The sequence below is a fragment of the Lysobacter silvisoli genome (assembly GCF_003382365.1).
GTDB classification, from domain to species: Bacteria; Pseudomonadota; Gammaproteobacteria; order Xanthomonadales; family Xanthomonadaceae; genus Lysobacter; species Lysobacter silvisoli.
Map to the genome: position 1 here is coordinate 2,322,771 of NZ_QTSU01000001.1, position 56,625 is coordinate 2,379,395.

The following is a 56,625-nucleotide window of genomic DNA, read 5'->3' on the forward strand; positions in this document are numbered from 1 at the left end:
GATGCACAGCGCAGGCCCTGGCAGCGACACCTACGTCCCCGGCGACGCCGCGGCCGCCCCCGCGCACGCCGCCGCCTCGGTACGCGAGGAAATCGCCAACGCCCTCACCCACGGCCTGGGCGCGACCGCCGCCCTGGCCGGCGGCGCGGTGCTGATCACCCTGGCCGCATTGTTCGGCGACGGCTGGCAGCTGGCCGGCGCGATCGTGTTCGGCCTGTGCCTGTTGCTGCTGTACGTGGCCTCCACCCTGTATCACGCGATCCAGCACCCCGTGGCCAAGGCGCGGCTGAAGGTGTTCGACCACTGCGCGATCTACCTGCTGATCGCCGGCACCTACACCCCGTTCACCCTGATCGGCCTACGCGGGCCCTGGGGCTGGGGTCTGTTCGCGGCGATCTGGGCGCTGGCCTTCGCCGGCATCGTGTTCAAGCTGTTCTACACCGGCCGCTTCAAGCTGCTGTCGACCGCGATCTACATCGCCATGGGCTGGCTGGTGCTGGTGGCGATCAAGCCGCTGATCGGCGCGCTCGACGCCTGGACCCTGAGCTGGCTGCTGGCCGGCGGCGCCTGCTACACCCTGGGCACGGTGTTCTACCACCGCCCCTCGCTGCCCTACTCGCACGCGATCTGGCACATGTTCGTGCTGGGCGGCAGCATCTGCCATTACATCTCGGTGATGGCGCAGGTGATCCCCTCGCAGTGGACGCTGGGCTGAACGCTACCCAACAGGTTCACCTTCGCTTTACCGCTGGCTGAGGATGGTGGGGCCACCTGCCACTCAAGCGGTACCGCCGCGCCTGCGGCACGCCGCGACGATCCGATGAATGCGATCCAGCCCGGCGCCGACTCCGGCGCGCCCCGTTCACGGCGAGCCTTCAGCGCGCTGCGCGCGCATCCCGTGCTGACCACGCTGGGCGCATTCCTGCTCGCGCTGCTGGCGCTGATCCTGCTGTGGGACTGGAACTGGCTGCGCGGACCGGTCGAGCGCCAGGTGCAGGCGCGCACCGGCCGCGAGTTCGACATCGGCGGCGACCTGGATGTGGACCTGGATTGGCGCCGCCCCACCATTCGCGCCGATGCGGTGCGCCTGGGCAATGCGAAGTGGGCGCAGCGCCCGACCATGGCCGCGGCCGATCGCCTGCAATTCGATATCGAACTGTGGCCGCTGTTGCGCGGCGATGTGCGCGTGCCCGACATCCGCCTGACTCGCCCGCGCCTGTACCTGCAGCGCGATGCGCGCCACGGCGGCAACTGGAACTTCGGCGGCGGCGGCGGCGAACTACCGGCGTTCCGCCGGGTCTGGATCGAACGCGGCGAGTTCGGTTACCAGGAAGACGCCGCGCGCACCGACATCCGCCTGCAGTTGGACAGCCTGGCGCCGAAGGCCGGCGACGCGCTGCCGGCGATCGCCGCCCACGGCGGCGGCCGCTGGAAGGGCAACCGCTTCGCCCTGCAGGGCCGCGCCGAGTCGCCGCTGGAACTCCAGAACCGCGAACGCCCGTATCGGCTGGACGTGCGCGCCAGCGCCGGCGCCACCCGCGCGCATGCGCGCGGCACCCTGCTGGACCCGCTGCGCCTGCGCGATTTCGATCTGCGCCTGGCGCTATCGGGCCAGGACATGGCCGACCTCTACCCGCTGATCGGCGTGGCCACGCCGCCCACGCCGCCGTATGCGCTGGACGGCCGCCTGACCCGCGACATCGCCGGCGCGCGCACCACCTGGCACTACGACGGCTTCACCGGCAAGGTCGGCGACAGCGACCTGGCCGGCAGCGCCAGCGTCGAGACCGGCGGCGCGCGCCCCTACCTGCGCGCCGACCTGCGTTCGCGCCTGCTGGACTTCGACGACCTGGCCGGCTTCGTCGGCGCCGCGCCCACTGCGGGCAAGGGCGAGACCACCAACCCCGAACTGGCCGCGCTGGCCGCGCGCGAAGACGCCAGCGCGCGCTTGCTGCCCGACACGCCTTACCGTCTGGACAAGCTGCGGGCGATGGATGCCGACGTGCGCTGGAAGGCGCAGCGCATCGAGGCGCCGGGCTGGCCGATCGACGACATGGACGCGCACCTGCTGCTGGAAGCCGGCCTGCTGCGCCTGCAGCCGCTGGACTTCGGCGTGGCCGACGGCCGCATCCGTTCGAACATCCGCATGGACGCGCGCAATGCGCCCATCGCCACCCGCGCCGAGATCGACGCGCGCGGACTGACCCTGGCCAAGCTGATGCCGAAGGTGGAACTGGCGCGCGACGCGATCGGCAAGGTCGGTGGCCGCATCGCCCTGAGCGGGCGCGGCAACTCGGTGGCCGACATGCTCGGCACGAGCGACGGCGACGTGGCCGTGGGCATGGGCCCGGGCCGGATCAGCAACCTGCTGATGGAGTTCACCGGCATCGACCTGGCCGAGATCCTCAAGTTCAAGCTCACCCACGACCGCCAGATTCCGATCCGCTGCGCCTTCGGCGATTTCGCAGTGCGCCAGGGCGTGATGCATACGCGCGCGCTGGCCTTCGACACCAGCGACACCCTGCTGGTCGGCAACGGCGACATCGACCTGCGCAACGAGCGCCTGGACCTGACCCTGCGCGCGCGGCCCAAGGACCGCAGCCTGCTGAGCCTGCGCTCGCCGCTGAAGGTGTCCGGCACGTTCAAGCAACCCAGCGCCAAGCCCGACTACGCGCGCCTGGGCCTGCGCGGTGCGGCTGCGCTGGCGCTGGGCACGATCGCGCCGCCGGCGGCGCTGCTGGCGACGATCGAGTTGGGGCCGGGTCGCGATGCGGATTGCGGCGGGCGTGCGCTGCAATGAACGCGCAGGGTTGAAGGGATCGCGTTAATACCCCGACCTCTCGACCCCTACCCGTCATTCCGGCGAAAGCCGGAACCCATTGTGCTTTCGCTCCGCTGCGCTTGCGGGGGAACGCCAGAGCAAGATCAAAATGGGTTCCGGCGTTCGCCGGAATGACGATGTTGGAATGACAACGCTGTCGGTAGCGCGCGCTGTTGGCAGAGCGCGCGGGATGCCGGCGAGAGCTCAGCTGGCGATATAGCGCTGCAGCTGATCCAGCTCCAGCTGCTGATCCTCGATGACCGCCTTGACCAGGTCGCCGATCGAGACCACGCCAATCACCTGCGCGCCCTGCAGCACCGGCAGGTGGCGGATGCGGCGTTCGGTGACGATCTGCATGCAGCGCTCGGCGCTGTCGTCCAGGCCCACGCTGACCACCTGCGCGGTCATGATGTCGCGCACCGGCGTGTCGGCCGAGGAGCGACCCTGCAGCACCACTTTGCGCGCATAGTCGCGCTCGGACAGGATCCCGGCCAGCTGCGATCCCTGCATCACCAGCACCGCGCCGATGCGTTTTTCGGCCATCAGCCGGATCGCGTCGATCACCGGCGCGTCCGGGCCGATGGCGAAGACTTCAGGGGTTTTCGCTTCGAGCAGTTGCCGCACGGTACGCATGGCCTTCTCCTTCCGGCGCGGACGGGGGCAGGGCCCCGAGTTCCGAGGATGGCCCCGAGGATACTCCTGCCGCCGGCAACCAGGTGTCGACGAGATACAGCGGCCGCTGCTTGGACTCCTCGTACAGCCGGCCCAGGTACTCGCCGATCAGGCCCAGCGCGATCAGCTGCACGCCGCCCAGGAACAGGATCACCGACATCATGGTCGGCCAGCCCGCGACCGGGTCGCCCCACAGCAGCGCCTTGGCCACCACCCACACGCCGAAACCGAAGGCCAGCAGGGCGGTGGCCAGGCCCAGGTAGGTGGCCAGGCGCAGCGGCGCGGTGGAGAAGCTGGTGATGCCTTCCAGGGCCAGGTTCCACAGCCGCCAGAAATTGAACTTGCTGGCCCCGGCCACGCGCGCCTCGCGGTGGTAGGGCAAAGCCACCCGGTTGTAGCCGACCCAGCCGAACAGGCCCTTCATGAAGCGGTGGCGCTCGCGCAGCTGGCGCAGGCCTTCCAGCGCGCGCTGCGACAGCAGGCGGAAGTCGCCGGTGTCGGCGGGAATCGGCGTCTTCGACAGCCGCCCGATCACCCGGTAGAACGCGTGCGCGGTGCTGCGCTTGAGCCAGCCCTCGCCCTCACGCTCCAGGCGGGTGCCGTAGACGTCGTCGTAACCCTCGCGCCACTTGGCCACGAACTGCCCGATCAGTTCCGGCGGATCCTGGCCGTCGGCGTCCAGGATCAACGCGCCGCCGCGCTCGACCCGGTCCAGGCCCGCGGTCAGCGCCAGCTCCTTGCCGAAGTTGCGCGACAGCCGCAGCAAGCCGATACGCGCATCGGCGGCGGCCAGGTCCTGCAGCACCGCCCAGGTCCGGTCGCGGCTGCCGTCGTCGACGTAGAGCACGCGCCCGTCCACGCCCTCGCCGGCCAGCGCGTCCAGCGCCGCGGCGATGCGCGGCTGCAACAGCGGCAGGCTCTCGGCCTCGTTGTAGGCGGCGACGACGACCGTGAGCAGTTCGCGATTCATGCCCGGCATCATAGCGGCGCGCCCGCGCGCACGGTTCAATCGATTTGCTTGAGGTAGCCGTTGCCGCCGATGTAGCGCATCTGCCGCTGGATCGCGTTGGCGCGCCGCTGCACGTAGGGGCCGGGGCGGGCGATGCTGTAGCGCTTGGGGTTGGGCAGCACCGCGGCCATGCGCGCGGCCTCGGCCGGGCCCAGGCGCGCGGCGTCCTTGCGGTAATAGGTGCGCGCCGCGGCCTGCGCGCCGTACACGCCGTCGCCGAACTCGGCGATGTTGGCGTAGACCTCGATGATCCGGTGCTTGGGCCACATCGCCTCGATCAGCAGCGTGTACCAGGCCTCGATGCCCTTGCGCACCCAGCTGCGGCCGCTCCACAGGAACAGGTTCTTGGCGGTCTGCTGGCTGATCGTGCTGCCGCCGCGCACCTTGCGGCCGCGGGCGTTGTTCTTGCGCGCCTTCTCGATGGCCTTGAGATCGAAGCCGAAATGCTCGGCGAAGTTCTGATCCTCCGAAGCGACCAGGGCCACCGGCACGCTGGACGACATGTCCTCCAGGTCGCACCAGTCGTAGGCCACGCGGAAGCCCAGCTCGCCCTCGCCCCAGGCCTGGACCTGGCGCGCGGCCATGAAGGCGCTGAACGGCGGGTCGACGAAACGCAGCACCGCCACCTGCAGCACCGTGGCCGCCAGCCACAGGAACGGCAGGGCCATCAGCCAGCGCAACCAGCGACGGCGGCGCCTGGGCGGCGGCGCGGCGGCGCCCTCGGTCACGACTTGCACAGCGCGCACTCCATCCCCATCTTGCCGGTCTCCCCTTCACACGGTCCCGCGCATTATCCGTTATCGGATAAGCATCAAGCGCGCGCGCCGCCGCACGAGTCCCGCCGATGAACGATTCCAGCTCCCCCCGCCCCGGCCCGGTCGCCGACCACGACCGCCTGACCCGCTTCCTGATCGAGGGCGCCGGCGTGCGCGGCGTGCGCGTGCACCTGGACCGCACCTGGGCGCAGATCCGCGAGCGCGCCGACTACCCGCCGGCCGCGGCCGAACTGCTGGGCGAGGCCGCCGCCGCGGCCGCGCTGTTCACCGGCCACGCCAAGGTCGAGGGCCGGCTGTCGGTGCAGTTGCGCGGCTCCGGCGCCCTGCGCACCCTGTTCGCCGAGTGCACCGCCGCCGGCACCCTGCGCGGCATCGCCCAATTGGCCGAAGACGGCGGCCCGGTCTCGCGCGACCTGCGCGAGCTCGGCCCGGACGCGGTACTGGCGATCACCATCGAGAACCCGCCGGTCGGCGCGCGCGCCGGCGACGGCCGCGAGCCGGCCCGCTACCAGGGCCTGGTCGCCCTGCAGGCCGACTCCCTGGCCGGCGCCTTCGAGGACTACTTCCGCCAGTCCGAGCAGCTGCCGACCCGGCTGCTGCTGGTGGCCGACGAGCGGCACGCGGCCGGCCTGATGCTGCAGAAGCTGCCCGGCGACGCCGGCGACGACGACGGCTGGGCCCGGGTCGGCGCCCTGTTCGACACCCTGCAGCCGGCCGAACTGCTGACCTGGGACACCCAAACCCTGCTGACCCGGCTGTTCCACGAGGACGGGGTGCAGCTGCTGGGCGGCAAGCCGCTGAGCTTCGCCTGCTCCTGCTCGCGCGAGCGGGTGGCGGCCATGCTGGTGTCCCTGGGCCAGGACGAGGCCCAGGCCGCGGCCGAGGCCGGCGACGGCGAGGCCCGGATCCGCTGCGAATTCTGCGGCCAGAGCTATACCTTCAACGGCGAGGAGATCGGCCGCCTGTTCGCGGTGGCCGCGGCCGAACTGGAGGCCCCGGAGCGGTTGCAATAGCAACCTTCACACCGGCGTCGCGGTTTGTTAAATAAACATAAACCGTCTATGATCGCTCCAAGGTTCTAGGGGAACTTGACCGGCTCCGCCCGGTCGTATCGTCACCATGCACGCACGCTCGCTACGCCTATCGCTCGCTTTGATGCTCGCCCTCGGCGCGGCATCGGGCGCGCATGCGCAAGCGTCCAAGCGCGCGGAAGCGACGTATCTGCCGGTCTGGAACGCCAACGGCAAGGTCGAATACCTGCTCCAGCTCGAACCCACCGCCACACCGGTGGCCGGTGCGCGTTGGCGCGTGGGCAGCAATTCGCTGGATGCGGCCTTCGGCCTGGATGCAGGCGATACCCTGGGCCTGGTCTGCGACCGCAAGACCGGCTTGGCCGGCGCGATCGGCAACCTCGCCAATCACTGCATGCTCGCCGCCTTGGACGACGACGCCGACCGCAGCGCGCGCCAGCTCACCGCCGGCGCCGCGCTCACCCGCCCCGGCGGCAAGATCGGCCTGACCCTGGGCAACGCCAAGGACAGCCTGCCCGCCTGGCTCAGCCCGAACGGCCGCAACAGCAAGCTCGACCAGAACACCCTCACCGTCTACGGCCAGAAGAACATCGGCCGCGAAGCGACGGTGTCCATCGGCGGCACCTGGGCGCGCGCGCGCCTGATCCCGGCCGGCGAAATGCCGACCCTGGCCGACCGCTGGAACAGCAAGAGCCTCACCATCGGCGCCGGCTACGGCAACTTCGGCGCCAACATCGTCGGCCGCGTGGTCGACACGCCCGGCCAGCCCGGCCAGTGGGAAGGCCTGGGCGTCGGCCTGACCTGGCGCACGCCGTGGAGCGGACAGCTCACGGTCGGTGCCGAGAACGTGGTCACCCGCGGCAAGAACCCCTTCGCGCCGAACAACGGCGACAAGGACGAGGGCACCGTGCCCTACGTCCGCTACGAGCAGGACCTCTAAGCGTCCTCGCCGCTCGGCCCGCGCCTGTTCCGATCGCTGCATCCGTCCGCTGAATGCGGACCACTGAATTTCGTCCGACATCCGTGGCGACTTGGCCGACAGGCGGTCGCTTTTGCGTTTGGCGGCCTGGCGCAGATCCTGCGAGCCCACTCCTGTCGTAAGACGGGTCAACATCACTGCAGGCGTCGCAAATCATTCGCCGCGCCCTCCATCGTTGCAATTTTGCAAATAAAGCGCGCCCGGAAATAAGCATTCGCTTCAGAAAAAGTGTCCGTTAGAGCTAGCACTCGAAACGCCAGCTGAACGGCGTGAAGGTTTTGTCAAAAGACGACGTTTAACGACACTTTAATTATCGGAACCATACGGCTAGCATCCTGCGCACCTTGCAGGAATTGGCGTCTGATTTGACTCCACCAGCTTGGTCCCATGGGTACCACCATTCCGATTTTCTGGAGAGAGAGATGACCTTCAAGACCACCCAGCTCCGCGACGCGATCACTTTCGCGATCGCCGTGGGCGCCACTGCCGCTGCCGGCACGGGTGTGGCCTTCGCTCAGGAAGAGAGCAAAGACGCCACCACCCTGGACCGCATCGAAGTGACCGGCTCGCGCATCAAGCGCGCCGACATCGAAACCTCGCAGCCGATCTTCTCGCTCAGCCGCGAAGACATCACCGCCCAGGGCCTGACCTCGGTCGGCGACGTGATCCAGAACATCACCTCGAACGGCTCGACGCTCAACAGCACCTTCAACAACGGCGGCAACGGCGAAACCCGCGTCAACCTGCGCAACATGGGTTCCAACCGTACCCTGGTGCTGGTCAACGGCCGCCGCTGGGTCGGCGGTAACGGCCTGGGCGGCGCGGTCGACCTGAGCACCATCCCGACCGCCGCGGTCGAGCGCATCGAAGTCCTGAAGGACGGCGCCTCGACGATCTACGGCTCCGACGCCATCGCCGGCGTGGTCAACGTGATCCTGCGCCAGAACTTCGAAGGCGCCGAAGCCAATGCCTACATCGGCGCGTTCGACAAGGGCGACGGCGAGCGTCAGGCCTACGACTTCACCATCGGTACCGCTTCGGACCGCTGGAGCGCGATGCTGGGCATCGGCTACGTGAAGGAAGAGCCGGTCCGCGCCGGCGACCGCGCGATCTCGGCCGTGCCGAACTTCGGCGCCACCGCCGGCTTCGGCGCGTCGGGCACCACGCCGCAGGGTCAGTTCTCGCTGGCCGGCGGCCGCCGTCCGGACGGCACCACGGGCACCTTCATCCCGACCCCGACCGGCGCCAACCCGGGCGCGTTCCGTCCGTTCACCCCGACCGACGCCTACAACTTCGCGCCGGACAACTACCTGCTGACCCCGCAGGAGCGCCGCTCGCTGTTCGCGTCCGGCACCCTGGATATCACCGACAACCTGCGCTTCAAGACGTACATCACGTACAACGAGCGTCTGTCGGAGCAGCTGCTGGCCGCCAGCCCGATCACCCTGGGCACCGCGGCTCCGGGCACCAACGGCGCCAACATCTCGATCTCGGCGCAGAGCATCTACAACCCGTACGGTCAGGCCGTCACCGGCATCCAGTACCGTCCGACCGAACTGGGCGGCCGTAGCTTCAACCAGGAAGTGAACACCTTCGTGTTCAACGGCGGCCTGGAAGGCAACTTCAACGTCGGCGAGCGCACCTGGGACTGGGAAGCCGGTTACTTCTTCGGCGAGAACAAGCGCTACGACACCACCTTCGGCCTGTACAACATCAGCGCGCTGCGCAATGCGCTGGGCCCGTCGTTCCGCGACGCCCAGGGCGTGGCCCGCTGCGGTACCCCGACCGCGGTCATTGCCGGCTGCGTGCCGCTGAACCTGCTCAGCGGCGGCGGCGGCTTCACCCCGGAAATGGCGGCGTACTCGGGCTTCGTCGCGCACGACACCCGCGGCTACAAGCAGAAGACCTACTACGCCAACGTCGGTGGCGACCTGTTCGACCTGCCGGGCGGCGCGCTGGCCTACTCGTTCGGCCTGGAACACCGCACCGAGTCCGGCTTCGACCAGCCCGACGCGATCGTCAACACCGGCGACACCACCGGCAACGCCCGCAAGGCGACCTCGGGCGGCTACTCGCTGGACGAGGCTTACCTGGAACTGGCCGTGCCGGTCCTGGCCGACGTGCCGTTCGCCAAGCTGCTCGACTTCTCGATCGCCACCCGTTACTCGGACTACAGCAACTTCGGCGACACGCTGAACAGCAAGTTCGGTTTCCGCTGGAAGCCAATCGACGACCTGATGATCCGCGGCAACTGGTCGGAGGGCTTCCGCGCTCCGTCCGTGGCCGAGCTGTTCACCGGTCAGTCGGACACCTTCCAGAACATCACCGACCCCTGCAACGGCTCGCTGCAGGGCGTGCCGAACGGCAACCGTCCGGCCGCTTGCGCCGGCATCCCGGGCTACAACCAGGTCAACACCCAGATCCGCACGACCACCGGCGGCAACCCGAACCTGGGCGCGGAGAACTCCACCTCCAAGACCCTGGGCTTCGTGTACAGCCCGAGCTGGGCCGAGGGCCTGGACATCTCGCTGGACTGGTGGGAAGTCGAGATCGAAAACGCGATCTTCACCCAGACCGCGCAGGCGATCCTGGACAACTGCTACCGCAACGGCACGGCCAGCGCTTGCGCGCTGATCACCCGCGCGGCTGACGGCCAGATCTCCGGCCTGCAGGCGACCCCGTCCAACATCGGTACGATCTTCAACGAAGGCTACGACCTGACCGTGGGCTACCGCCTGCCGGAAAGCGCGTGGGGCAAGTTCCGCTTCGTGTGGGATACGACCTACCTGGTCAAGTCGACCACCGACGTCAACGGCGACGGCATCGTCTCCGAAGATCCGGTGACCGGCGAAGGCGGCAACCTGGCCGGCGAATACCAGGGCGGTTCGGCGCGTTCGAACAACTGGCGCATCCGCTCCAACCTCTCGGCGCATTGGGAGAAGGGCGACTTCGGCGCGAGCTGGTTCGTCCGTTACTACTCGGGCCAGGAAGAGTCCTGCGCCACGATCGCCGCGTCGCAGTGGGTCAACCTGTGCTCGGATCCGACCCGCTTCACCAACCTGGACGGCAACGACCCGGGTACGGCTCCGGACGGCCCGCGCGCGCGCCCGCAGAACCACATCGGCGCGACCACGTACCACGACGCCAGCGTGTTCTTCAATGCGCCGTGGAACGCCCGCATCACCGTCGGCCTGAACAACGTCTTCGACAAGGATCCGCCGCGTTCCGCGTCGACGTTCGCCAACAGCTTCGACCCGCAGTACGAACTGCCGGGCCGCTTCATCTACTTCCGCTACTCGCAGAAGTTCTGATCGGACACGGTTTTTCCAAGGCAGTAATCGCTACGGCCCCTTTTGGGGCCGTAGCTTTTTCCGGGGTGTCTCAAATTCTCGTGAGATGGCCCGCAGTCAGTTAACGACACTTTAATTAGTTGTCGGGGGGGGCTAGTATCGGCCCAGCCTTGCCGATTTCGGCCGTTCACTTTGCGCCACCCGGCAGGCTCCCATGGGATACCCAAGACTGACTTGGAGAGAGAGATGACCTTGAAGACCACCCAGCTCCGCGACGCGATCACCTTCGCGCTCGCCGTGGGCGCAACCGCCGCGGCAGGCACCGGTGTCGCCTTTGCCCAGGAAACGGAAAAGGAAGCCACCACCCTCGATCGCATCGAGGTGACGGGCTCGCGCATCAAGCGCGCCGACATCGAAACCTCGCAGCCGATCTTCTCGCTGAGCCGCGAGGACATCACCGCACAGGGCCTGACCTCGGTCGGCGACGTGATCCAGAACATCACGGCCAACGGCTCGACGCTCAACAGCAGCTTCAACAACGGCGGCAACGGCGAAACCCGCGTCAGCCTGCGTAACCTCGGTTCCAACCGTACCCTGGTGCTGGTCAACGGCCGCCGCTGGGTCGGCGGTACCGGCCTGGGCGGCGCGGTCGACCTGAACACCATCCCGACCGCCGCGGTCGAGCGCATCGAAGTCCTGAAGGACGGCGCCTCCACCATCTACGGCTCCGACGCCATCGCCGGCGTGGTCAACGTGATCCTGCGCCAGAACTTCGAAGGCGCCGAAGCCAATGCCTATGTCGGTTCGTTCGACAAGGGCGACGGCTTCCGTCAGGCCTACGACTTCACCATCGGCGCCACGTCCGACCGCTTCAGCGCCATGCTGGGCTTCGGCTACGTCAAGGAAGAGCCGGTCATGGCCGGCGACCGCAAGATCTCCAAGGAGCCGATCATCTGGACCGGCAACGCGTTCGGTTCGGGCACCAGCCCGGGCGGCCGCTTCGCCCTGTGCCCGGGTGGCTACGTCAACGGCGCCTGCACCGGCGCGCAGACCAACTTCAACGGCGGTCCCGGCACCTTCACCTACGACGCCGGCGGCAACAGCGCTCCGCGTCCGTACGTGGCTCCGGGCGACGTCTACAACTTCGCCCCCGAGAACTACCTGCTGACCCCGCAGGAACGCCGTTCGGTGTTCGCGTCCGGCACCCTGGACATCACCGACAACCTGCGCTTCAAGACCACCGTCACCTACAACCAGCGCGAGTCCGAGCAGCTGCTCGCCTCGATGCCGGTGGTGCTGGGTACCGCCCCGGGCGCCACGCCGCAGGGTCAGCAGATCTTCATCAGCCGCAACAGCATCTACAACCCGTTCGGCCAGGACATCTCGCGCATCAACCGCCGCATCACCGAGTCCGGCGGCCGTTCGTTCAACCAGGACGTGCGCACCTTCGCCCTGACCGCCGGTCTGGAAGGCACGCTGAACTGGGGCGAGAAGTACTACGACTGGGAAGCCGGCTACTTCCGCGGCGAGAACAAGGCCAATAACACCACCTTCGGCCTGTTCAACATGATCGCCCTGCAGCAGGCGCTGGGCCCGTCGTTCCGCGACGCCCAGGGCGTGGCCCGTTGCGGCACCCCGACCGCGGTCATCAACGGCTGCGTGCCGCTGAACCTGCTCGGCGGCGTCGGCAGCATCACGCCGGAGATGATGAACTTCGTCTCGTTCACCGCCCACGACGAGTACAACTACACCCAGCAGAGCTACTACGCCAACATCAGCGGCGACCTGTTCAGCCTGCCGGGCGGCCCGCTGGGCTTCTCGTTCGGCCTCGAGCACCGCACCGAATCCGGCTACGACTCGCCGGACGCGCTGATCAACTCGGGCAACACCACCGGCAACAGCCGTACCGCCACCAACGGCTCCTACTCGCTGGACGAGGCCTACCTCGAACTGGCGATCCCGGTGCTGGCCGACGTGCCGTTCGCCAAGCTGCTCGACTTCTCGGTCGCCACGCGCTACTCCGACTACAGCAACTTCGGCGACACGCTGAACAGCAAGTTCGGTTTCCGCTGGAAGCCGATCGACGACCTGATGATCCGCGGCAACTGGTCCGAGGGCTTCCGCGCTCCGTCGATCTCCGAGCTGTTCGCCGGCCAGGCCGACTCGTTCCCGACCCTGAGCGATCCCTGCAACAACGCCAACTTCGGTAACCAGAATCCGGCCGGTCAGGCCCGATGCATCGCCGAAGGCGTGCCCAACGGCGGCTACCAGCAGGACAACCAGCAGATCCGCATCACCGTCGGCGGCAACCCGAACCTGAAGCCGGAAAAGGCCGAGACCACCACCATCGGTCTGGTCTACAGCCCGAACTGGGTCGAGGGTCTGGACATCGCCCTGGACTGGTGGAACATCAAGATCGAGGACGCCATCACCACGATCGGCGGCGCCGGCATCATCCAGCAGTGCTTGGATAGCGGCGGCACGGGCCCGACCTGCGCCCTGTACACCCGTCGTGCCGACGGCAACATCCAGACCCTGCTGAACACCACCACGAACATCGGTGGTACCGAGGTCGAAGGCTACGACCTGACCGTCAACTACCGTCTGCCGGAAACCTCGTGGGGCCGCTTCAGCTTCACCTGGGATACGACTTACCTGGCCAGCCAGAAGGACGACCTGGACGGCGACGGCCGTTACGGCGAGGACGAGCTGATCGCTCCGACCATCGGCCAGCCGCTGAACTTCAACGAAGGCGGCAACCAGGTAGGCGAATACGACGGCCCGAACCAGCTGAACGCCTGGCGTGTCCGCTCCAACCTGGCCACGCGCTGGGAGAAGGGCGACATCGGCGCGACCTGGAACATCCGTTACTACTCGTCGCAGACCGAGAACTGCCAGGCCCTGGAAGACTACGGCTACGCGTTCCTGTGCACCGACGCCGACCGCATCGTCGCAGTCCCGACCGACAGCAACAACAACGGTGTGTGGGACGGCCCGGGTGGCGGCGACAGCTTCACCCAGCGCAATGCGGCCGAGCGCCACATCGGCGCGACCACGTACCACGACGCCAGCTTCTACTGGAACGCGCCGTGGAACGCCAAGATCACCATCGGCGTGAACAACATCTTCGACAAGAACCCGCCGGTGTCGGTCACCACGTTCGCCAACTCGTTCGACCCGCAGTACGAAGTTCCGGGCCGCTTCGTGTACTTCCGCTACGCGCAGAAGTTCTGATAGTTGGAAAACGGCAGCACCCGCTACGGCCCCGCGAGGGGCCGTAGTTTTTTTGCGCGCCGCGGGCGCTGGCAGGCGGCGGGCGCCGCGCTACACTCGCCACGCGGCCGCGCCCGGCCGAGGCCCGCGACGCGCAACCCGGAACCGCCCATGCCCTTCGAGCTCTACCCCGCCTTCTCGGTCCCGTTCGCCCAGGACTTCCTGCCCAATCACCAGGCCATCAACGCCCAGCTCAAGGCGCTGCTGCTGGCGCGCGAGGCCGAAGGGGCACGCTACGCCAACCCCAATCCGTCGCTGACCTTGCAGCAGGGCGTGTTCGAGAGCGAGTTCGTGCTGTTCTCCTGGCCGGAGAACTGCGTGCAGTTGCTGCGCCAGTTCTGCTGGAACACCCTGGGCCGCACCATCCAGGAGCTCAACGGCTACAGCGCGGCGGACATGGCGCGGCTGCAGATCTTCTCCCACACCTGGTACCACATCACCCGCCAGGGCGGCTTCACCATCACCCACACCCACCCCATGGCCTCATGGTCGGGCGTGTACTGCGTGGACCCGGGCGAAACGCCGGAAGACCGGCCCGAATCGGGCGTGCTGCGGTTCCACAACCCGCATTACTACAGCAACCAGTTCGTCGACGCAGGCAACCAGCGCATGCAGTCGCCGTTCCACCACGGCACCTGGAACATCCGCTTCTCGCCGGGGCAGCTGATCCTGTTCCCGTCCTGGCTGCCGCACGAAGTGCTGCCGTTCTACGGCCGCGACGAGCGCATCACCATCGCCTTCAATTGCTGGTTCTCGATGAAAGACGCCGCCTGAGCGGCGGCGCCCGACCCGCCCGATCCGGCTCCGATCGTCATTCCCGCGACAGCGGAAGGCGGAGATTTCAGGACCCTACCTGGATGAAGCCCTGGGTTCCCGCGTTCGCGGGAACGACGGCAAGGACGCCGACTCGGCTCTTGCTCGTCATCCCCGCGAAGGCGGGGATCCCGTGACTTCAGAACCATGTCCCGGTGCAGGCCCGGGTTCCCGCTTCCGCGGGAACGACGGTCGGGTGCTCGCGCCTCCCCGCAACCACCCTCAATCCAACTGCAGCGTCGCATCGCCGGAGAAGGTCTCCAGGCGGATGCGGCCGTTGCCGCTGCCGTAGCGGTGCTCGAAGCTGGAGCCCGGGCCGTGCTTGGGCCGGTCGATCTGCGCGCCCGGCGCAGCCAGGTCGCCGCTGAAGCTCTGCCCGTGCACTTCGGCCGACAGGTTGCGCGGCAGGTGCAGGCGCACGTCGCCGCTGACGGTTTCCAGGTCGACCTCGGCGCCGCTGGCCAGGGCGGTGGCCAGGCGCAGGTCGCCGGACACCGAGGTGCCGTTGAAGCGGCGCAGCGCCGATTCGCGCACCTGCACATCGACCTGGCCGGACACCGTCTCCACGTCGATCTCGCCGTCCAGGCGGCCGCGCAGCAGCAGGTCGCCGCTGACGGTCTCGGCGCTGACCTTGGCGCTGTTGAGGGTCAGGGTCAGATCGCCGCTGACGCTGTCGATGTTGGCCTCGCGCGGGGCCGCGGCCACGTTCACGTCGCCGCTGACGCTGTCGATGGACAGCTCGTTGGAGGCCACGCCGGTCACGTCCACGTCGGCCGAGACCGCGTCGATCTCCAGGTCGGCGCGCAGCGGCAGGGTCACCTTCAGGTCGGTGGGCTCGCTCTTGTCGCCGCCGACCAGGAAGCCCATGCCGCTGCTGCGGTTGGGGTACTTGACCCGGATCGTCAGGCGCTCGCGGTCGCCTTCGACCTCCAGCTTCTCGACGCCGTTGCCCAGGCTGCCCTCGATCTTGACCTCGGGGCGGTCCCAGGCGCGCACCTCGATGCGGCCTTTGACGTTTTCGATCTCGACCCGTCCGCGCGGATCCAGCGGCCGGCTCTGGTTGATCGGGGTGGCGGCGAACGCCGGGGCGGCGACCAGGCACGCCAGGGCCAGGGCGAGTCCGGACTTGCTAACGGTGTGGAATTCGCGGGTCATGGTCGTCCTCCGGGTATCAGGTGTAGGCCGCGCGCTGAGTCAGCGCCAGGCGTCGTGCGTAGGTGCGTCGCAGCTGTTGCAGCAGCAGCCGCGAATCGGGGTCGTGCGACAACGCGTCCAGGATCAGCGCGGCGTTGCGGTCCAGCTCGTCGAAGGTCGGCTGCAACGCGGCCGTGGACTGCGCCGGCGCCGCACCCTGCATCTCGCGCATGGCCGCCTGGTACTGCAGGGTCATGCCCGCGGCTTCGCGCTGGACCAGCGATTCGGCCGGCACCGGCGCGTCGTTGGCCGCCGGCCGCCACAGCCCGGTCACGCCCACGGCGATGGCCAGGGTGGCGGCGACCGCGAACGGCGCCAGCCACCGCGGCCGCGGCGCGCGCACCGGCGCGGCCGCCGGCTGCGCCAGGCGGGCGGCGATACCGGGCCACAGGTCGTTCTGCGGCGGTTCGTCGCGGCGCAGCGCGCGCAGCTGCCAACGCAGCGCGTCGGGCAGTTCGCTGCCCGGGGCGCCGTCGGGCGCGTTCGGGTCGGGGTCTCGATGTTCGGTGTTCATGCCTGTCCTCCCAGGCGTTCGCGCAGCAGGTTGCGTGCGCGGTGCAATTGGGCCTTGCTGCTGCCGACCGCCATGCCCAGCTCGACGGCGATCTCCTCGTGCTTCCAGCCTTCCACGTCGTACAGCACCAGCACCGCGCGGGCGCGCGGCGGCAGGCTGGCCACGGCGCGTTCCAGGTCCATCGACAGGGCCGTGGTGTGCCCGGCCGAATCGGCGCTGCCCACGTACTCCAGCGCGTCCTCGTCGTCGTCCAACTGCGGCTTGCCGCGGCGGCTGCGCAGTTCCATCAGCGCGGTATTCACCGCCAGACGGTGCAGCCAGGTGCCGAAGGCGGACTCGAAGCGGAACGCCGGCAGGGCCTGCCAGGCGCGCACGAAGGCCTCCTGGGTGAGGTCCTCGGCGCGGGCGCCGTGATGGCCGACCAGGCGCGCGATCACGCCGTGGACGCGGCCGGCATGGCGCCGGTACAGGGTCTCGAAGGCCGCCATCTCGCCGCGCGCCGCCGCCCCGACCAGGTCGCGGTCGTCGGCACTGGGCGCTTCGTCGGTCGGAATGTCGGTCACGGCGGTCAGCATAGTGATTCCGATGCGGCCTGGCCGGAAAGGGTTTAAGCCTCCCCTGACGCCCTGCCGTGCCGGAACCGGGCTTTGAGAGGCTTAGCGGTACTCGCCCAGGCCCTGGATCAGCGCCTGCAAGCGGTCTTCGTAGGGCGACCAGGCCGAAGCCCGGTTCTTGATGATGCCGCCGCGCATCTGCGGGCTGGAGGCGGTGGCCACCGCGCCGGCCCGGTCCAGGGTGGTCGCGCCGGCGTCCCAGGGCAGGCCCAGGAACGCCAGCACCTGCCGCATCACCCCCTCGGGATCGGCGACCAGGGCGTCGTAATGCACGTCCATGACCCGGTCGGGCATGACCTGGCGCCAGTGCGCCATCAGCCGCTGGTACTGGCCGTACCACTCCACCAGTTCGTGCTGGTCGTAGGAGAAGGTGCTGACGTCGGAGAACATGGTGCGCAGGTTGGAGAAGCAGGTATCGACCGGGTCGCGCACCATGTGCAGCACCCGCGCCTGCGGCAGCGACTTGCCGATGAAGCCGACGTTGAGGAAGTTGGTCGGCAGCTTTTCGGTCAGGTAGGGCTTGCCCTGCGCGCGCCAGGCGCTGCGCTCCAGGAAGCGCTGGCCGACCTGGGCGTAGTCCACCCCGGCCGCGCGCCGCACCAGTTCGGCGTCGAGCACGCCCTTGTTGCGGTAGTCGGCGCCGTAGCGCATCTGGGTGGTGAAGGCGTAGGTCTCGCCGCCGTCGGACACCATCGGATGGCCGCCCAGCAGCTGTTCCAGCAGGGTGCTGCCGGAGCGGTGCATGCCGACGATGAACACCGGCACGTAGGGCGCCGGCGGCTGCTCCACCGGGCGCACGAAGTCGGCGTCGCACAGCCGCATCAGGCCCTCGTACATGCGCCGCGCGTCCAGGCGGTCGTGCGGGCTCAGCTGGCGCTTGATCCAGCAGCCGCGTTCCAGCGCCTGCCAGGACTCGTCGTAGCGGCCCAGGTCGTGCAGTTCGTTGTGCAGGGCGAAAGCCAGATAGGCCTCGTTCTCGCTGCCGGGCGTGACCCGGCCGACCTGCGCGCGCATGCGCTCGACATGATTGGACTCGGCGGTCTGCTTACGCAGGCGCGACAGCACCCAATGCGCCTGCGCGATGTTGGGCTGGCGCGCGATCGCCGCTTCCAGCTCGCGCTCGGCCGCGTCCATGTCGCCGAAGAACATCTGCACCACGCCGCGGAAGTAGCGCATCGGCGCGTGCTTGGGGTCGCGGATCGCGGCCACGTCCAGGATCTGCAGCGCCAGCGCGTTGTCGCCGACGGTGCTGACCAGGGTGGCCAGTTCGGTCAGCCATTCCACCGAGCGCCGCTCGCGCCAGCGCGAATGCTCCACGCATTCCAGTAAGGCGCCGGGCTCGTTGAACATGCGCAGCGCGCGCGCCAGGGTCAGCACCGCCTCGTCCGAACTCGGACGCCGCGCCAGCGCGCGCAGGGCGTAGTCCTGGCCCACGCGGTAGCGGCCCAGCATCAGCGCCAGGCGCGAGGCGCGCAGCAGCGCCTGCACGTGGTCGGGGTCGATGGCCAGCAGGCCTTCGTAGGCGTTGAGCGCGGCGTTGGCCTGGCCCTGCCGCGCGTAGTCCTCGCCCTGTCGCCAGAGCTTCTGCACCTGGGCCTGGCTCATGCGGCGGAGGTTCCGGCCGCAGCGCCCATCGCCACGCGTTCGAACTTGATCGCGAAGGTGTAACGCGGCGCGTAGCAGATCCGGTTCGGCGGGCGTCCGGCATGCTTGATCGCGCCGTCGAACACCACCAAGCGGCCCGGACGCGGGCGCACCGCGCAGGCCACTTCGTCCTGGGCGTCGTAGAACATGGTTTCGCCGCCCCACTCCACGTCCCACTGCTCGCACAGGTACCACAGCGCGGTCAGGTCCTGCTGCTCGGGCAGGCAGTCGGTGTGGGTGAACAGCATGTCGCCGAAGCTGGCGACATTGGTGTAGGCGCGGTAGGGCCGGTAACCGTAGCCGGCACCGGTGAAGCCCAGCACCGCGCGCCGGGTCAGCTCGAAGATCGGCTGCTGCACCAGCGCCTCGAGCTTGAGTTCGGTGGCCCAATGCTTGTAGTCGTTGGTTTCCGGGCGCGCGACTTCGGTGCGGGTGAACGGTGCGCGGGCCAGCCCGCGCACGTATTCGCCCACGTTGTCCAAGTGGCCGTCGTACACCCGCAGCGGGCGGCCGTCGATAAGGAGTTCACGACTGGCCGCGAGCGCGGCGGGATGTGCGGACATGGAGGTCTCAGCGGGCCAGGGCGGCGGCGATGCGCTGCTGTTCGTCCTTCAACGCCTGCGGCATGCGCGGACCGTATTCGTCCAGGTAGCCGCCGATGCTGTCGAACTCGGCGCTCCAGCCGGCATGGTCGAAGCCGAACAGCTTGGCGCGGGCCTCGTCCGACAAAGTCACGCCGTCGAGATTGAGGTCTTCGGCCGCCGGCAGGTAGCCGATCGGCGTCTCCACCGCGCCGGCCTGGCCCTCGACCCGGCCGATCATCCACTCCAGCACACGCAGGTTGTCGCCGAAGCCCGGCCACAGGAACTTGCCGTCGTCGCCCTTGCGGAACCAGTTGACGTGGAAGATCTTGGGCAGCTTGGCGTCGGCGCCGTCGAACGACAGCCAATGGCTGAAATAGTCGGCGAAGTTGTAGCCGCAGAACGGCTTCATCGCCATCGGATCGCGGCGCATCACGCCGACCGCGCCGGTGGCGGCGGCGGTGGTTTCCGAGCCCATGGCCGCGCCGACCAGCACGCCGTGGGTCCAGTCGCGCGCCTCGAACACCAGCGGCACCAGCGAAGCGCGGCGGCCGCCGAAGACGATGGCCGAGATCGGCACGCCCTGCGCGTCCTCGGCCTTGGGCGAATAGCTCGGGCACTGCCGGGCCGACACGGTGAAGCGCGAGTTCGGGTGCGCGGCCGGGCCCTTGGCGGCGTCGTAAGCGTTGCCGCGCCAGTCGGTGACCGGGGTCTGGCCGTTGTCCAGGCCTTCCCACCACGGCTGGCCGTCGGCGGTCACGCCGACGTTGGTGAAGATGGTGTTCTTCTGGATCGTCGCCAGCGCGTTCGGGTTCGACTTGGTCGAGGTGCCCGGGGCCACACCGAAGAAACCGGCCTCGGGGTTGATCGCGTACAGGCGGCCGTCGGCGCCCGGGCGCATCCAGCAGATGTCGTCGCCGACCGTCCACACCTTCCAGCCGGCATCGCGGTAGCCCTGCGGCGGAATCAGCATGGCCAGATTGGTCTTGCCGCAGGCCGAGGGGAACGCCGCGGCGACGTAATGGGTCTCGCCCTGCGGGTTCTCGATGCCCAGGATCAGCATGTGCTCGGCCAGCCAGCCTTCGCTGCGCGCCTGGTGCGAGGCGATGCGCAGGGCGTGGCACTTCTTGCCGAGCAGGGCGTTGCCGCCGTAGCCCGAACCGAAGGACTGGATGCTGAGTTCTTCGGGGAAATGGACGATGAAACGGCGTTCCGGATCGAGCTCGCCGATCGAATGCAGGCCGCGCACAAACGTGTCGCTCCGTTCGCCGCGAGCGGCTCTCTCAGTGCCTTCGCGCTCGATCCGCGCCAGAGCCGCTGCGCCCATGCGCGTCATGATGCGCATGTTGGCGACCACGTACGGGCTGTCGGTGATCTCCACGCCGCAACGCGACAGCGGCGAATCGATCGGGCCCATGCAATAAGGGATCACGTACAAGGTGCGGCCGCGCATGCAGCCGTCGAACAGCGCGTCCATCTTGGCATGCGCCTCGTGCGGCGCCATCCAATGGTTGTTCGGGCCGGCGTCCTCGCGCTGGGTGGTGCAGACGAAAGTCAGGTGCTCCACGCGCGCCACGTCGTCCGGGTGCGAACGGTGCAGATAGCTGCCCGGGTGGGTCTGCTCGTTCAGCGCCTCCAGGGTGCCGTCGGCGAGCATCTGCTCGATCAGGGCCTGGTTCTCGGCGTCGCTGCCGTCGCACCAGTGAATGCGGTCCGGGCGGGTCAGCGCGGCGACCTGGGCGACCCAGTCGTTCAATGCGGCCAAACTGCTGCCAGCGCTCCCCGGCGCTTTGGAAGGGGGTACGTCTTTGGAAATAGCGTTCACGGCAAAGCCTCCAGCCGGGGGACAACGTTCAAGGGAATCAGGATGACGGGATGAGCGTGGCCATCATGTGCTCGACATAGGCCTCGAACTCATCGTGCTGCATGCGCGTCTGGTGCAACTGCAGATTCAGCTGCAGGAAGCCGACATAGGCGGCGTACAGCAGGCGCGCGCGGTGCTGCGCGTCGGTGCGGCTCAAGCCGGCCTGGCGGAACGACGCGGTCAGGTAGTCCAGGCGGCGCTCGGACACGCGTCCGATCACCGGCTGCACCGCCGGATGGTCCAGGGCCTTGAGCAGCTCGGAATAAATGACGTGCGACTTGACCTCGTGGGCGACGAGGTGGAACAGCGAGCGCAGGCGCTGGCGTGGATCCGGAATCGGCTCGAGCTGGCCGAACACGGTTTCCTGCTCGACTTTTTCCCAGCGCTCCAGCGCCGCCACCAGCAAGGCGTCGCGCGAAGGGAAGTGCCAGTAGAAGCTGCCTTTGGTGACGCCCAGGCGCCGCGCGAGCGGTTCGACCGCCACCGCGGCCACGCCCTGTTCGGCGATCAGGTCCAGGGCGGCCTGCGCCCAGTCGTCGGCGCTGAGGCGGCCGTTGCGTTCTTGCTTGGTCGGGGCGGGCTGGCTCATGGATGACAGTGTAACCATACGCCCCTGGCTGGAACAGTATGCAGCGCAGCATGGGCGGTTGACATCGACCCGGTAACCTTACCATACTCGGCCGTATGTTGAGCGTTTGATGCTGGCGTTTGAATGCCCCGCCCGGACGGGACCCGGCACTCCACCGGCCTCACGCGCGCCCGACTAGCCTGTCACTGCCTAGCCACAAGATGTACGCCGCTGGAGCGTCGCCATGAGCATCGTCCTTCCCTTCCTCGCTTTCCTCGTCATCGGCGCCATCGCCGCCTACCACCGGTTGCGTTTGCCGGTATGGGCCGCGCTGACCGCGACCGCCCTGGTCGCCTGCTGGCTGTTCGGCGCCAATCAGATCGCCACCCTGATCGCCGCGGGCATCGTCGCCCTGATCTCGGTGCCGCTGCTGATCCCGCAGATCCGCCTGCCGCTGATCACCAAGCCGCTGCTGGGCTTCTACACCAAGATCCTGCCGCCGCTGTCGGAAACCGAACGCACCGCGCTGGAGGCCGGCACCGTCGGCTTCGAGGGCGAACTGTTCTCCGGCAAGCCGGACTGGAATCAGTTGCTGTCGCAGCCCAAGCCCGAACTGACCGCCGAGGAGCAGGCCTACCTCGACGGCCCGGTCGAAGAGCTGTGCAAGATGACCAACGACTGGGAAATCACCCACGTCTACGCCGACCTGCAGCCGGAGCTGTGGGACTACATCAAGAAGAACAAGTTCTTCGGTCTCAACATTCCCAAGGAATACGGCGGCCTGGGCTTCAGCGCGCTGGCCAACCACAAGGTGATCCAGAAGCTGGCCTCGGTCTCCAGCGTGGTCAGCTCCACCGTCGGCGTGCCCAACTCGCTGGGCCCGGCCGAGCTGTTGATGCACTACGGCACCCAGGAGCAGAAAGACCACTACCTGCCGCGCCTGGCCGACGGCCGCGAAGTGCCCTGCTTCGGTCTGACCGGCCCCTGGGCCGGCTCCGACGCCACGTCCATTCCGGACTACGGCATCGTCACCATGGGCGAGTGGAACGGCGCGCGCGTGGTCGGCGTCAAGCTCACCTTCGACAAGCGCTACATCACCCTGGCGCCGGTGGCGACCCTGATCGGCCTGGCCTTCCGCATGTACGACCCGGACGGACTGATCGGCGACAAGCGCGACATCGGCATCACCCTGGCGCTGGTGCCGCACGACACCGCCGGCGTCGAAGTCGGCCGCCGCCACTTCCCGCTCAACTGCACCTTCCAGAACGGCCCCATCCACGGCAAGGAAGTGTTCATTCCGCTGAGCCAGCTGATCGGCGGCGAAGCCTACGCCGGCAAGGGCTGGCAGATGCTGGTGGAATGCCTGTCGATCGGCCGCTCCATCACCCTGCCCTCCTCCGGCAGCGGCGGCGCCAAGATGGGCGCCATCGTCACCGGCGCCTACGCGCGCATCCGCAAGCAGTTCGGCCTGTCGGTCGGCCGCTTCGAGGGCGTGGAGGAAGCGCTGGCGCGCATCGCCGGCCGCGCCTACGCGGTCAGCGCGCTGTCGCAGGCCACCGCCGCGGCGGTCGCGCGCGGCGAGAACCCGGCCGTGCCCTCGACCATCGCCAAGTACCACTGCACCGACATGGCCCGCGACGTGGCCAAGGACGTGATGGACATCCACGGCGGCAAGGGCATCATCCTGGGCCCGAAGAACTACGCCGGCCGCAACTGGCAGGCGGTGCCGATCATGATCACGGTGGAGGGCGCCAACATCATGACGCGCTCGCTGATGATCTTCGGCCAGGGCGCGATCCTCTGCCATCCGTGGGTGCTGAAGGAAATGAAGGCGGCGATGCTGCCCGACAAGGCGCAGGCGCTGCGCGAGTTCGACAAGAACCTGTTCGGCCATATCGGCTTCGCCATTTCCAACGCGGTGCGCAGCTGGTGGTACGGCCTGACCGGCGCGCGTCTGGGCGCCGCCCCGGGCGATACCTACACCCGCCGCTACTACCGCAAGCTCAACCGCTACTCGGCCACGCTGGCGCTGATGGCGGACACCTCGATGCTGCTGCTGGGCGGCAAGCTCAAGTTCAAGGAATCGCTGTCCGGCCGCCTGGGCGACGTGCTCAGCCAGCTGTACATCGCCAGCGCCATGCTCAAGCGCTACGAAGACCAGGGCCGTCCGGTCGGCGACCAGCCGTTGCTGGCCTGGGCCTTCCACGACGCCGTGCACAAGATCGAACTGGCGCTGTCGGGCGCGCTGCGCAACTTCCCGATCCGTCCGGTGGGCTACCTGCTGTGGGCGCTGATCTTCCCCTGGGGCCGCCGCGCGCAGGCGCCCAGCGACCGCCTGGGCCACCGCGCCGCGGCGCTGCTGATGTCGCCCAACGACGCCCGCGACCGCCTGGCCGAAGGCGTGTTCACCACGCCCTGCGCCAACAACCCGGCCGGCCGCATCAACAGCTACCTGCAGAAGGTGATCCTGGCCGAGCCGGTGGAGCGCAAGTTCCTCAAGGCGCTGAAGAACAGCGACATCGAAGCGCTGAACTTCGCCAGCCAGCTCGAAGAGGGCGTGCGCGAAGGCTGGATCACCGCCGAGGAGCGCAAGCAGCTGGAAGAACTGCGCGAGATGACCATCGACGCGATCAGCGTGGACGACTTCGACACCGAAGAGCTGCGCTCGGCCGGCTACCGCAACCTGCACGACCACCGCGACACGCGCGCGGCGGCCTGAGCTGAGGCGCCAGTCGCGAACTTCCAAACGGCGGGCCTTCGGGTCCGCCGTTTTGGTTTCGGGCTGGGGCAATGACTTCCCGCACTCCAATGCCGTCATCCCCGCGAAAGCGGGAATCCAGAGACTTCAGAGTCATGCCTCGATGGAGCCCTGGATCCCCGCCTTCACGGGGATGACGAAACGGACCCACGCCGCGAACACAACTACTACGACCTCCACCATGAGCGCCAACATCCTCTCCCTGTACGAAAAATTCGCCCGCTACCCCGCAGGCCGCTGGCTGTTCGGCCGTGCGGTGTGTTTCAAGGCGCCCTACTTCGCCACGATCTCGCCGCGATTCGAATCGCTGCAACGCGGCCGCTGCGTGGCCAGCATTCGCCACCGCCGCGGCGTCAGCAACCACCTGGGCACGGTGCACGCGATCGCGCTGTGCAACCTGGCCGAACTCAGCGCCGGGGTGATGACCGACGCCAGCCTGCCCGCTTCGATGCGCTGGATCCCCAAGGGCATGACGGTGGAATACCTGAAGAAGGCCGTGGGCACGCAGCGCGCCACCGCCACGCCGGACATCGAGATCGTCGCCGCCGACACCGGTTACGACTTGCCGGTGACCGTACAGGTGCAGGACGAGGCCGGCGACACCGTGTTCCGCGCGCGCATCGCCATGTGGGTATCGCCGCGCAAGTCCTGAGCCGCGTTCGGCGTCGCCGCGCCGGCGCCTTCGAAACGGCGATCCAGGACAAGCCCCCACCCCACGCCAGCGCTAGAGTGCCGCCATGAACGCCTCGACCTGGATCTGGCTCTGCGGCCTGCACAGCCTCGCCTTCGCCCTGTTCCACATGGCGTTCTGGAAGCTGTTCCGCTGGCGCCAGAGCCTGCGCACGGCCACCGTCGCCGACCGCGCGATCCTGCAGATCCTCAATCTGCGCCTGATCTACGTGCTGCTGGGCGTGGCCGCGCTGTGCTTCTTCTATACCGACGAGTTGCAGGGCACCGCGCTGGGCCGGGCGCTGCTGGCCGGCATGTCGTTGTTCTGGGTCGGCCGCACCGTCGAGCAGTTCGTGTTCCTGCGCATCAACCGGCCGCTGATACACGTGCTGACCGCGCTGTTCGTGCTCGGCGCGGCGCTGTTCGCGTTGCCGCTGTTGGCTTGAGCGCTGTGCGCAGCAGGCTCAGCTCAGCAGGTGCAGCGCCGCCAGCGCGGCCAGCGCCGGCACCGCCTGGACGAAGAAGATGCGGCGGTTGACCGTGGCCGCGCCGTAAGCGCCGGCCACCACCACGCAGACCAGGAAGAAGGTGGCCACGTCAACGCGCGCGCAGCACGCGCCCCAGACCAGGCCGGCGGCCAGAAAGCCGTTGTACAGGCCCTGGTTGGCGGCCAGCACCTTGGACTGCTCGGCCTTCTCGCGCGACTGGCGGAACACCTTCAGACCCGCGGGCTTGGTCCACAGGAACATTTCCAGCACCAGGAAGCCGGTGTGCAAGGCGGCGACCAGCAGGATCAGGGCGAGGGCGATCGGCGGCATGCGCAGGGCTCCGGGCGGGCGATGCGCCCTAGTCTAGTGCGTCCCCGTACCGCTGCGGCGCGGCACGCGCTCATGGCCGCAGCTGCACGCCCTGGCTCAGGCCATAGTCGGTGTCGGCGTCGTAGCGGCGGGTCAGGCCGGTGTAGCGCCGCAGCTGGGCGCGCGCGGCGTTGTCCAACTGCCGCCGCAGGGCCTTGCAGTCGGTCTGCGCCGGCGCGGCCAGCATCGCATCGCGCACCGCCGCCACCGCCTCGCGGCCGTGGCGCACGTGGCCGGCTTCGTGCGCGCGCAGGCCGGCCATGAAACGCCGCCACTCGCGCGCGAGCTTGCTGTCCACGCGTGCCCCGCTCCATTCCGGCAACGTGGTCACGATGTCCGCGCTCACGCTCACGTGCTCCAGCACGCAGCGCCCGCGCCGCTGCTCGGAGCGGTAGGTCCAGGTCACGTGCCATTGCGTGCTGCCGGCCAGGCGTCGGCTGCCGTAGCCGTGCTGCGGGCCGTACTGGCGCATCTGCTCGGCCAGCTCCGGCGCGCTGCGGCCGAACACGCGGTAGCTCACGCTGCGTTCCTCGATGTCGATCTCACTGGTGGGCGCCGCGGCCGCGACCGCAGCCGTCAGGCCCAGCAGCAGCACCGCCGTCCGTCCCGCCCGCCACGCCGATGCCATGCGCCCCTCCCGCTCAGCGGCAGGCCGCCTCCCGGCCCTGCCCGCACAGATGCAAACGCGAAATCTCCGGCGGCACGCCGAAACGGATCGGCAGGATGCTGGTGCCGATGCCCGGCGTCACGAACAGCTGCCGGCCGTCTTCGACGAAATGCCCGACCGGGTAGGCGCCGTCGGCGCCCTTCCACAGACCCGGACGGCCCAGCAGCGGGAACGCGATCTGGCCGCCGTGGGTATGCCCGGCCACCAGCAGCGACGCCCGCGCCGGCGTCTGCCGGAACACCAGCGGATTGTGGGTGATCGCCAGCGCCGGCGCTTGATCGTTTATTGCGGAAAACGCCTTGCCCACGTCGTGCGGCGCCTCCAGCAGGTCGCCGATGCCGACCATCCACAATCGGCAGCCGCCCAGTCGCACTTCGCGCGCCTCGTCTTCCAGCACCACCACGCCCGCCGACTCCAGCGCGCGGCGCACGCGCGCGCCGTCCTTCCACCAGTCGTGGTTGCCGAGCACGGCGTAGACCGGCTTGCGCGCGGTCAGCGGCTTGAGGTGCTCGGCGACGGTGTCGGCGGGAATGTAGGTGCCCAGGAACACGCTGAGGATCACGTAGTCGCCGGCCATCAGCACCGCCTGCGCGTCGCTGTCGGCCAGGCGCCGGACCAGGCGGTCGAAACGGTCCAGGCCGTTGCGCGGCGAGCCCACGTGCAGGTCCGAGACCAGGTCCACGCGCAGGCCGTCGCAGTCTCGCGGCCAGTTCGGCAGGCCGAAGGCGTAATCGCGTTCGCGCAGCGAGGCCGGCTCGATCACGCAGCCCCAGACCGCGAACGCCAGCACCAGCGCGGCCAGGATCGACGCCGCCCAGCGCCGCTTGCGGCGACGGCGCGGCGGCGACGGCTCGCTCATGCGCCGGACTTGGCCTGCGCGTGCCAGGCGGCCAGCACCTCGGCCTCGCGCGCGGCGCTCAGGCCGGCCTTGGGCTTGGCCCGGCGTTCGGCCGGCAGCGCGCGCCAGTACAGCAGGGTGTCGCGCGCGGTCTCGCGCAGCGGCCGGTAACTCAGGCCGGCGGCCTGGGCCTTGGCGCTGCTGATGCGGCCGAAACCGGCGTACTCGCCCTGCGCCGGGATCCACGCCGGCATGTCCTGCCAGGGACCGACCTTATGCGCCTCCAGGAACGCAGCCGGCACCCAGGTCAGGGTGGAGGCGGGCGCCTTGAGTTCGCCGGCGACCTGCTGGCAGGCGCTCAGCACCTCGCCCATGCTCAGCTTGCCGGCCGGCGCATCGGCGTTGTACGTGCCCAGCGTGCGCCGCTCCAGGCACAGCAGCAGGAACGCGGCCAGGTCGCGCACGTCGATGAACTGGGTCGGGTCCTGCGCGCTGCCCGGCGCGAGGATTTCGCCGCCGCGGTCGGCGCGCGCCGGCCAATAGGTAAAACGGTCGGTGGTGTCGCCGGGGCCGACGATCAGGCCCGGACGCACCACGGTCACCTTGCCCGGCATTTCCTTTTCGGCGGCGCGTTCGCACAGCGCCTTGAGGCCGCCGTAGGTCTCGCCGGTGATCTGGGTGACGTTGGGGTCGGCCAGCTGCGCCAGCGGCGCGGTTTCGTCCTGGTTCGGCGTGTCGGTCTTGGCGTAGACGGAAATCGTCGACACCAGCAGGTACTGGCCCACGCGCGCGCCCAGCAACTGGGTCGAGCGGGTCACGTCGGCGGGCAGGTAGGCCGAGGTGTCCAGCACCGCGTCCCAGCGGCGCTCGCCTTCCAGCGCCTTCATGTCGGTCTTGCGGTCGCCGTGCAGTTGCTCGACGTCGCTGTAGTCCTCGCCCGAAAAGCGATCCGGGTTGGTCTTGCCGCGGTTGAACAAGGTCAGGGTATGTCCGGCCTTGCGCGCGGCCTCGACGAAATGGGGGCCCAGGAAACCGGTGCCGCCCATGACCAGGATCTTCATCGGCTTGGGCTTGGACCGCGGCTTGGCGGTGGCGAACGCGGGCAGGGCCAGCAGGCTGGCGCCGGCAAGGCCGGCGGCGAGGAATTCGCGGCGGTCGGTCATCGGTCGGGTCCGGGCGTGACGGGGTCGGCTGGCAGCGTGCGCTGCGCCCGGACCACCCGCCATGCGCCGAAGGTCATGCCCAGCGCCACCCCGATCCCGACCACGAACACCATGCGCGTGCCCAGCAGGGTCAGCGCCTTGTGCAACCAGACGAAGGTCAGGTCGCTGCCGCGGTAGACCACGGTGTCGACCACCGCCTTGGCCTTGTAGCGCGACTCGCGGTCGACCCGCGTGTACAGGGTTTCGCGGCCGGGCTTGGCCAGCGAGAACTCGCCCGCGCGCGTGGCCACCTGCACGATCGCCACCAGCAAGGGCAGCGGCGACATCGCCAGCAGGGTGTAGCCGAACAGGATCGCCAGCGCCGGCACCAGCAACGCCGGCGCCACGCCCCAGCGGCGCAGCAGGTAGCGGGTCACGAACAGTTGGACGACGATGGTGGTCAGGTTCACCGCGCCGTCGATGGCCGAGTAGTAGCGCGTGGCGTCCTTCGCGCTGGGGTACAGCGCCTTCACGATCGCGGCCTGCTCGTTGTACAGCAGCGTGCCCACACCCACGCCGAAGAACATCACGATCGCCAGCGCGCGCAGCAGCGGCACCTGCCAGACCAGCTTGAGCCCGGCGACGATCGAACCGCCCATCGCCAGCTCGCCGTTGACGCTGCCGCTGGCGCGCTCGCGCCGCATCGCCCACACCCGCAGCTTGAGGATGCACAGCAGGCACACGCACAGGAAGCCGGCCGAGACCAGCAGCAGATTGGCCACGCCCAGCCGCCCCACCAGCGAGCCGGTGATCACCGGCCCCAGCAGCGCGCCCACCGTGCCGCCGGCGCCTATGTAGCCGTACAAGCGCTTGGCGTGTTCGTTGTCGAACACGTCGGCCATGAAGCTCCAGAACACCGTCACCGCGAACAGGTTGAACACCGCGGTCCAGACGAAGAACAGCGCGCCGCGGCCGGGCAGCTCGCGGTGGAAGGCCCAGTAGAAGCCGATCAGGCAGGCGATGAAGATCAGGTACACCGCCGGCAGGAACACCCGGCGCGGAAAGCGCGAGACCAGCGCGCCGTACACCGGCTGCAGCGCCACCATGATCACGAAGGTGCAGGTGAACAGCACCTGCAGGGTGAACTCCTTCAGCGAGAAACCGTAGCCCTGGGCCCAGGCGATCAGCCCCGGCGGGAACACGGTCTCGATGTCGCCCGAGGCGCCCATCGCGTCGCGCACCGGGCGCAGCACGTAGTAGCCGCAGAGCAGGCTGAAGAAGTACAGCAGCGACCACCACAGCGGCGGCGATTCGGCCAGGGCGGCGCGGAAACGGCCCCACTGGCCGGCGGCGGGCGCGCCCTCAGCCATGGCCGCGCGCCTGCGTGCGCACAGCGGCGATCGACGGGTGACGCGGCTGGCGGCTCATGTCGGGCTCCCGTGCGCGCTGGCCGGCACGTGCTGGCCGGCACGTTAGCCCAAGCCGCCGCGGCCCGCCACCGCGGGTTGTTGGGAGCATTTGCTCTAATCGGCAGGCTTAGGGTCGGCCCGTCATAGATAGGGCGTGGGCGTGTACGACTACATCATCATCGGTGCCGGCTCGGCCGGCTGCGTGCTCGCCAACCGCCTCAGCGAAGACCCGGACACCAAGGTGTTGCTGCTGGAAGCCGGGCCGCGCGACCGCCACCCCTTCATCCACATGCCCGCCGGACTGTCCAAGCTGGTCGGCAAGAAGGGCGTGAACTGGGACTACAACACCGCCCCCGAAGCCCAGCTCAACGGCCGCACCCTGTGGTGGCCGCGCGGCAAGGTGCTGGGCGGCTCCAGCTCGATCAACGCCATGTGCTACATCCGCGGCGTGCCCGGCGACTACGACGACTGGGCCGCCTTGGGCGCCGACGGCTGGGACTGGAAGACGGTGCTGCCCTACTTCAGGCGCTCCGAGCGCAACGGCCGCGGCGACGACGCCCTGCACGGCGCCAACGGCCCGCTGTACGTGTCGGACCTGCGCTACACCAACCCGCTGTCGCAGGTGTTCATCGACGCCGGCCGCGAAGCCGGCTACGCGGTGACCCGCGATTTCAACGGCGCCAGCCAGCAGGGTTTCGGCTACTACCAGGTCACCCAGAAGAACGGCGCGCGCTGCTCCAGCGCCGTGGCCTACCTGGACCCGGCGCGCGAACGCCACAACCTGACCATCGTCACCGGCGCCCAGGTCAACCGCATCACCCTGGAGCACGGCCGCGCGACCGGCGTGGTCTACAGCGCGCGCGGCCGCGCCTACCACCAGCAAGCCGGGCGCGAGGTGCTGCTCAGCGGCGGTGCGATCAACTCGCCGCAGCTGCTGATGCTGTCGGGCATCGGCCCGGCCGCGCAGCTGCGCCAGCACGGCATCGAGGTGCGCGTGGACCTGCCGCAGGTCGGCGAGAACCTGCAGGACCACCTGGACATCTGCACCCTGCAGCACAGCACCCAGCGCGTGACCTACGACCGGGTCAGCGACCTGCGCATCGCCTTCGACTACTACCTGCGCGGCCATAGCGGCCCGGGCAGCAGCAACATCGCCGAGGCCGGCGCCTTCGTACGATCGGCGCTAGCCCCGGACGATCGCGCCGACATCCAGCTGCACTTCGTCCCGGGCATGCTGGACGATCACGGCCGCCACCGCCTTCCCGGCGACGGCTACACCCTGCACGCCTGCTTCCTGCGCCCGCGCAGCCGCGGCCGCATCGCCCTGGCCAGCGCCAACGCCGGCGACAAGGCGCGCATCGAGGCGCGCTACCTCAGCGACCCGGAAGGCTTCGACCTGAAGATGATGCTGGAGTGCGCCAAGCTCTCGCGCGAGCTGTTCGCGCAGAAGGCCTTCGACCCCTACCGCGGCGCGCCGATCTTCCCGACGCGCAACGACTACAGCGACGCCGAACTGATCGAATTCATCCGCGAAAAGGCCGAAACCGTCTACCACCCGATCGGCACCTGCCGCATGGGCAGCGACGCGGACTCGGTGGTGGACCCGCAACTGCGCGTGCGCGGCGTCGAAGGCCTGCGCGTGGTCGACGCCTCGGTCATGCCCACCCTGATCGGCGGCAACACCAACGCCCCCACCATGATGATCGCCGAGCGCGCCGCGGACCTGATCCGCGGACGCGCCTGACCCCGTAGCGCAAGGCGAAGCGGCCGGCCGTTCGGGGCCGCCGCTTCGCGGTCGCGTCGCGGCTTACATCTCGACGATCGGCCCTTCCGGATCCGGCACCGGCGGGCAGCCCGCACCCGGCGTGCAGATGCCGACCAGACGCCAGGCGCCGCCTCGGCACTGGTAGTAGTAGCCCGGATCGACCGGATGGTCGTAAGCCACCAGGAACATATGCCCCTCGGTTTCCGCCGTGCAGGCATACGTCGGCTCGGCGGCGACCGGAGCGGTCAGCACGCCCATGGCTCCGAGCAGAACAGCGAATACAGCGCCTTTTGCAGCCCATCGCTTCATTGCGGTTTCCTCCGTTGAAAGCCGCTGATTCGTCCCTTTGGGGCAACGTAAGCGCTCGCCGTTCCATGCGATCGAAAGCGAGCGACTGCGGGAGGCAGCGGCGGCCTCCGCATGCGTGCGCGCAAGCACGCTAGCAGATGGTGCGGCGCAATAGGGACGACGCAGTGCGCAGGTTGTTGCGGTGGCGCGCGCCCTCACCCCAACCCCTCTCCCGCAAGCGGGAGAGGGCCTAAAGCAAAGCGGCGTCGGATGCATCCCCTCTCCCGCTCGCGGGAGAGGGTTAGGGTGAGGGGGTGAGCGCAGCGAATGCTCTTGACCCTCGCTCGGGCCCCAAACTCGCAGCCCCAAACGAAGACCCGAAGGGCGGCGCACAGGAGGTGCGCCGTTTTTCGCTGGCACAGGGATGTGCCATCGAAAAATCCCCGCGCCTACTCCGATCTCGCAAGGGAGCTCTGGCGAAGCGTTTTTCTTTGGTGACTTTCTTTTGACGCTTATCAAAAGAAAGTGACCCGGCCGCTTGCGGACGGAAGTTGTTGCTGTTGCTTCGACCAACACACCCAAACACCTTCGCGAGTTCGGAGCTGATCGCGGCTCACGCCGCTCCTACAGAAAGCACATCCCGCAGAGACCGCAGCGTTCGTCGTAGTTGCGGGTTCGCGGTCGCAGCTTGCGCAGCTCCTACAGAGGTAGGCACGGCGTTCGTCGCAGATGAGAGGTCGCGGTCGCGGCTTACGCCGCTCCTACCCCAAGGCGGGCGCTGTGGAGGTGGGCGTCAGGCCTTGGCCAGCATCGGCGGCAGCGGGCAATGCAGCACCGCGCAGATCGTGCGCAACAGCTCCGCTTCGGCCACCGCGATGCGGCCGTCGTGACTGACCGCCGCCGTCACCCCCTCGACCAGCGCCTGCTTGGCCAAGGGATCTAACGCGTCCAGCGCCTCCCATACCCCGTCCAGCGCCAACACCCCGTTCGCCGGCGGCGCATACGGCCGATGCTCGTTGGGCAGCACGCGCTGCAGGCCCGCCAAGTACGCGCGCTGAGCCGCCGCGGTATCGGCATGCCCGGCCTGCGCAACCACCGCCAGCAGCGTGGCCAGTTCCGCCGCCACCGCCGCCGGCTTGCGCCGGCCGAAGCGCGCGTGCCGAGACGGGTCCAACGACTCGGTGACCTGCACCGTCAGCAGGCGCGCCAGGCAGTACTCGAACAGCGACACCCGTCCGTCGGCGTTGACCGCCGCTTGCACCGCGTCGGTGAAGGACTCCAGTTGCGGGCGCGGACGCAGGCGCAGCACCGGGAACGCCAGCGCGGCCAGCGGCAGGCGCAGCATCGGGTGCAGGCCGGCCAGCGCTCCGGCGCGCAACTGCACCGCCTGCTCGGCCAGATCCTGGCCCAGGCGCGCGGCGATTTCGTAGCGCTGACGCGCGGCCACCGCGGCGTCTTCGTCCAGCAGCAGCGCCAGCAACAGCGGCAGCACCGCCTCGCGCTGCTTGGCCAGCGCGCGCAGTTCGTCGGGCAAGGTGCTCACGATGCTGTCGGCGCGGCGGTAGTCGTCGGCACCGGGCTGGGCCACCTGCGCGGCCACCATCGGCGGGGTCAGCGCGTGCACGCTGTCGGCCGGCGGCAGCGGAGGCGGCACCGCCGCCAGGCCCAGCATCCGGTCCTCCTGCAAGCCTTGCGGCGGTTCCTGCGCCCAGCGCCGCGACAGCTGCTCCAGCTGATCGGCACGGAACGAAGGCTCCAGCGCGCGGATGCGCTCGAGCAGCGGCGGGTGCGTAGCGAACCAACCGTTGACGCCCACGCCGTCGCCGAACAGCATGTGGCTGATTTCCTCGGCGTCGGCGCGGTCGTTGAGCTTGGCGCCTTCGTGCAGGCCGCCGATCTTCTTCAGCGCGCCGGCCAGGCCCGCGGTCTGGCGGGTGAACTGCACCGCCGAGGCATCGGCCAGGCGCTCGCGCGTGCGGCTCACGCTGGCCTTGATCATGCGGCCGAAGAACAGGCCCACGTAGCCCACCAGCATTGCCAGCAGCGCCGCGACCAGGATCACGCTCACGCTACGGCCCAGGCGTCCGCCGCCGCGTCCGCCCTCCAGGATCTTGCGGCCGATGATGGCCAGCATCAGGATCCCGAACAGCACGCCGATCAGGCGGATGTTCAGACGCATGTCGCCGTTGAGGATGTGGCTGAACTCGTGCGCGATCACGCCCTGCAGTTCGTCGCGGTTGAGCCGGTCCAGCGCGCCGCGGGTCACCGCCACCGCCGCGTCGGAGGTCGAATAGCCAGCGGCGAAGGCATTGATGCCGGCCTCGTGCTCGAGCACGTACAGCTTGGGCACCGGCACGCCGGAGGCGATCGCGATCTCCTCGACCACGTTGCGCAGCCGGCGCAGGCTGGGGTCGGCGGTGTCTTCGGGCACCGGCACGCCGCCCAGCGACTGGGCCACGGATTCGCCGCCGCCGCGCAAGCTGGCGATGCGGAACAGCGAGCCCAAACCGATCACCGCCAAGGTGCCCAGCGTCGCCAGCGCGAGCAGGCCCGGATGCGGACCGGCGAACACCAGCACCGCCAGGTCCACCGCCAGCACGATGGCGGCCACGGCCAGCACGAACAGCAGCACCAGCCGGGTCGAGGTGCGGCGCGCCTGGGCCTGACGTTCGAAGAAGTTCATAGAGGCTGGATTCGTGGGGAGCGGCTATGGCAGTCGGCGCTGTTTCGATCCGTCATTCCCGCGAACGCGGCAATCCTGGGCGTTATCGCGGCATGACGCTGAAGTCTCTGGATCCCCGCCTCCGCGGGGATGGCGAGCAAAAGCCAAGCAGGCATAGCTCGCTTTTCCGAGCGCCCGGGCCTGCTAGAACTGCACCTTCGGCGCCTCGCGCACCTGCGCGCGGTCGGCCGGAATATCCAGCAGCGCCGCAGCGGCGAAATCGAACATGCCCGCGACCACGCTGGAGGGGAACACTTCGCGCTTGTTGTTGTAGGCCATGACCGAGTCGTTGTAGGCCTGGCGCGCGAACGCGACCTTGTTCTCGGTGCTGGTCAGCTCCTCGGTGAGCTGCATCATGTTCTGGTTGGCCTTGAGATCGGGATAGGCCTCCGACACCGCCAGCAAGCGCCCCAGCGCCCCATTCAGCTGGCCCTGGCTCGCGGCCAGTTGTTCCATCGCCGCCGGATCGCCGGGGTTGGCCTTGGCCGCGGCCAGGCCCGATACGGCCGCGCCGCGCGCGGCGATCACCGCTTCCAGGGTCTCGCGTTCATGCGCCAGATAGCCCTTCACCGTCTCCACCAGATTGGGGATCAGGTCGAAGCGGCGCTGCAGCTGCACGTCGATCTGAGCGAAGGCGTTTTTGTAGGCGTTACGCGCGGTCACCAGGCCGTTGTAGATGCCCACCGCCCAAATTGCGACGATGACCACTAAAGCCAACAAAATCAGAATGCTGAACATGATTGCTCCCCAATCCCCTGAGATCGGCGCTATTATCGGGCGCAACCTCAGCATACGCAGGCGCTGCGACCTATGAAAGACGAGCCGAACCCGAGGTCGCGACGCGTTTACTGGCGGGCGGCGAGCCTCGCCGGCTTGTTGACGCTGACCCTGGGCTCGGCCGCGCAAACGTCGCTGCGTTGGAACGGCGCGCAGCCCTCCGCGAACGCCGCTAGTTCCGCGCAGACCTTGCCGCAACCGGTGTCCGGCTACAGCGCCGCGCGCAACGACACCCTGCCGCTGGCCGCAGGCTTCGACGTGCAGCAGTTCGAAGCGATGGCGCAGCAACTCGTCGCCAACCAGCGCGTGCCCGGCCTGGCCATGGCGATCGTGCACGACGGCCGCATCCTCAGCGCGCGCGGTTACGGCATCACCGACGTCAAGGCCGCCGAACCCGTCGACGGCCACACCGTGTTCCGACTGGCCTCGCTGTCCAAGGGCGTGGCCGCGACCATGGCCGGCGTGCTGGTCAACGACGGCACCCTGCGTTGGGACAGCAAGCTGGTCGACTACATGCCCGGCTTCCAGCTGGTCGATCCCTACGCCGCGCAGCAGATCACCGTGGCCGACCTGCTCAGCCACCGCGTCGGCCTGACCCACAACACCTACGACCGCGATCTGGAGAACTACGCCGACTACCGCGTACTCACCCAGAAGCTGGCGTACGCGCCGATGAACTGCCAGCCCGGCACCTGCTACGGCTACCAGAACATCGCCTTCAGCCTGATCGGCGACGTGGTCTTCGCCGCCACCGGCGACTTCTACAGCCAGGAAGTGCAACGCCGTCTGTTCAAGCCGCTGGGCATGAACGACGCCAGCCTGGGCCTGGAAGGCATCACCGCCAGCGCGCGCTGGGCCAAGCCGCACGTGCGCGCGCGCGGCGGCTGGGTGTCGGTGACGCCCAAGCCCACCTACTACCAGTTGCCGCCGGCCGCCGGCGTCAACGCCAGCGCCAGCGACATGGCGCAGTGGCTGCTCGCGCAGACCGGCCACCGCCCCGACGTTCTGCCCGCGCCGCTGCTGGCCACGCTGCACCAGCCGCTGGTGGACACGCCTGGCGAAACCCGCGGCTCGCCCTGGCGCCGCTCGCGCGTGAGTTCGGCCGGCTATGCCTTGGGCTGGCGCGTGTACGACTACGCCGGCCACCGCCTGGTGTTCCATGGCGGCGCCGTGCAAGGCTACCGCGGCCTGGTCGCGCTGCTGCCCGAACGCGACCTGGGCATCGCCGTGCTCTGGAACAGCGAAAGCGCCCTGCCCTCTGGCCTGCTGCCGACCATTCTCGACCGCGCCATCGGCATGCCCGCCGAGCGCTGGCTCGATGTCGACTTCGACGATCCGACCTTGTACGTGGATGCAGGGCGTCCGACGCCCGCGCCGCCCGGCAGCGAGGCGAGCACGGCGACGGCTGCGCCGCGCTGAGCTGAGGGTTCCGTTGGTTGTTTGAGCATTGCCTCGCCTTGCGGGGCGATGGGGCTGGGTAACGACCTGTGTCGTTCGAGCCTAGGGCTTCGCGAAAGACTCTCGCCGCGATTTGCGGCCCCGCGGCCCTCACCCCAACCCGCACCCCGGCCCGACCGCACAGCGGTCGGGCGTTCGGTGCAGCGCGAGCCGGTGGCTCGCAAGCGCTGCCCCTCACCCCGCAAGCCGGAGAGGGGCTCGAAAGCACGGCGGCGTCGAATGCGTTCCCTCTCTCGCTTGCGGGAGAGGGCTAGGGTGAGGGGGTGAGCGCGGAGCGCGATTGCTTTTTGATCCCTTAGCGGACCTGGTGCCGTAGCTGAGGATTCGCGGTCGCGGCTTGCGCCGCTCCTACGGAGGCTGGCGCTGCTTTCGCCGTAGATGGGATGCGCGGTCGCGGCTTGCGCCGCTCCTACAAGGGGCCTGCGTGGCTTTTGTCGGAAAGCGGCGCTCGCGATCGGCTGACGCCGCGGAGGCTAGCGCCCCGACCGGCCGCGCGGTTTTCCGGGCCCCCCAAAAAAAACTCTCCCCCCGCCTGGGCTGCGGGGAGAGAGCGGTATTACGGCGATCGGGACTTTATTAGATGAGCGGAGCCGGGGTCGCCGGCATAGCCGCAGCAGCCTTGGCCTTGCGGGCCGGCTTCTTCGAGGCCTTCTTGGCCTTCTTGGCAGGCTTCTTCGCAGCCTTCTTAGCGGCCTTCTTCGCGGCCTTCTTAGCAGGCTTCTTGGCGACCTTCTTGGCAGCCTTCTTAGCAGGCTTCTTGGCGACCTTCTTGGCAGCCTTCTTGGCGGTCTTCTTCGCAGCCTTCTTAGCGGGCTTGCGGGCGACCTTCTTGGCGGCCTTCTTCGCCGGCTTCTTGGCGACCTTCTTGGCAGCCTTCTTGGCTACCTTCTTGGTGGCCTTCTTGGCGGCCGGCTTCTTAGCGACCTTCTTCGCAGCCTTCTTGGCGGCGGGCTTCTTCTTCGCAGCTTTCTTCGTGGCCATGTGATGGCTCCTCGTCAGTGGTTTTGATCAGCGATCGATCAGGGGTGTTGCGGTTTTAAAGCCCAGTTGAACCATAGCCGCGGGAGTCGGACCCGCGAGCAGCCGCCGACGCGCCAGGCGCGCCGTAACGGATTCAGCGGCACGTTCCCCGCAATGGGGTACGTACCCGGCCGCTTGCGGCGGCCAAACAAAAACCCGACCCGCACGGAGCGGACCGGGTTGGATAGGGCGCGGCGCCTGCGGACCGAAGAGGAACGATTGCGTTTTCGCGAGGGAAGCGAATCCAGCGTCCACCGGTTTGTCGGTCCGGGCGGAGGTTCGTTTTTTGCCGCGCGTTGTCGCTGTCGTTGTACTCACTCTCTTCCGCAGGAAACGTCTGCTGGGCGAAACCTAATCACGCTTTTTCGCACTGTCAACAACTCCGGCGATTTTTTTTCGTCCCCGGCCTCCGCCACCCGAGTCCGGAGCGCGCGTCGCCGACGCTCGCCGACGACGCGCGACGCGAGCTCGAACGCGCGCGCGTTTTCGCGCGCATGAAAAAAACAACTTGTTTTAAGCGCTTTCGTTCGCACGCGATCGCGCAACGAACGAAAACGCATGTGCGCGCACGCACCGCCGCGGATGCCCGCGAAGGGCGCTAGGGAGGCGATTTCGCGTTCGTCGGAATGGGCGCGCGAAGGCGCCGCTTTTCGCGCCGCACAAGCCGATTTGCGCGAAAGTGCGCGAACTTTTTCCGCCGCCGCGACCGGTAGCCGGCGACCGTCGGCGACCGCGATCGCGCTCGACGCAGGTCTCGCGCACGCCGTCGGCGCGTCGCCGCGCGGCGCGTCGGCGAGCCGCTGCGAGCGTCGCCACCGACACCGCAGGCATGCGCGGCACCGCTGAAATCCAGCGCTTTTGCCGATGCCGCGGCGGCGCCGACGGCAACGCCGCTCGACCGCGACGTGCGCGCGCGACCGCCGTCGAAGACGGCACGGCGGCGTGAGCGACGGGTGAAGCGGCGCGCGCGGGAAGCGGACGCCGCTCGCCGACGTCGGCGCCGAACCGGCGACGCAGCGCGCCGGGCGCTCGGCCGAGGCAGAGAAGCCGAGACTGCGCGCGCATCCTTGCGGAGGCCGGCGCCGGTGCCGGCAAGCGCGACGGGATGGCGGCGCGGCGGTGGAGCGAACGGGGCCGACGCCCGACGGCTCGGCGCGGCGGCCGCGATTCGCCCGCGCGAACCGGCAGGCGCAGGCCGGACTCGCCATCGATCGCGGCAGCCGACCGTGCACGGATCGGCAGGATCGTTCGGCCTCGCTGCCGTGGCGCCGTCGGGCGTCGGAGCGGGCATGAGGGCGCTGACCGCGCCGCAAAAACGCGAACGGCCGCATCAGCGGCCGTTGCGTGCGGCCGGACCTGGGTCCGGCCTGGCATTGCGCGGACCGCAGTCCGCGAGACGCCTTAGTGGTCGTCGTCTTCCAGCAGTTCGGCGTAGTCGTCCGGCGCCAGCAGCTCGTTGAGCTGGTCGGGCTCGTCGATCTCGACGGTGAAGATCCAGCCTTCGCCGTAGGCGTCTTCGTTGATGGTCTCGGGCTTGTCGCTGAGCGCGGCGTTGACCGCGGTGACGGTGCCGCTGACCGGGGCGTACACGTCCGAGGCGGCCTTCACCGACTCGACCACCGCGCAGGCGGTGCCGGCTTCGACGCGGTCGCCGATGTTCGGCAGCTCGACGTAGACCAGGTCGCCTAGCAGGCCCTGGGCGTGGTCGGAGATGCCGACGGTGACTTTGCCGTCGCCTTCGACGCGGGCCCACTCGTGGGACTTCATGAACTTCAGATCGCCGGGAATTTCACTCATGGCTGGCCTCGAACTCTGCGGGGGCGGCTGTGGGGGAGACGGCGCCTAGTTTAACGGCGTCGCGGCAACATGCGAGAGAGTGTGGCGGTCAGTCGCGACCGCCGTCGTGAAGATAGGGCGGACGGCCGCTGAGCAGCGCCTCGCGCAACTCCTCGACGCGATCCTGACCCCAGAACGGTTCGCCGTCGAGCACGTAGCCCGGCAGCCCCGGCAGGTCGGCGGCGATGGCCGCTTCGGTATTGCGCTGGTAGGCCGCGACCGTTTCTTCCGCATCGGCCGCGGCCACGACCTGCGCCGGGTCGAAACCGTGACGCTCGAGCAAGTCCGCGACCCGCATCAGGTCGCCCAGATCGTGATCGTGTACCCATAGCGCGCGGAACGCGGCGTCCATGTAGGCCGACGGATCGCCGCCCGCGGCGGCGATCGCCAGCGCGCAGCGGTCGGCCAAGCTCGGATCGGTGGGAAAGAACCTGGGCGCCAGGTTCAAGGGCAGGCCGCGGCGCGCGCGCCAACGCTGCAGCTCGACCAGCCGGTAGCGCTGGCGCGCTGGCGCGCGCTGGCCCAGCGGCACGCCGCCGTTGGCCGCGAACAGATCGAAGATGCGCACCGGCCGGTAGACCACCTCGGCGCCGGCCTCGCGCACCGCGTCCAGGAACGTGGCGTGGCCCAGGTAGGCGTAGGGCGAGATCAGGCTGAAGTAGTAATCAACGCGCGCGGCCATGGCGGCGGCTCAGCCCAGCACGCCGTCCTGCGGCTGGCCGTCGCGCACGAACGGGAACTTGACCACGCGCACCGGCACTTCCTTGCCGCGGATGTCCACGCGCACGTCGCCCGGCTGACCGGCCGGCACGCGTGCGAACGCGATCGCCTTGCCCAGGGTCGGCGAGAACGTGCCCGACAGGATCTCGCCGTCGCCGTTGGCGGTCAGCACCTTCTGGCCGTGGCGCAGCACGCCCTTCTCGTCCATCACCAGGGCGATCATCTGGCGCGGCGCACCGGCGGCCTTCTGCTGTTCCAGCGCGGCGCGGCCGATGAAATCCCGGCCCTCGTCCAGGGCGACCGTCCAGGCCAGCGCGGCCTCATAGGGGCTGACGCCGTCGTCCATGTCCTGACCGTAGAGGTTCATGCCCGCTTCCAGGCGCAGCGTGTCGCGCGCGCCCAGACCGGCCGGCTTCACGCCCGCGTCCAGCAGCGCATTCCACAGCGCCACTGCGGCGCTCTCGGGCACCAGCACTTCGAAACCGTCTTCGCCGGTGTAGCCGGTGCGGGCCACGAACAGTTCGGTGCCGTCGGCGGCCTGGGCCTCGCCGGCGACGAACTTGCCGAGCTTGCCGATGCGGGCGCGGTCTTCCTCGCGCAGCAGGCCCAGCACCTTCTCGCGCGCGTTGGGGCCCTGCACGGCGACGATCGACAGTTCGGGGCGCTCGCTCACCTGCACGTCGAAGGCGCGCGCCTGCTCGCCGATCCAGGCCAGGTCCTTGGCGCGGGTGGCGGCGTTGACCACCAGGCGGAAGCGCTGTTCGGACAGGAAATAGACGATCAGGTCGTCGATCACGCCGCCTTGCGGATTGAGCATGCAGGTGTACAGCGCCTTGCCGGGCTTGGTCAGCTTGTCGACCGAGTTGGCGACCAGGTGGCGCAGGAACTCGCGCACGCGCGCGCCGGTGAGGTCGACCACGGTCATGTGGCTGACGTCGAACATGCCCGCGTCGCGGCGCACCTGGTGGTGCTCCTCGATCTGCGAGCCGTAGCTGATCGGCATGTCCCAGCCGCCGAAGTCGACCATCTTGGCGCCGAGCGCGCGGTGGGCGTCGTTGAGGATGGTCTTCTGGGTCATGAGCGGCAGGGCCTGATGCGGTGGGGGGTCCGCGATTATTTCACGACCGCGCGCCGCCTGGCCCGCGTACGCCTGCGCATGGGACGCGCGGGTGGCGCCCGGGGCCCTACCCGCGCCTTTATTCGGCGCCGAACCCTTCGTTGTAGCAGCGCACGCTGGCCGGCGGCACTTCGACGAACTTGCCGCTGTCGCGGTCCAGGCGCACCGCCCAGCGCGAGGCCTGGAAGGTTTCCTGGGCCGCGGCGTCGGCCACGGCGGTGTCGACGATGGCGATCAGGCCGGCGTCCTCGACGCCGTCGCGCTGGCAGGTGGCCACCGACAGGTACTCGCCGCGCTTGAGCTTGGGATAGGGCACCACGTCGGTGATCTTCCAGCGCGGCGAGTTGCCCTCGCGGCCGGCGAACTCGCCGGCGTAGAGCTTGATCGAGCGGTCCTGGGCATCGTCCAGGGTGCCGATGGAGCGCGCGCAGATCTGCTCGGGCGCGCTGCCCGAGCCCACGCAGCTGCCGGTGTTGGACTTCAAACCGTCCGGATACGGCGGCACCACGCGGCCGATCCAGACCGATGCCGGCGCCGGCATCGGCGCCGCCGCAGGCGCCGCGACCGGTGGCGTCGCAGCCGCCGGCAACGCCGTACCACCGGTCGCGAGCAGCAGGAGCAGGCAGACGCGCATGGCGCTCAGTCCGCCGCCTCGACGCGCAGGCTCATGCCGTCCACGCCGGTCACGCGCACGCTGGCGCCGGCCGGCAACTCCGGGCCCAGCACTTCCCAATAAGCGTCGGCGATCTGCACCCGGCCGCGGCCCTGTTCGATGCCGCGTTCCAGCGCGACCACGCGGCCCACCAGTTGCTGCGCTCGGCGGTTCAGCGCCGGCTGGTCGCTCTTGCGCTCGCGGCCGCGGAACCAGGTGCGGTAGACCTGGATGGAGACGAAGCTCAGCACCACGAACGCGGCCACCTGCGCCAGCACCGGCATGCCCGGCAGCACCAGCACCAGTACGAACACCGCGGCGGCGGCGAAGCCCAGCCACAGCATGAACGCGCCGGGCAGCAGCGCCTCGGCCGCGAACAGCAGCAGGGCCACCGCGGCCCAGGTCACCATCTGCCAGTCCAGGCGCATCGCTCAACCTCCTCGCGGCGCCGGCGGCGGCACCGCGCGCGGCGCCGCCTGGCGGTCCAGCGCTTCCTTGGCCAGCTCGGCGATGCCGCCCAGCGAGCCGATCACGCCGGCCGACTCCATCGGCATCATCACGAACTTCTGGTTCGGCGCCTCGGCCAGCGACTTGAACGCTTCGATGTACTTCTGCGCGACGAAGTAGTTGATCGCCTGCACGTTGCCCGAAGAGATCGCGTCGGACACCAGCTGGGTCGCCTTGGCCTCGGCCTCGGCCAGGCGCTCGCGCGCCTCGGCTTCGCGGAACGCGGCTTCGCGCTTGCCCTCGGCCTCCAGGATCGCGGCCTGCTTGTCGCCCTCGGCGCGCAGGATTTCGGACTGGCGGTGGCCCTCGGCCTCGAGGATGTTGGCGCGCTTCTCGCGCTCGGCCTTCATCTGCCGGGCCATGGAATCGACCAGGTCGCGCGGCGGCTGGATGTCCTTGAGTTCGATGCGGTTGACCTTCAGGCCCCAGGGATGGGTGGCCTGGTCCACCGCCAGCAGCACCTTGGCGTTGATCTCGTCGCGCTTGGACAGCGACTCGTCCAGGTCCATGGAACCGATCGCGGTACGGATGTTGGTCATGACCAGGTTGAGGATGGCGACTTCGAGCTGGGCCACCTCGTAGGCGGCCTTGGCCGCGTCCAGCACCTGGAAGAACACGATGCCGTCGACCTTGACCACCGCGTTGTCCTTGGTGATCACGTCCTGGCTGGGCACTTCCAGCACCTGCTCCATCATGTTGATCTTGCGGCCCACGCCCTGGTAGATCGGCACCAGGAAGTGCAGGCCCGGGGTCATGGTGTGGGTGTACTTGCCGAAGGCCTCCACCGTCCATTCGTAGCCCTGCGGCACCATGCGCACGGCCTTGAACAGCACGATGATCGCCGCGACCAGCAGTACGACGGCCAATATCTCTCCCATGGTGCCCCCTCCCTTATAGATAGGAGGAGTATAGGCCCAGCCGACCCCTGCGACGGTTTCGCCCCCGGCTGCATCCCTACCCGGACATGCCCGCCACATCCAGCTTCGCCATCGACGTCCCGGACTCCCTGCTCGCCCGCGCGCGCGCCGGGGAGCGGGCGGCGTTCGAGCAGATCTACCGCTGGTTCGAGCGCCCGGTCTACACCCTGGCGCTGCGCATCCTGGGCGGCGGCGCCGGCGACCGCGACGAGGCGTCCGAGGTGCTGCAGGACACCATGCTCAAGGTGCTGGCCCGGATCGGCGATTTCCGTGGCAATAACGGCGGCGGCAGCAACGCCGGAGATGGCGGCAGCAGCCCGTTCTGGGGCTGGCTGCGGCAGATCGCGATCAACGAAGCGCTGATGCGCCTGCGCAGCCAGCGCCGCCACGAGCACGCCCTGGTGCTGGACGACGACCGCCTGGCCGACGACCTGGCCGCGCCGCCGCCGGCCGCGGCCGACGCCTCGGCGCTGGCGCGCGCCCTGGCGCAGCTGCCCGCAGCCACCCGCAGCGTGCTGTGGCTGTACCACGCCGAGGGCTACACCCACGACGAAATCGCGGCGCTGATGCAGCGCACGCCCAGCTTCTCCAAATCGCAGCTAGCGCGCGGCAGCCGCCGCCTGCGCGAACTGCTGGAACCGACCACGGAGGCGACCCATGCCTGACGCCAACGACCGCCAGCGCCCGCCGGCGCCGCAAGACTGGTCCGCCGCGTTCGCCGCGCTGCCGGCGGAAACGCCGCCCGCCGACGGCTGGGCGCGCGTGGCCGCGGCCTTGCCGGCCACCACCGCCGCAGCCGTATCACCGCCGCACAGCGGCGCCGCCGCATTGCGCCGGCGCCGTGCGCGCTGGCCGGCCTGGGCGGCTATGGCCGCCGCACTGTCGGTGGCGGCGCTGCTGCCGCTAGCGCTGCGCAACGGCGAGCAGCCGCACGGCGCGCTGGACCCGGCGACCACGACGGCGCAAACGCCGGCCGCCGTGCCGGCCGCCGATCCGCGCGCGACCACGCCTACGTCCGACACGGCGACGCCACCCGCTGCCGTCGCCAGCATCGAACCCGGCACCCGGCCGCCGGCCACCGCCGAACGCGAGCCGGCGACGCAGGCACCACGCCACGCCCGCCCCGACCGCGGCACGCGCGCCGCCGCGCGCCGCCCGGTGCGCAGCGCCATGCCCCCGGTCGCCAGCGATACGCCGCCCGACACCGCGCTCGCGCAGGCCACGCGAGCGCCCGCGCCGACCGACCCCGATGCCGAGGCCAATGCCGCCATCGCCCGCTGGCAAGGCGAATCGGCGCAGTTGGAAGCGCTGGTCGCGCTGGCCCGCGACGACCGCGTCGGCAGTGCCGGCGCCGCCCTGCTCAGTGCCGACCTGGACGACCGGATCGGCGTGATCGACGCCACCCTGCGCCAGGACGACCTGCCGCCCGCGCAGCGCGCCGCGCTGTGGGAGCAGCGCGTGCGCAGCCTGCGCCAGCTGGCCGGGGTGGAAAGCACCCAGCGCTGGCTGGCCGCCTATGGCGAACGCCAGGACGGCGCGCTGGTGCGCGTCGATTGAGCGCCTTCGCGCATCCATAGCCACGAATACCCACCATGAGGTCCGCTCCATGAGCGTCACGAACTCCCGCCGCATCCGCATCGCCGCGCTGGCCCTGGCGGTGGCCGCCACCCTGGCGACGGTCGCAGCCGCGCAAGAAGGCGCCGACAAGACGGTGCGCACCCGCACCGTGATCGGCAGCGCCAACGACGACCCGGAACTGAAGGCGGCCATGGATCAGCTGCGCCAGGCCCAGCAACGCGTACGCGAACTGGCGCGCGGCCGCGCCGAAACGATCGAGCGCGAGGGGCTGGACGATGGCCAGCGCCGGATCGAAATCCACCGCATCGCCAACGACGCGGCGCTGGACGGGCGGGGCCGCGCCGAAGTCGCGCGCGAAGCGGCGGAACGCGCGCGGCTGTACGCGCGCGACGTGCAGATGCGAATCGGCGACGGCGACGAGCGCCGCATCGTGATCCGCGGCGAGGCGCAGCGTCCGCTGCTGGGCGTGGTGCTGGGCTCGGACGAGCAGCGCGGCGCGCGCATCGTCGCGGTCACTCCCGACAGCGCGGCCGCGCGCGCGGGCCTGCGCAGCGGCGACCGCATCGTCGCCATCGACGGCCAGGCTCCCGCTGCCGGCAGCGATGGCCGCACGCGCCTGGCCGCCACCCGCGCCGCGCTGGATTCGCTGGACGTGAAGACGCCGGTGGCCATCGACTATGAGCGCGACGGCCGCAAGCAGTCGGTCAAGGTCACTCCACGCATGGGCGACCAGGTGCTGGTGTTCAACGGCGACGAGGGCCAGGTGTTCACACCGGGCGGCGACGTGGTCATGCGCCGCTTCGAGCTGGACCGCGACGGCGTGCGCGAGTACGCCACCGAGCTGGCCGAGATCGCCACCATCAACCGCCAGGTGCGCGCGGACCTGGCCCAGTTGCGCACGCCGCTGTGCAAGGACGGCGACGACGACTGCCGGCTGCCGGCGCTGGTCGAGGCGTTCCGCTGGAACGGCCTCAACCTGGCCTCGGTCGACAACGGCCTGGGCCGCTACTTCGGCACCGAACGCGGCGTGCTGGTGCTCAGCGCCGGCAACGAACTGTCGGGCCTGCAGCCCGGCGACGTGATCCGCAGCATCGACGGCAAGACCGTCAACACTCCGCGCGAGGCCATGGACGCGCTGCGCGCGCGGCCGGAAGGCAGCGAGGTCGCGGTGAGCTACCTGCGCGACCGCAAGGACGGCAGCGTCAAGCTCAAGGCGCCCAAGGCGCTGCGGCTGATGATTCCGCCGGTGCCGCCCGCGCCGCCGATGCCGCCGATGCCCGCGCGCCCGGCGGTGCCCGCACCGCCCGCGCCGCCTCGCGCCGCGCTGCCGGTGCCGCCCTCGCCGCCCAAGGCGGCACTCCCGGCCGTGCCTGCGCCGCCCGCGCCTCCGGCGCCACCCAAGGGCGCGCCGCCGGCTCCGCCTACCCCACCGTCGCCGCCCCCCGCGCCGATCGCCCCGGTCGTGGTCTGACCGGATTGCGGCCGCGTCGCCGATGCCTGCGCTGGCATCGGCGACGCGGCGGTTTTAGCGCCGCGCTCAGCGTCGCTCGGCCGGCGCCGGCTCCACCCACTTGGCGAACACCGCATCGATGTCGGCATCGGCCACCGGCTTGCCTTCCTGCACACCGCCGGCCTGCTCGAACAGCGGAATGATCATGGCCATGCCGTCGATCTTGGTCTTCAGGCGCGCGCCCGGGGCCTTATCCAGAAAGACCGACCAACGCTGGCGCACCTTGACCCAGTAGCCTTTCGTGGCCTCCCAATAGGTGTAGGCCGGCTTGAAGTCCACGTCCCGGGTCTTCTGGTAATCGTTGAAGCCGAACTCGCGCGCCAGTTCCACCTGGCTGCCGTCGGGCTTGCGCAGCACCTTGGTGTTGAACTGCTCGTGGGTCCAGCCGCCCGGGGTCAGGGTGTGGCGGTTGATCGCGCTGACCGCGTTGTAGTCGCTGCGCTTGGTGTACTCGCGACGCGGCAGCGGGCGCCAGCTCAGGTCGCTGGTCCAGGTCGCGGTGCCGTTGCGGTATTCCCAGCGGCCGGTGCCGCAGTAGCGCGGCGCGTCGCTGACTTCGTACACGCACTGGGTCCAGGCACCGCGGGTCAGCTCGGCCGGAATGGCGCGCACCTGCCAGGTCTGGTCGGCGCTGAACTCGAAGCGCTGCTTGGCCTCAAACGTCCAATCCTGGCGCCAGTGCTTGGTCACGTGGCCGCTCTTCTCGTCCACCAGGATGTGCTGCAGCACGACCTTGGTCGGAGTGTCCTCCACCACGATCACGGTCTCGTTGCCGCCGCTGCGCATGGCCGGCGCGCGTTCGTAGCCGGGTTGCAGCAGCACGGTTTCGTCGAAGGCGAAGTCGACGATGTACTCGCCCTGCATCGCCAGGATCGAGGCGCGGTCGCGCGCGGCGTCGGTGGTCGCGGGCGCGGCGGCCCAGGCTGGCGCGGCCGTGCAGGCGAGCAGGCAGGTGGCTAGCAGTCGGTGGCTCATGGTCGTGTGTCTCGTCGGTGGTTGCGGTAAGAAAGAAGTTGGGAATCAGGAATGCGGCGCCAGCGCGGCGTCGCGTCGGGCCAGGCAACAACAGGCATGCGCGGCGATCAGGCGGGCGCCGTGCGCGGCGGCGATGCGGCGCGCGTGGCGCGCGCCCACGTCCGACAGCTGCGCCGCTTCGGCCACCAGGATGCGGCGGCCCTCGTGGTCGACGACCACACGCAGGCGCAGCACCTGCGCGCGCCAACCGCGCATGCGACGCCACCACCGCGCCGCGCTGGGCCAACGCGGCGGCGGCCGCGACGGCAGCGCCAGGCTGACCTGGTCCCAGGCCAGGAAATCGCTGTCGGGCAACAGATGCAGGCGCCAGCATGCCCGGCCGTAGCCGTCGCGGAACACCATGGCTTCGTTCGCGGCCAGGCCATCGGGCCCGGCCACGCGCACCGCCTCGGTGGCCGCGAGCCAGCCATCCAGCGCGTCGCGCTGGCGCGCCGGATGCAGGCACAACACGCTCGCCACCGCGGCCAGGCGTTCGGCCGCGGGCAAGACGCCGCTGGGCGGAGCGGGCGGCGCGCGCATGCGCTTACCAGTTCACCGCCAGGCTCAGGCCCAGGTTGCGGCCCGGCGAGGTGTAGCGGTCCAGGGTGGCGCTGCTGGCGGCCAGGGTGCTGGGCAGGTCGCCGCCGTCCCAGTACTTCTTGTCGCCCAGGTTGAACACGCCCACGTCCACGCGCGTGCCCGGGGCGAAGCTGAAGTGCGCGAGCAGGTCGAGCACGCCGTAACCGGGCGTGGCGAACAGCGTGGCTTGCGGCAGGTCGCTCTTGCGCCGGGCGAAACGGCCGGCCAGCTCCACGCCCCAGTCGTCGCGGTCGTAGGCCAGGCCCAGCGAGGCGCGCAGCGGATCGATCGAGGACAGGGCCGCGCCGGTGTCGCGGTCCTCGCCCTTGGACCAGGCCGCCGCGCCGCGCAGCGACCAGCCCTCCCAGCCCGGCGACAGCGCGCCGAAGTCGACGCCGCCGCGCACTTCCATGCCGCGGATCTCGGCCTGGCTGACGTTCTGCGACTGGAACACCATCAGCCCCTGCGTATTGGTGCCGACGAAGCGCTGCGACTCGATGAAGTCGTTGTAGCGGTTGTAGTAGACCGAGGCTTCCAGGTAAGCCGCCTCGCCCGAGTAACGCAGACCCAGCTCGACGCCGTTGCTGGTCTCGGGCTTGAGCTGCGGGTTCGGGATCGCGGTGTAGCCGAACTGCAGATTGGTGAAGCCCAGGTTGACGTCGTTGTACGGCGGCGCGCGGAAGCCGCGCTGGTAGCCGCCGAACAGCGACCAGTCCTGGCTGAAATGCCACACCGCGCCGAGCTTGGGCGAAACCGAGGTCTTGTTGAGCGAACTGACCTGCACGCCCGGGTTGTCGGCGGCGAAGATCGCATCCACGCGCGGGTCCAGCTCATAGCGGTCCACGCGCACGGCCGGCACCAGGCGGAAGGCGCCATCGGCGAAGCGCATTTCGTCCTGCACGAACAGCGCCGCGGTGGTGGTGCGGCTGACCGGGAAGTCGCGCACCGGGAACACGTCGGGCGAAATGGTCTTGGTGACCGCGCCGGTGGTCAGGTTGGTGGCCTGGCCGTCGCGCTTCTGCCGGATATCGCTGCGCGCGTACTCCAGGCCGTAGGTCAGGGTGTGCTGGACCGAGCCGGTGGCGAAGTCCTTGTGCGCGGTGCCCTCGATGCCGACGGTGCGCTGGTCGAAATTGAACTCGCGCTCGCGCCGGGTCGGATTGGTCGGGCGCCCGCCGACCACGGTCACCCGCTCCTCCACCGTGCGCTGGGTGGTCTCGCTGTCCTGGCGGTAGACCTGCCACTGCAGCGCGTCGGCGAAGCCCGCGTCCAGCGCGTCCGCTTCGTGCGCGAACGACACCCGCGCGCGGGTCTGGTGGTCGTCGCCCAGCAGCGACAGGGTGCGCGCGACCGGTGCGCCCGGCGCCGCGGCGGCGTTGCCGCGCGAGCTCAGCACGTCGGTATCGGTCTGGTCCTCATTGCCTTCCACGGTCAGCTTGAAGCGCTGGTGCTCGCTGGGCGCGAACACCAGCTTGGCCAGCAGGCTGCGGCCGTCGCTGTCCTGCGGATTGGCGGCGGTGCGGCTGGCGTCGTCGCTGCGGCGCGTGCCCCTGTTTTCGGTTTCCTGGCCCTGGCGGTGACCCACCGTCACCAAGCCCGACCAGCGCTCGCCGCCGAAGGCCGCGGTGGCGCCGCCGAACAGGCCGCGGTTCTCGCCCTGGTAGCCGAGCTTGAAGCCGAAGTAGCTGTCCTTGCCTTCGCTCAGATAGTCGGAAGGATCCTTGGTGACGAACGCGACCACGCCGCCCAGGGCGTCGGAGCCGTACAGCGCGCTGCTAGGCCCGCGCACGATCTCGACCCGCTTGAGCGTGTCCAGATCGACGAAGTTGCGGTTGGCGTTGGAGAAGCTGCCGATGGCGAAGGCGTCCGACACCGGAATGCCGTCGGTCTCCACCCGCACCCGGTTGCCGCCCAGGCCGCGGATGCGGATGTCGCCGATGCCGAAGCGGCCGACCGCATTGCCGACGCCGATGCCCGGCTCGTAACGGAACAGGTCCTTGAGGTCGCGCACCAGTTCTTCGTCCATGCGCTCACGGTCGATCGCGGTGACCACCGCCGGCACGTCCTGCAGCTCGCGCTCGGTGCGGGTGGCGGTGACCACGATGCGTTCGAGTTCGCGCGCGCCGGCGCCGGCGCCGTCCGGCGATTCGGCGGCGGCGTCGGCCGCGGCGGCGATGCCGGGCAGCGCCAGGAGCAGGGCCAGCGTCAGCGTGCTGGGAACGAGAGTTGCGGTAACGGACCGGCGGCCGCCGATATCGGAATGGGCGCGATGCATGGAGTCAGCTCGTGAGTGGAGACGAGGCTGGCTGGCATGCCGTGGCTACGGCGGCTGGCGGCCTGGAGTGAGGTTTGCGGCCGCGCCACGGAGCGCGGCGACGGCAAGGCATCGCCGCACCGCACTCCCTTCCTTGGGAACGCGGCGCGGCAATGCGGTAGGCGACGTGGGGGAGCGGCGGCCTGGGACTGCGGGGTCTTACTTGGTCAGGATCAGCTTGTCGTTGCGGGTGTGGCGCAGGCGGTAGACCTCACCGCCGTGGCGGATCAGCACTTCGCGCGCGCCGCGCAACAAGGCGACGCTTTCGATCAGCAGGGTGCTGGTCGCGGTCATCGCGGGGGCGGCGACCGCGGCGGTGGCGGCCACCACCGGGGGGAGGGAGCGGTCGGTACGAGGTTTGAGCTGCAACACCGGCTGGCGCAGGGACATGGCAGGCGACTCGATCAGGGTTCGCCATTGATGATAATGATTCTCATTTGCCAGTCAACACCCGTTTCGACCGTTTGTCGGGGTTAGTGCTGGGCCGCCGAACGGCAAAAGCAAAAGCAAATCCCCCTTCGTCCGCTGCGCGGACGCCCGCCCCCTTTGTCGAAGGGGGCTAAGGCCCGCGCGCAACGTCTTCGCCTCCGCTTGTCTTCCCCCCTTTTAAAAAGGGCGAGAGCGTGGGCTTGCGAACCGCAGGTTCGCGCACGATCGAACGCCAGCAAGCTGTGCTTGCTGGCCGGAGGAATGAGGGGGATTTGCTCTGACCCCAAAGCGCAGCGCCGCCTCAGCTGACCGCCTTCTCCACCCGATCCCAGTCGCACTCGCCGTAGCGCTCGGTCAGTTCCAGCGCCTGCAGGTTCTGCAGCAGCTGCTCGCTGCGCGTCGCGCCCAGGATCACGCTGGACACGTGCGGGTTGCGCAGGCACCAGGCGATGGCCAGCGCTGCCGGCGTCGCACCCAGTTCCTGAGCGACCGCGCTGAACGCGCGCGCGCGCTCGATCCGGCGCTGCTCGGGGCTGAGCACGCTGCGTTGCAGCCAGCGGTAATCCTCGTGGTCCAGGCGCGAACCCGCGGGCACGCCGTCGTTGTATTTGCCGGTGAGCAGGCCCGATGCCAGCGGCGACCAGATCGTGGTGCCCAGGCCGAGTTCGGCGTACAGCGGGGCGTATTCCAGCTCCACCCGTTCGCGGTGCAGCAGGTTGTACTGCGGCTGCTCCATGGTCGGCGCATGCAGATGATGCGCGCGGGCGATCTTGTGCGCCTCGCGGATCTGCGCCGCCGGCCATTCCGAGGTGCCCCAATACAGCACCTTGCCCTGGCGGATCAACGCATCCATCGCCCACACGGTTTCCTCGATCGGCGTGTCCGGATCGGGACGGTGGCAGTAGTACAGGTCCAGATGGTCCACGCGCAGGCGTTTGAGCGCGTCGTTGCAGGCCTCCGTCACGTGCTTGCGCGACAGGCCCTTCTGGGTCGGCAGCGGATCGGCGGCGGCGCCGAACATCACCTTGCTCGACACGCAGTAGCCGTCGCGCGGCAGGCGCAGGTCGGCGATCACGTCGCCCATGACCCGCTCGGCCTCGCCGTTGGCATAGCCCTCGGCGTTGTCGAAGAAATTGACCCCATGGTCCCAGGCCGCGGCGATCAGCTCGCGCGCGCCGCCGCGGCCGATCTGGGTGCCGAAGGTGACCCAGGCGCCGAACGACAGCGCCGACAATTGCAGGCCGGACGAGCCCAGGCGGCGGTATTGCATGAGGTGCTCCGATAGCGATCGAACGAACCGGCATGCTACCCGCTGCGCCGTTAGCCGGGGATCGCGGCGGCGACGGCCGCCTCCCCCCTGTGGGAGCGGCGTGAGCCGCGATCGGCCGCCGGCGTGGCTGCCGAGCTCGGCGGGCGACACCGCGACTGAGTCTCAATCGCGGCTCACGCCGCTCCCACAGGCGCGGTCGGATCGCGCCGGCGTTCAGGCAGTCCGGTGCGGCTTGCGCCGCGAGCGGCTACAATGCGCGCACTTCCTCCTCCGGGGAGTAGCCCCTTCCGGCCACGGCCGTGAAGACCTGCGTCAACACACTTGGCCGGCAGGCCATGGCGCAGGAGCGGCAGCCAGCGGACTCCGCCCAGCGGACCACGCCAGCGACCACGGGCAAGACCGAAGGCAGGCGTTGCGCGATCACACTGGCGAAAGCCGGGCCGGGCCGCGTGGCGTTTGCCTTCGCCTCCGTGCGAAGCCCGGCCCCGGAAATCCCCGCGATGCACACTTTCCCGCTGGCCACCGCTGCCCTCTCGACCGGCACCGTCGCCCTGGCCGAGATCGGCGACAAGACCCAGTTGCTGGCCCTGCTGCTGGCCGCGCGTTTCCGCCGGCCCTGGCCCATCGTCGCCGGCATCCTGGTGGCGACCCTGCTCAACCACGCCCTGGCCGCCTGGCTGGGCGCGCTGGTCGCGCAATGGCTGCAGCCGCACACCCTGCGCTGGATCGTCGCCGCCAGTTTCCTGGCGGTCGCGCTGTGGACGCTCAAGCCCGACCGGATCGACGAGGGCGAGACCCTGCCCGCGCGCGGCGCCTTCGTCGCCACCACCATCGCCTTCTTCGTCGCCGAGATCGGCGACAAGACCCAGGTGGCCACGGTGCTGCTGGCGGCCAAGTACTCGCCGCTGTGGGAAGTGGTGGCCGGGACCACGGTGGGCATGCTGCTGGCCAACGTGCCGGTGGTGCTGCTGGGCAGCCGCTTCGCCGACCGCCTGCCGCTGAAGGCCGCGCGCTACACGGCTGCGGCCGTGTTCGCGGCTCTGGCGCTGTGGGTGGGGCTGCGCGGGCTGTAAGCCGCGCTCCCGGGGCGGCGGCCCTGCCCCGTCCCGGTCGCGCGCGCTATGCTCGCCCGGTCCAACGGGAAGACCCTATGCACGCCACGGGCGGACGCTTGCGCGACATCGCGGTATCGCTGCTGTCGCGGCCCGACGAGATCATGCTCGAGGTGGGCGCCGGCGGCGAGCTGCTGGTGGCGCGGCTGCGCGCGGTGCTGGCGGCCATGCTGCTGCTGTTGCCGCTGTTCAACGCGATCGGCGGCGGCACCATCCGCGAGACCCTGATCGGCCTGGGCGGGGCGATCTTCGTCAACGTGTTCGCGCAGCTGTGGCTGGTGCTGGCGCGGCGCCCGCGGCGCTACCGCTGGCTGCCCTTCGCCACCGCCGGTTTCGACGTCACCGCCACCACCCTGGTGCTGATCGCCCTGGCATTCGAGCACCTGCCGGCCTCGCTCAACAGCCTGATCGTGTGGTGCGGCTACATCCTCTCGATCCTGCTGACCGCGCTGCGCAGCGACGGCCGGGTGACCCTGTTCGCCGGCGGCCTGGCGATCGCCCAGTACAGCCTGCTGGCGCTGGCGGTGTTCGCCCTGGCCAGTTCGCCCGAGCAGCTGATTTCCACCGATTACGGCGCCGTCACCCCCGGCGGCCAGGGCCAGCGGGTGATGCTGCTGGTGATGGTGGCGCTGATCACCGCCATGGTGGTCTACCGCATGCAACGGCTGATCGAGATGTCCGGCACCGACGGCCTGACCCGGCTGCCGAACCGGACCTGGCTGGTGCACCGCATCCAGCGCCTGTTCGACGCGGTGCGCCACGACGGCGGCAGCCTGACCCTGGCCCTGATCGATCTGGACCATTTCAAGCGCATCAACGACGAGAACGGCCACCACGCCGGCGACCGCGCGCTGCGCCATGTGGTGGCGGTGCTGCGCGAGCAGACCGGCGCGACCGAATGGCTGGTGCGGCTGGGCGGCGAGGAGTTCGTGCTGCTGCTGCGCAAGCCGCTGGGCACGGCCTGGGAACAGGTGGACGCGATCCGCCAGGTGCTGGCCGAACGCCCGTTCGAGCCCGGTCGCGGCGCCGACCCGCTGCGCCTGACCTTCAGCGCCGGCCTGGCCGGCTACCCGCAGGAAGGCGCCGACCTGTCGCGCCTGCTGCGCCGCGCCGACCACCGCCTGCAGCAGGCCAAGCAGCAGGGCCGCAACCGGGTGGTGGCGCGCGACGGCTGAGCCCGCGGCCGCCGCAGGCCCGTGCTTGCGGCCCGTTCATCCGGGCCGCTGGCGCGGCGCGGCTTGCCCGGGCGCGGACGCGTGGACTAGGCTGCGCCGCCGGCCACAGAAAAGGCCGGCGGCCCGCGCCGTGCGCGGCCTCATAACTAAGACTGGATATTCGGCCGTCCGGACCCCGGGGGGCACGGGGAGAACTGAGTGGATTCTATCGTCCGGGTGGTATTCGGCCTGTTCGGCCTGGCGGTGCTGATCGGCATCGCGTGGCTGTTCTCCAACAACAAGCGCCGCGTCGATTGGAAGCTGGTGATCACCGGCGTGTCGCTGCAGATCGCGTTCGCCGCGCTGGTGCTGCTGGTGCCCGGCGGCAAGGACGCGTTCGACGCCATCGGCAAGGGCTTCGTGCACGTGTTGGAGTTCGTCGGCGCCGGTTCGAAGTTCATCTTCGGCGACCTGATGGACATCAACAAGTTCGGCTTCATCTTCGCCTTCCAGGTGCTGCCGACCATCATCTTCTTCTCCGCGCTGATGGGCGTGCTGTACCACCTGGGCGTGATGCAGGCGATCGTGCGCGGCATGGCCTGGGCGATCACCAAGGTCATGCGCGTGTCCGGCGCGGAAACCACCAGCGTCTGCGCCAGCGTGTTCATCGGCCAGACCGAGGCGCCGCTGACCGTGCGCCCCTACATTCCGAAGATGACCGAATCGGAGCTGATCACGATGATGATCGGCGGCATGGCCCACATCGCCGGCGGCGTGCTCGCCGCCTACGTGGGCATGCTCGGCGGCGGCGATCCCGAGGCGCAGGCGTTCTACGCCAAGCACCTGCTGGCCGCCTCGATCATGGCCGCACCGGCCACCCTGGTGATCGCCAAGATCCTGGTGCCCGAGGTCGGCGAGCCGCTGACCCGCGGCACGGTCAAGATGGAAGTGGAGAAGCACACCGCCAACGTCATCGACGCGGCCGCCGCCGGCGCCGGCGACGGCCTGCGCCTGGCGCTGAACATCGGCGCGATGCTGCTGGCTTTCATCGCCCTGATCGCACTGGTCAACGCGCCGCTGACCTGGATCGGCGAGCAGACCGGCCTGGCCGCGGCCATCGGCAAGCCCACCGATCTGTCCACCCTCCTGGGCTTCGTGCTCGCGCCGATCGCCTGGGTCATCGGCACGCCCTGGGCCGACGCCAACGTGGTCGGCGGCCTGATCGGCGAGAAGGTGGTGCTCAACGAATTCGTCGCGTACACGCACCTGGCCGACATCGTCAACGGCAAGGTCGCCGGCGTGGCGCTGAGCGAACAGGGCAAGCTGATCGCGACCTATGCGCTGTGCGGCTTCGCCAACTTCAGCTCGATCGCGATCCAGATCGGCGGCATCGGCGGCCTGGCTCCGGAGCGTCGCGCCGATCTGGCCCGCTTCGGCATGCGCGCGGTGCTGGGCGGCTCGATCGCCACCTTCATGACCGCGACCATCGCCGGCGTGCTCACCCACTTCGCGCCCTGATGCCATGAGCCGGGTCGTGGTGGTGGGTTCGTTCAACGTCGACCACGTGTGGTCGGTGGCCGCGTTGCCGCGCCCGGGCGAGACCCTGGCCGGGCAGTACCACACCGGCCCCGGCGGCAAGGGCTTCAACCAGGCCACCGCCGCGGCGCGCGCGGGCGCCAGCACCGGCTTCATCTGCGCGCTGGGCGAGGACGCCGGCGGCCAGCTGGCGCGCGCGCTGGCCACGGCCGACGGCATCGAGCTGCACGAGCTGCGCAGCGACGCGCCCACCGGCACCGCCGGCATCTACGTCGACCGCGACGGCCGCAATTCCATCGTCATCGGGCCCGGCGCCAACGCCGAGCTGTCGGTCAGCTACGTGGACCTGCAGCGCGAGGCCATCGGC

Annotated in this window: 49 protein-coding genes and 1 riboswitch (1 of these 50 cut by a window edge); of the genes, 19 read left to right on the forward strand and 30 right to left on the reverse strand. The window is 69.6% G+C overall.

From position 1 onward, the window contains the following. The first annotated feature begins 1 nt into the window (after window position 1). Both trhA and DX914_RS10305 read left to right on the forward strand, forming a co-directional pair. Window positions 2-715, forward strand: a complete 714-nt coding sequence (trhA, locus tag DX914_RS10300; RefSeq protein ID WP_115858885.1) for a PAQR family membrane homeostasis protein TrhA — start codon at window positions 2-4, stop codon at window positions 713-715. A 105-nt stretch (window positions 716-820) separates the two neighbouring features. Beyond that, complete coding sequence (locus tag DX914_RS10305; protein WP_115858886.1) at window positions 821-2,800, forward strand: AsmA family protein; 1,980 nt, start codon at window positions 821-823, stop codon at window positions 2,798-2,800. Window positions 2,801-3,025: 225 nt separating this feature from the next. On the opposite strand, the gene DX914_RS10310 is transcribed toward DX914_RS10305, so the two are convergent. From DX914_RS10310 to mtgA, 3 genes are read right to left on the reverse strand one after another with little or no spacing between them, the layout of a single operon-like run. Further along, a complete protein-coding gene (locus DX914_RS10310) occupies window positions 3,026-3,454 on the reverse strand; it encodes a CBS domain-containing protein (protein WP_115858887.1) in 429 nt (142 codons plus the stop codon). Beyond that, window positions 3,414-4,463, reverse strand: coding sequence for a glycosyltransferase family 2 protein (locus DX914_RS10315; RefSeq protein ID WP_115859218.1), 1,050 nt, complete (start codon window positions 4,461-4,463; stop codon window positions 3,414-3,416). Before DX914_RS10315 ends, DX914_RS10310 begins: the two co-directional genes overlap by 41 nt. A 35-nt stretch (window positions 4,464-4,498) precedes the next feature. Beyond that, window positions 4,499-5,239: a monofunctional biosynthetic peptidoglycan transglycosylase gene (gene mtgA, locus DX914_RS10320; protein ID WP_269204244.1), complete on the reverse strand. Its 741-nt coding sequence runs from the start codon at window positions 5,237-5,239 to the stop codon at window positions 4,499-4,501. Window positions 5,240-5,346: 107 nt separating this feature from the next. On the opposite strand from mtgA, the gene hslO reads away from it, so the two are divergent. From hslO to DX914_RS10345, 5 genes are all read left to right on the forward strand, one after another. Next, complete coding sequence (gene hslO, locus DX914_RS10325) at window positions 5,347-6,291, forward strand: Hsp33 family molecular chaperone HslO (RefSeq protein ID WP_115858888.1); 945 nt, start codon at window positions 5,347-5,349, stop codon at window positions 6,289-6,291. 142 nt (window positions 6,292-6,433) lie between these two features. Then, on the forward strand, window positions 6,434-7,249 hold the full coding sequence (locus tag DX914_RS10330) for an XOO1806 family protein (RefSeq protein ID WP_196778860.1): 816 nt from the start codon (window positions 6,434-6,436) through the stop codon (window positions 7,247-7,249). Between the two features lie 461 nt (window positions 7,250-7,710). Beyond that, window positions 7,711-10,599: a TonB-dependent receptor domain-containing protein gene (locus DX914_RS10335; protein ID WP_115858890.1), complete on the forward strand. Its 2,889-nt coding sequence runs from the start codon at window positions 7,711-7,713 to the stop codon at window positions 10,597-10,599. A gap of 225 nt (window positions 10,600-10,824) precedes the next feature. Continuing rightward, window positions 10,825-13,812, forward strand: coding sequence for a TonB-dependent receptor domain-containing protein (locus DX914_RS10340; RefSeq protein WP_115858891.1), 2,988 nt, complete (start codon window positions 10,825-10,827; stop codon window positions 13,810-13,812). A 150-nt stretch (window positions 13,813-13,962) separates the two neighbouring features. Continuing rightward, window positions 13,963-14,625 carry a putative 2OG-Fe(II) oxygenase gene (locus DX914_RS10345; RefSeq protein WP_115858892.1) on the forward strand — a complete coding sequence of 221 codons (663 nt, stop codon included), beginning with the start codon at window positions 13,963-13,965 and terminating at the stop codon, window positions 14,623-14,625. A gap of 261 nt (window positions 14,626-14,886) precedes the next feature. Here DX914_RS10345 and DX914_RS10350 read toward each other — a convergent pair whose 3' ends face one another. The 7 genes from DX914_RS10350 to DX914_RS10380 all read right to left on the reverse strand — a co-directional run bounded on the left by DX914_RS10350 (window position 14,887) and on the right by DX914_RS10380 (window position 21,682). After that, window positions 14,887-15,819 carry a DUF4097 family beta strand repeat-containing protein gene (locus DX914_RS10350; protein WP_115858893.1) on the reverse strand — a complete coding sequence of 311 codons (933 nt, stop codon included), beginning with the start codon at window positions 15,817-15,819 and terminating at the stop codon, window positions 14,887-14,889. 16 nt (window positions 15,820-15,835) lie between these two features. Then, window positions 15,836-16,372: a hypothetical protein gene (locus DX914_RS10355; RefSeq protein ID WP_115858894.1), complete on the reverse strand. Its 537-nt coding sequence runs from the start codon at window positions 16,370-16,372 to the stop codon at window positions 15,836-15,838. Then, window positions 16,369-16,947, reverse strand: a complete 579-nt coding sequence (locus tag DX914_RS10360) for an RNA polymerase sigma factor (protein WP_115858895.1) — start codon at window positions 16,945-16,947, stop codon at window positions 16,369-16,371. The genes DX914_RS10355 and DX914_RS10360 overlap by 4 nt, the downstream gene beginning before the upstream one ends. Window positions 16,948-17,028: 81 nt before the next feature. After that, a complete protein-coding gene (locus DX914_RS10365) occupies window positions 17,029-18,591 on the reverse strand; it encodes a tetratricopeptide repeat-containing sulfotransferase family protein (RefSeq protein ID WP_115858896.1) in 1,563 nt (520 codons plus the stop codon). Next, window positions 18,588-19,193 carry a 2OG-Fe(II) oxygenase gene (locus DX914_RS10370; protein ID WP_115858897.1) on the reverse strand — a complete coding sequence of 202 codons (606 nt, stop codon included), beginning with the start codon at window positions 19,191-19,193 and terminating at the stop codon, window positions 18,588-18,590. The genes DX914_RS10365 and DX914_RS10370 overlap by 4 nt, the downstream gene beginning before the upstream one ends. A gap of 7 nt (window positions 19,194-19,200) precedes the next feature. Then, entirely contained in the window at window positions 19,201-20,967 is a 1,767-nt protein-coding gene (locus tag DX914_RS10375; RefSeq protein ID WP_231118192.1) for a phosphoenolpyruvate carboxykinase (GTP), read from the reverse strand. 106 nt (window positions 20,968-21,073) lie between these two features. Further along, window positions 21,074-21,682, reverse strand: coding sequence for a TetR/AcrR family transcriptional regulator (locus DX914_RS10380; RefSeq protein ID WP_115858898.1), 609 nt, complete (start codon window positions 21,680-21,682; stop codon window positions 21,074-21,076). A 205-nt stretch (window positions 21,683-21,887) separates the two neighbouring features. Here DX914_RS10380 and DX914_RS10385 point away from each other — a divergent pair, with 205 nt between their 5' ends. From DX914_RS10385 to DX914_RS10400, 3 genes are all read left to right on the forward strand, one after another. Further along, a complete protein-coding gene (locus DX914_RS10385) occupies window positions 21,888-24,362 on the forward strand; it encodes an acyl-CoA dehydrogenase (protein WP_115858899.1) in 2,475 nt (824 codons plus the stop codon). Window positions 24,363-24,582: 220 nt separating this feature from the next. Then, entirely contained in the window at window positions 24,583-25,053 is a 471-nt protein-coding gene (locus DX914_RS10395; RefSeq protein WP_115858901.1) for a hotdog fold domain-containing protein, read from the forward strand. Window positions 25,054-25,138: 85 nt separating this feature from the next. Further along, entirely contained in the window at window positions 25,139-25,516 is a 378-nt protein-coding gene (locus DX914_RS10400) for a hypothetical protein (protein ID WP_115858902.1), read from the forward strand. A gap of 18 nt (window positions 25,517-25,534) precedes the next feature. Here the strand turns inward: DX914_RS10400 and DX914_RS10405 are convergent, their stop codons facing one another. From DX914_RS10405 to DX914_RS10425, 5 genes are all read right to left on the reverse strand, one after another. Further along, the gene (locus DX914_RS10405; protein WP_115858903.1) at window positions 25,535-25,888 is read right to left on the reverse strand and encodes a DUF1304 domain-containing protein; all 354 of its coding nucleotides are present in this window, start codon (window positions 25,886-25,888) and stop codon (window positions 25,535-25,537) included. Between the two features lie 70 nt (window positions 25,889-25,958). Next, window positions 25,959-26,555 (reverse strand): DUF922 domain-containing protein, encoded by a 597-nt coding sequence (locus DX914_RS10410; RefSeq protein WP_115858904.1) that lies wholly within the window; start codon window positions 26,553-26,555, stop codon window positions 25,959-25,961. Window positions 26,556-26,568: 13 nt separating this feature from the next. Beyond that, a complete protein-coding gene (locus tag DX914_RS10415) occupies window positions 26,569-27,453 on the reverse strand; it encodes a metallophosphoesterase (RefSeq protein ID WP_115858905.1) in 885 nt (294 codons plus the stop codon). Continuing rightward, window positions 27,450-28,595 carry an NAD-dependent epimerase/dehydratase family protein gene (locus DX914_RS10420; protein ID WP_196778861.1) on the reverse strand — a complete coding sequence of 382 codons (1,146 nt, stop codon included), beginning with the start codon at window positions 28,593-28,595 and terminating at the stop codon, window positions 27,450-27,452. The genes DX914_RS10415 and DX914_RS10420 overlap by 4 nt, the downstream gene beginning before the upstream one ends. After that, window positions 28,592-29,944 (reverse strand): NTP/NDP exchange transporter, encoded by a 1,353-nt coding sequence (locus DX914_RS10425; protein WP_115858906.1) that lies wholly within the window; start codon window positions 29,942-29,944, stop codon window positions 28,592-28,594. The genes DX914_RS10420 and DX914_RS10425 overlap by 4 nt, the downstream gene beginning before the upstream one ends. A 199-nt stretch (window positions 29,945-30,143) precedes the next feature. Here DX914_RS10425 and DX914_RS10430 point away from each other — a divergent pair, with 199 nt between their 5' ends. Beyond that, window positions 30,144-31,727, forward strand: a complete 1,584-nt coding sequence (locus DX914_RS10430) for a GMC family oxidoreductase (protein WP_115859222.1) — start codon at window positions 30,144-30,146, stop codon at window positions 31,725-31,727. A gap of 63 nt (window positions 31,728-31,790) precedes the next feature. Here the strand turns inward: DX914_RS10430 and DX914_RS10435 are convergent, their stop codons facing one another. From DX914_RS10435 to DX914_RS10445, 3 genes are all read right to left on the reverse strand, one after another. Beyond that, window positions 31,791-32,006, reverse strand: a complete 216-nt coding sequence (locus DX914_RS10435) for a hypothetical protein (RefSeq protein ID WP_115858907.1) — start codon at window positions 32,004-32,006, stop codon at window positions 31,791-31,793. A gap of 823 nt (window positions 32,007-32,829) precedes the next feature. Beyond that, a complete protein-coding gene (locus DX914_RS10440) occupies window positions 32,830-34,719 on the reverse strand; it encodes a M48 family metallopeptidase (protein ID WP_115858908.1) in 1,890 nt (629 codons plus the stop codon). Window positions 34,720-34,902: 183 nt separating this feature from the next. Continuing rightward, complete coding sequence (locus DX914_RS10445; RefSeq protein ID WP_115858909.1) at window positions 34,903-35,496, reverse strand: LemA family protein; 594 nt, start codon at window positions 35,494-35,496, stop codon at window positions 34,903-34,905. 72 nt (window positions 35,497-35,568) lie between these two features. Here DX914_RS10445 and DX914_RS10450 point away from each other — a divergent pair, with 72 nt between their 5' ends. Next, window positions 35,569-36,954, forward strand: a complete 1,386-nt coding sequence (locus DX914_RS10450; protein ID WP_115858910.1) for a serine hydrolase domain-containing protein — start codon at window positions 35,569-35,571, stop codon at window positions 36,952-36,954. A 615-nt stretch (window positions 36,955-37,569) separates the two neighbouring features. Here the strand turns inward: DX914_RS10450 and DX914_RS10455 are convergent. From DX914_RS10455 to DX914_RS10485, 7 genes are all read right to left on the reverse strand, one after another. After that, window positions 37,570-37,974 carry a histidine biosynthesis protein HisIE gene (locus DX914_RS10455; RefSeq protein WP_115858911.1) on the reverse strand — a complete coding sequence of 135 codons (405 nt, stop codon included), beginning with the start codon at window positions 37,972-37,974 and terminating at the stop codon, window positions 37,570-37,572. A gap of 1,440 nt (window positions 37,975-39,414) precedes the next feature. Further along, window positions 39,415-39,810, reverse strand: a complete 396-nt coding sequence (gcvH, locus tag DX914_RS10460) for a glycine cleavage system protein GcvH (RefSeq protein ID WP_115858912.1) — start codon at window positions 39,808-39,810, stop codon at window positions 39,415-39,417. Window positions 39,811-39,898: 88 nt separating this feature from the next. Continuing rightward, window positions 39,899-40,531, reverse strand: a complete 633-nt coding sequence (locus DX914_RS10465) for a 2-hydroxychromene-2-carboxylate isomerase (protein WP_115858913.1) — start codon at window positions 40,529-40,531, stop codon at window positions 39,899-39,901. Window positions 40,532-40,540: 9 nt separating this feature from the next. Continuing rightward, a complete protein-coding gene (gene gcvT / locus DX914_RS10470; protein WP_115858914.1) occupies window positions 40,541-41,647 on the reverse strand; it encodes a glycine cleavage system aminomethyltransferase GcvT in 1,107 nt (368 codons plus the stop codon). A gap of 118 nt (window positions 41,648-41,765) precedes the next feature. Further along, window positions 41,766-42,320, reverse strand: a complete 555-nt coding sequence (locus tag DX914_RS10475; RefSeq protein WP_147300647.1) for a hypothetical protein — start codon at window positions 42,318-42,320, stop codon at window positions 41,766-41,768. Window positions 42,321-42,325: 5 nt separating this feature from the next. Further along, window positions 42,326-42,766: an NfeD family protein gene (locus DX914_RS10480; RefSeq protein WP_425480664.1), complete on the reverse strand. Its 441-nt coding sequence runs from the start codon at window positions 42,764-42,766 to the stop codon at window positions 42,326-42,328. 3 nt (window positions 42,767-42,769) lie between these two features. Then, the gene (locus DX914_RS10485; RefSeq protein ID WP_115858916.1) at window positions 42,770-43,723 is read right to left on the reverse strand and encodes an SPFH domain-containing protein; all 954 of its coding nucleotides are present in this window, start codon (window positions 43,721-43,723) and stop codon (window positions 42,770-42,772) included. Window positions 43,724-43,809: 86 nt separating this feature from the next. Here DX914_RS10485 and DX914_RS10490 point away from each other — a divergent pair, with 86 nt between their 5' ends. The 3 genes from DX914_RS10490 to DX914_RS10500 are packed head-to-tail and all read left to right on the forward strand — an operon-like array spanning window position 43,810 to window position 46,811. Then, on the forward strand, window positions 43,810-44,427 hold the full coding sequence (locus tag DX914_RS10490; RefSeq protein ID WP_115858917.1) for an RNA polymerase sigma factor: 618 nt from the start codon (window positions 43,810-43,812) through the stop codon (window positions 44,425-44,427). Continuing rightward, window positions 44,420-45,319 carry a hypothetical protein gene (locus tag DX914_RS10495; RefSeq protein WP_115858918.1) on the forward strand — a complete coding sequence of 300 codons (900 nt, stop codon included), beginning with the start codon at window positions 44,420-44,422 and terminating at the stop codon, window positions 45,317-45,319. Before DX914_RS10490 ends, DX914_RS10495 begins: the two co-directional genes overlap by 8 nt. A gap of 49 nt (window positions 45,320-45,368) precedes the next feature. Further along, window positions 45,369-46,811 (forward strand): PDZ domain-containing protein, encoded by a 1,443-nt coding sequence (locus tag DX914_RS10500; protein WP_158549236.1) that lies wholly within the window; start codon window positions 45,369-45,371, stop codon window positions 46,809-46,811. Between the two features lie 66 nt (window positions 46,812-46,877). Here the strand turns inward: DX914_RS10500 and DX914_RS10505 are convergent, their stop codons facing one another. From DX914_RS10505 to DX914_RS10525, 5 genes are all read right to left on the reverse strand, one after another. Continuing rightward, entirely contained in the window at window positions 46,878-47,825 is a 948-nt protein-coding gene (locus tag DX914_RS10505) for a DUF6607 family protein (RefSeq protein ID WP_115858920.1), read from the reverse strand. Between the two features lie 45 nt (window positions 47,826-47,870). Beyond that, a complete protein-coding gene (locus DX914_RS10510) occupies window positions 47,871-48,404 on the reverse strand; it encodes a Hemin transport protein (protein ID WP_115858921.1) in 534 nt (177 codons plus the stop codon). 4 nt (window positions 48,405-48,408) lie between these two features. After that, entirely contained in the window at window positions 48,409-50,718 is a 2,310-nt protein-coding gene (locus DX914_RS10515) for a TonB-dependent hemoglobin/transferrin/lactoferrin family receptor (RefSeq protein WP_425480665.1), read from the reverse strand. A 198-nt stretch (window positions 50,719-50,916) separates the two neighbouring features. Next, entirely contained in the window at window positions 50,917-51,147 is a 231-nt protein-coding gene (hemP, locus tag DX914_RS10520; protein WP_115858922.1) for a hemin uptake protein HemP, read from the reverse strand. A gap of 340 nt (window positions 51,148-51,487) precedes the next feature. Next, on the reverse strand, window positions 51,488-52,456 hold the full coding sequence (locus tag DX914_RS10525; RefSeq protein ID WP_115858923.1) for a potassium channel beta subunit family protein: 969 nt from the start codon (window positions 52,454-52,456) through the stop codon (window positions 51,488-51,490). Window positions 52,457-52,723: 267 nt separating this feature from the next. Further along, a riboswitch (yybP-ykoY riboswitch) is annotated at window positions 52,724-52,811 on the forward strand. Between the two features lie 145 nt (window positions 52,812-52,956). Here DX914_RS10525 and DX914_RS10530 point away from each other — a divergent pair. The 4 genes from DX914_RS10530 to DX914_RS10545 form a co-directional block, all read left to right on the forward strand. After that, entirely contained in the window at window positions 52,957-53,529 is a 573-nt protein-coding gene (locus DX914_RS10530; protein ID WP_115858924.1) for a TMEM165/GDT1 family protein, read from the forward strand. Window positions 53,530-53,606: 77 nt separating this feature from the next. Further along, on the forward strand, window positions 53,607-54,743 hold the full coding sequence (locus tag DX914_RS10535; protein ID WP_115858925.1) for a GGDEF domain-containing protein: 1,137 nt from the start codon (window positions 53,607-53,609) through the stop codon (window positions 54,741-54,743). A 198-nt stretch (window positions 54,744-54,941) separates the two neighbouring features. Next, the gene (locus DX914_RS10540; RefSeq protein WP_115858926.1) at window positions 54,942-56,240 is read left to right on the forward strand and encodes a NupC/NupG family nucleoside CNT transporter; all 1,299 of its coding nucleotides are present in this window, start codon (window positions 54,942-54,944) and stop codon (window positions 56,238-56,240) included. Between the two features lie 4 nt (window positions 56,241-56,244). Further along, window positions 56,245-56,625, forward strand: partial view of a ribokinase gene (locus DX914_RS10545; protein ID WP_115858927.1) — the beginning only. Its footprint extends 588 nt past the window's final position; the window shows 381 of its 969 coding nt (coding positions 1-381); the start codon lies at window positions 56,245-56,247; the stop codon falls past the right edge of the window.

Excerpts from the sequence above, each read along its gene's own strand:
- DX914_RS10315 (WP_115859218.1), bottom strand. The coding sequence starts at position 4,463 with ATGAATCGCGAACTGCTCACGGTCGTCGTCGCCGCCTACAACGAGGCC.
- DX914_RS10440 (WP_115858908.1), bottom strand. The coding sequence starts at position 34,719 with ATGAACTTCTTCGAACGTCAGGCCCAGGCGCGCCGCACCTCGACCCGG.
- DX914_RS10425 (WP_115858906.1), bottom strand. The coding sequence starts at position 29,944 with ATGGCTGAGGGCGCGCCCGCCGCCGGCCAGTGGGGCCGTTTCCGCGCC.
- DX914_RS10310 (WP_115858887.1), bottom strand. The coding sequence starts at position 3,454 with ATGCGTACCGTGCGGCAACTGCTCGAAGCGAAAACCCCTGAAGTCTTC.
- DX914_RS10495 (WP_115858918.1), top strand. The coding sequence starts at position 44,420 with ATGCCTGACGCCAACGACCGCCAGCGCCCGCCGGCGCCGCAAGACTGG.
- DX914_RS10365 (WP_115858896.1), bottom strand. The coding sequence starts at position 18,591 with ATGAGCCAGGCCCAGGTGCAGAAGCTCTGGCGACAGGGCGAGGACTAC.
- DX914_RS10535 (WP_115858925.1), top strand. The coding sequence starts at position 53,607 with ATGCACGCCACGGGCGGACGCTTGCGCGACATCGCGGTATCGCTGCTG.
- DX914_RS10340 (WP_115858891.1), top strand. The coding sequence starts at position 10,825 with ATGACCTTGAAGACCACCCAGCTCCGCGACGCGATCACCTTCGCGCTC.
- DX914_RS10360 (WP_115858895.1), bottom strand. The coding sequence starts at position 16,947 with ATGCTGACCGCCGTGACCGACATTCCGACCGACGAAGCGCCCAGTGCC.
- DX914_RS10515 (WP_425480665.1), bottom strand. The coding sequence starts at position 50,718 with ATGCATCGCGCCCATTCCGATATCGGCGGCCGCCGGTCCGTTACCGCA.
- DX914_RS10510 (WP_115858921.1), bottom strand. The coding sequence starts at position 48,404 with ATGCGCGCGCCGCCCGCTCCGCCCAGCGGCGTCTTGCCCGCGGCCGAA.
- trhA (WP_115858885.1), top strand. The coding sequence starts at position 2 with ATGCACAGCGCAGGCCCTGGCAGCGACACCTACGTCCCCGGCGACGCC.
- DX914_RS10480 (WP_425480664.1), bottom strand. The coding sequence starts at position 42,766 with ATGCGCCTGGACTGGCAGATGGTGACCTGGGCCGCGGTGGCCCTGCTG.
- gcvT (WP_115858914.1), bottom strand. The coding sequence starts at position 41,647 with ATGACCCAGAAGACCATCCTCAACGACGCCCACCGCGCGCTCGGCGCC.
- DX914_RS10455 (WP_115858911.1), bottom strand. The coding sequence starts at position 37,974 with ATGGCCACGAAGAAAGCTGCGAAGAAGAAGCCCGCCGCCAAGAAGGCT.
- DX914_RS10330 (WP_196778860.1), top strand. The coding sequence starts at position 6,434 with ATGCTCGCCCTCGGCGCGGCATCGGGCGCGCATGCGCAAGCGTCCAAG.
- DX914_RS10395 (WP_115858901.1), top strand. The coding sequence starts at position 24,583 with ATGAGCGCCAACATCCTCTCCCTGTACGAAAAATTCGCCCGCTACCCC.
- DX914_RS10350 (WP_115858893.1), bottom strand. The coding sequence starts at position 15,819 with ATGACCCGCGAATTCCACACCGTTAGCAAGTCCGGACTCGCCCTGGCC.
- DX914_RS10355 (WP_115858894.1), bottom strand. The coding sequence starts at position 16,372 with ATGAACACCGAACATCGAGACCCCGACCCGAACGCGCCCGACGGCGCC.
- DX914_RS10505 (WP_115858920.1), bottom strand. The coding sequence starts at position 47,825 with ATGAGCCACCGACTGCTAGCCACCTGCCTGCTCGCCTGCACGGCCGCG.
- DX914_RS10415 (WP_115858905.1), bottom strand. The coding sequence starts at position 27,453 with ATGAGCGAGCCGTCGCCGCCGCGCCGTCGCCGCAAGCGGCGCTGGGCG.
- DX914_RS10410 (WP_115858904.1), bottom strand. The coding sequence starts at position 26,555 with ATGGCATCGGCGTGGCGGGCGGGACGGACGGCGGTGCTGCTGCTGGGC.
- DX914_RS10435 (WP_115858907.1), bottom strand. The coding sequence starts at position 32,006 with ATGGGCGTGCTGACCGCTCCGGTCGCCGCCGAGCCGACGTATGCCTGC.
- DX914_RS10530 (WP_115858924.1), top strand. The coding sequence starts at position 52,957 with ATGCACACTTTCCCGCTGGCCACCGCTGCCCTCTCGACCGGCACCGTC.
- gcvH (WP_115858912.1), bottom strand. The coding sequence starts at position 39,810 with ATGAGTGAAATTCCCGGCGATCTGAAGTTCATGAAGTCCCACGAGTGG.
- DX914_RS10500 (WP_158549236.1), top strand. The coding sequence starts at position 45,369 with ATGAGCGTCACGAACTCCCGCCGCATCCGCATCGCCGCGCTGGCCCTG.
- DX914_RS10475 (WP_147300647.1), bottom strand. The coding sequence starts at position 42,320 with ATGCGCGTCTGCCTGCTCCTGCTGCTCGCGACCGGTGGTACGGCGTTG.
- DX914_RS10490 (WP_115858917.1), top strand. The coding sequence starts at position 43,810 with ATGCCCGCCACATCCAGCTTCGCCATCGACGTCCCGGACTCCCTGCTC.
- hemP (WP_115858922.1), bottom strand. The coding sequence starts at position 51,147 with ATGTCCCTGCGCCAGCCGGTGTTGCAGCTCAAACCTCGTACCGACCGC.
- DX914_RS10400 (WP_115858902.1), top strand. The coding sequence starts at position 25,139 with ATGAACGCCTCGACCTGGATCTGGCTCTGCGGCCTGCACAGCCTCGCC.
- DX914_RS10420 (WP_196778861.1), bottom strand. The coding sequence starts at position 28,595 with ATGACCGACCGCCGCGAATTCCTCGCCGCCGGCCTTGCCGGCGCCAGC.
- DX914_RS10445 (WP_115858909.1), bottom strand. The coding sequence starts at position 35,496 with ATGTTCAGCATTCTGATTTTGTTGGCTTTAGTGGTCATCGTCGCAATT.
- DX914_RS10385 (WP_115858899.1), top strand. The coding sequence starts at position 21,888 with ATGAGCATCGTCCTTCCCTTCCTCGCTTTCCTCGTCATCGGCGCCATC.
- DX914_RS10380 (WP_115858898.1), bottom strand. The coding sequence starts at position 21,682 with ATGGTTACACTGTCATCCATGAGCCAGCCCGCCCCGACCAAGCAAGAA.
- DX914_RS10335 (WP_115858890.1), top strand. The coding sequence starts at position 7,711 with ATGACCTTCAAGACCACCCAGCTCCGCGACGCGATCACTTTCGCGATC.
- DX914_RS10405 (WP_115858903.1), bottom strand. The coding sequence starts at position 25,888 with ATGCCGCCGATCGCCCTCGCCCTGATCCTGCTGGTCGCCGCCTTGCAC.
- DX914_RS10370 (WP_115858897.1), bottom strand. The coding sequence starts at position 19,193 with ATGTCCGCACATCCCGCCGCGCTCGCGGCCAGTCGTGAACTCCTTATC.
- DX914_RS10305 (WP_115858886.1), top strand. The coding sequence starts at position 821 with ATGAATGCGATCCAGCCCGGCGCCGACTCCGGCGCGCCCCGTTCACGG.
- DX914_RS10525 (WP_115858923.1), bottom strand. The coding sequence starts at position 52,456 with ATGCAATACCGCCGCCTGGGCTCGTCCGGCCTGCAATTGTCGGCGCTG.
- DX914_RS10345 (WP_115858892.1), top strand. The coding sequence starts at position 13,963 with ATGCCCTTCGAGCTCTACCCCGCCTTCTCGGTCCCGTTCGCCCAGGAC.
- DX914_RS10450 (WP_115858910.1), top strand. The coding sequence starts at position 35,569 with ATGAAAGACGAGCCGAACCCGAGGTCGCGACGCGTTTACTGGCGGGCG.
- DX914_RS10465 (WP_115858913.1), bottom strand. The coding sequence starts at position 40,531 with ATGGCCGCGCGCGTTGATTACTACTTCAGCCTGATCTCGCCCTACGCC.
- DX914_RS10485 (WP_115858916.1), bottom strand. The coding sequence starts at position 43,723 with ATGGGAGAGATATTGGCCGTCGTACTGCTGGTCGCGGCGATCATCGTG.
- hslO (WP_115858888.1), top strand. The coding sequence starts at position 5,347 with ATGAACGATTCCAGCTCCCCCCGCCCCGGCCCGGTCGCCGACCACGAC.